We start from the raw sequence: 57,671 nt of genomic DNA on the forward strand, positions 1-57,671 counted from the left end.
CCGTGGCCGCCCCGGCAGGCGAGACGCCCGGCTTCAGGGTCCCCGACCCCACCCTGCTGCCCGCCGGGATCACGATCGACGCCGACGGCCTGCTCGGCGGCGCCTCCCGGGTGCCCGGCACCTGGACGGTCCCGGTCGAGGCGTGCACCCTCGCCGGAGGCTGCACCACCGGCACGGTCACGATCACCGTCACCCCCCGGTGCGCGGCCCCGCCCTCGCAGGCCCCCGGCGCCTGACCCCGCACCCACCGGTGTCCCACCCGTCAGCGGCCCTGTGAGCCGCGGGATCGAGCCCGCCCCCGCCGACCGGCTCGGCCCCGTCCCCGGACACCCCTGCCGACCGGCTCGGCCCCGTCCTCCGAACGCCCCCGCCGCCGTGACCCTCACCCGCTCCCCCGCGGCTCGCCGGACGCGACGGCTCAGTGCGCGACCCGGATGGACGTGGGAATGCTCCAGGGCCCGCAGTCGGAGCTGAACGTGCCGCGGTCACACCCCTGGACGACGAAGGCGAACCTGTTGACCTCGTGCCCGTTGGTGGTGCTGCACACGTCGCCGTCGCAGTAGGGCGTCATGACGTACTGGCCGCTCCACGGGGTCAACCGGCCGACCTTGGCCTGGGTGGCCCGGCCGCCGTCCTTGCTCCAGCGGACGTTGAAGAAGTCCCAGTCGCGCCCCACGCCACTCCATTTGAAGACGATTTTGTTCCCCTTCTCGTACACGCGCACCAGGGTGCCGTTGCCCAGGTTCGGAGACCAGACGATCTTGCCGTTACGGAAGGTCTGCCAGGAGCCGCGTTTGTCGGGGTAGCCGAACTCCTTGCTGGTGGGGCAGCCGTAGACGCTGCTCTGGCCACCGTTGGAGCGCCACAGACCGCCGATCAGGCTGCCCTCGGGTGCCACCAGTGACGCGTCGCACGCGCTGTGAGCGGTCGAGGCCTGCGCGCCGGTCGGCACGGCGAGAACGGTGGCGCTCGCCGCGACGGCGACGGCGAGACCGAGAAGTGAACGAGAGGCGCGGCCCATGGAAGTGGTCCTTTCGGGTGGGATTCGCTGTTGCCCCTCATATGTACGATGAGCCGCTTTCACCCCGGCATCCACGCCTTGAGAATGACTTGCAAGCCGCATATCCGACCTTACAAAGCCCTAATATCCCGACATATCCATAAATACATAGGAGGTCAAAATAAAGACGGGAACCCTGACGCTCCCGGCCCTCGCCCTGCTGCTCTGCGGATGCACCCTCGTCACCGGGCGGGACGCGTCCCCGGTGCCGTACGTGACCCCGTCGGCGCTGCTGCCAGAACCACCGTCACCACCGCCGTCGTCGTCCCCCCGGCCGGATCGGGAGAGGCAGGTGGCACTGCCGCCCCCCGAGGGAAAGGGCGGCCGCGACCCCGGCGACGTCAACGGCGACGGGGACGACGACCTCGCGGTCGACCTGGGCCACGACATCTTCGGCCCCGGCCGCGTCGAGCTGTTCCACGGCGGAGGCTCCGGGCTGCGTCGTAGCGGGAAGACGACTCAGCGGCTCGGGCCGGCCACAAGCCCGACCGGCCGGAAGGAGTCCGGCTCGAACCGCCGGGCAGAACTGCAGACGGCGGCCGACTACGACGGCGACGGCCGGGACGAGCTGGCGCTGACCTGGTCCGCCCCTCACTCCGAGGAATCGGGGTGGGAGCGGGGGCTGTCGGTGTGGTGGATCACGGACGGCACCCACGACGAGACCGTCTTCGGCACCGGCGGCTGGTGAGCGCGGCGCCGCACCGCGTCACGGGGGCCGTACCGTCGCCGAAGGGCCCGGCCCTGCGCTCCTTTCCGCAGGGGCGCTTCAGCTACGGCGGCTCCCCCGGGCCGTCCCGCAGGGAGGCTTCAGCGCCGGCGCGCACCCTGGGCGGCCGGAGACGGAGCGGCTACGGTCTGCACCCCCTACGGCCGGATCGCGGTGCGCGGAGGCGGGCCGGTGTTCCGGGCGGCGTATAAGAAAGCGCAACCGTCGCGCCCGCCAGGCCGGAGGCCTGACCGCCGGAGCGTGCCACGACGGCCGCCCGGAGCACCGGCCCGCCGCAGCGCGAACCCCGCCCGCTCTCACCCCGGACGCCGCCCCACCCTGAGAATCACCACATCCAGGAAAACCAGGATCAGCGAACCGGATGCCCCGCCAGCCGCAGCGTCTCCTTGACGTCACCGATCTTCAACTGCCCGAAGTGGAACACCGAGGCGGCCAGCACCGCGTCCGCCCCCGCCTCCACCGCCGGCGGGAAGTGCTCCAGCTCCCCGGCACCGCCGCTGGCGATGACCGGGACCGACACCGCGGCCCGGACGAGCCGGATCAGCTCCAGGTCGTAGCCGTCACGCGTGCCGTCGCCGTCCATGGAGTTGAGCAGGATCTCCCCCACGCCGAGCTCCTCGCCCCGCCGCGCCCACTCGACCGCGTCGAGGCCGGCGCCCCGGCGGCCGCCGTGCGTGGTCACCTCGAACCCCGAGGCCATGGGCGGGCCGTCGACGACCCGGCGGGCGTCCACCGACAACACGATGCACTGTGCCCCGTACCGCTGCGACGCCTCGGTCAGCAGCTCGGGCCTGGCGATGGCCGCGGTGTTCAGGACGACCTTGTCCGCGCCCGCCCGCAGCAGCTTGTTCACGTCGTCCACCGAACGTATCCCGCCACCCACCGACAGCGGGATGAACACCTGCTCGGCGGTCCGGCTGACCACGTCGTACATGGTCGTCCGGTCGGAGCTGGAAGCCGTGATGTCCAGGAACGTGAGCTCGTCGGCCCCCTCCGCGTCGTAGCGGCGGGCCAGCTCCACCGGGTCCCCGGCATCGCGGATGTTCTCGAAGTTGACGCCCTTGACCACCCGCCCGGCGTCCACGTCCAGGCAGGGGATCACGCGCACCGCGACACTCATCACAGGCTCCTCGAAAGGCAGATCATGAACGTACCGCCGCGAGGGCGTCCTCAAGGGTGAAGGCCTGCGCGTACAGCGCCTTGCCGACGATGGCGCCCTCGACGCCGATCGGGACCAGCGAGGCCAGGGCGCGCAGGTCGTCCAGCGACGAGACGCCGCCGCTGGCGACCACGGGCTTGTCCGTACGGGAGCAGACCTCGCGGAGCAGGTCCAGGTTGGGGCCGCGCAGCGTGCCGTCCTTGGTGACGTCGGTGACGACGTAGCGGGGACAGCCGTCGCCCTCCAGCCGCTCCAGGACCTCCCACAGGTCACCGCCCTCCTGGGTCCAGCCCCGGGCCGCCAGGGTGGTCCCCCGCACGTCGAGGCCGATCGCGATCCGGTCCCCGTACTCAGAGATGATCTTCGCGCACCAGGCCGGGTTCTCCAGCGCGGCGGTGCCGATGTTCACCCTGCGGCAGCCGGTGGCCAGCGCCAGCTCCAGGGTCGCGTCGTCGCGGATGCCTCCGGACAGCTCCACCTTGACGTCGAGCGCGCCCACCACGGTGGCGAGCAGCTCGCGGTTGCTGCCCCGGCCGAAGGCCGCGTCCAGGTCGACCAGATGGATCCACTCCGCACCGGCCTCCTGCCAGGCGAGCGCGGCCGACAGGGGGTCGCCGTAGGAGGTCTCGGTGCCCGCCTCGCCCTGGACCAGGCGGACCGCCTGGCCGTCGGCGACGTCCACGGCGGGGAGCAGCTCAAGCGACATCTGTTCAGGTCCTCCGGTCGAAAACAAGGGTGAGGAAAAGCGGTACGAACAACAGGGACAGAACCAGGGTGCCGAACCGTGCGGCCCACGAGGACCAGAGTAGCCAGGCGATGACCTGGACGATCAGGAACAGCACCGCCGCGACGGCGTTCTGCGCCCGGCGGCGCCGGGCCATGATGCCGCCCTGGGACACGATTCTGACGGGTCTGCCGGGCAGCAGCGCGGTCACCCTGCCGACGCGCTCGCGCCGGCGCGCCAGCCTGGCCTCCCGCTCGGCGCGCAGGGCCTCCTGACGGGCCCGCTCCGCCTCCCGCTCGGCCCGCCGCCTGGCCCGCTCCCTGCTCATCGGAACCTCACCGGCGGCCTGCCGGAAACCCTGCCGGAAACCCTGCCGGAAATCCTGCCGAGGAACGTCATCAGGAACTCACCCGACACTCCCCAGCCAGTTCGCGAGCAGCTGGGCCCCGGCGTCGCCCGACTTCTCCGGGTGGAACTGGGTGGCCGCCAGCGGCCCGTTCTCCACGGCCGCGACGAACGGCACGCCGTGCTCGGCCCAGGTGACCAGCGGGTCGTCGAAGCCCGGCCCGGGGTGCAGCTCCCAGGAGCGTACGCCGTAGGAGTGCACGAAGTAGAAGCGCGTGGCCGCGTCGAGCCCGGCGAACAGCGTGGTCTCCGCCGGGGCCTTGACCGTGTTCCACCCCATGTGCGGCAGGACCGGCGCCTCCAGGCGCTCCACCGTGCCCGGCCACTCCCCGCAGCCCTCGGTCGTGACGCCGTGCTCGACGCCCGTCTCGAAGAGGATCTGCATGCCGACGCAGATGCCGAGCACCGGCCGCCCCGCCGACAAGCGCCGCGCGACGATCCGCTCGCCCCGCACGGCCCGCAGCCCGGCCATGCAGGCGGCGAACGCCCCCACCCCGGGGACGACGAGGCCGTCGGCCTCCATCGCCGTCTCGTAGTCGGCCGTGACCGTGACGTCCGCGCCGACCCGGGCCAGGGCCCGCTCCGCGGAGCGGAGATTGCCCGAGCCGTAGTCGAGAACCGTTACCTTCTTCACCACCACAGCACCGCCGCCGTCGTCGCCAGGACCGCCAGGACGCCGAGCAGCACCGCGCCCCGCCTCAGGCCCTGTTTGATGAATGAGATGATCCCGCCGACGAGGAAGAGGGCCACGAAGGCCATCGCGACCGCCGACCAGTTGTCACTCACGGCCGCGCCCTCCCCTGGGAACCGGTCACAGCACGCCCTTGGTACTGGGCACCCCGGTGGCGCGCGGGTCGCGCTCCGAGGCCGCCCGCAGCGCCCTGGCCAGCGCCTTGAACTGGGCCTCCACGATGTGGTGGGCGTTGCGCCCGTACGGGACGCGCACGTGCAGGCAGATCGCGGCCTGGGCGACGAACGACTCCAGGATGTGCCTGGTCATCGTCGTGTCGTACTCGGCGCCGATCATCGGCGCCATGCCCTCGGGCTCGGTGTGCACCAGGTACGGGCGGCCGGACAGGTCGACCGTGACCTCGGCGAGCGACTCGTCCAGCGGGCAGGACGCGTTGCCGAACCTCCGCAGGCCCGACTTGTCGCCCAGGGCCTTGCGGAACGCGGCGCCCAGCGCGAGCGAGGTGTCCTCGATCGTGTGGTGGGAGTCGATGTGCAGGTCGCCCTCGGTCTTCACGGTCAGGTCGAACAGGCCGTGCTTGCCGAGCTGGTTCAGCATGTGGTCGAAGAACCCGACACCGGTGGACACCTCGACGTTCCCGGTGCCGTCGAGATCGACCTCGACCAGCACCGAGGTCTCCTTGGTGACGCGCTCGACACGACCGCGACGGGGCGCGGCCGTGCCGCCGGCAGTGATGCTCACAGGATCTCCTCCAGGGCGGCGCGGAACGCCGCCATCTCCTCGGTCGTTCCGATCGAAACCCTAAGCCACCCCGGCGGACCCACCTCACGGATCAGCACCCCGCGGTCCAGCAGGCCCCGCCACACCGCGTGCCGGTCCTCGAAGAGCCCGAACAGCACGAAGTTGGCGTCCGAGTCGGCGACGGTCAGCCCCCGGCCGCGCAGCCACTCCACGACGGCGTCCCGCTCGGCCCGCAGCGTGTCGACCGCGCCCAGCAGCTCGGCGCGGTGGGCGAGCGCCACGAGCGCCGCCGTCTGGGTGAGCGTGGACAGGTGGTACGGCAACCGGACCAGCAGCAGGGCCTCGACGACCGCCGGGTGGGCGGCCAGGTAGCCCACCCGGGTACCGGCCATGGCGAACGCCTTGGACATGGTCCGCGTGACGATCAGCCGCGGGTTGTCCGGCAGCAGGGTCAGCGCCGACGGGGTGCCGGTGCGGGCGAACTCGAAGTAGGCCTCGTCCACCACCACGACGCCCGGCGCCGCCTCGACGATCCGGGCGATCACCGCCGGGTCCAGCGCGGTGCCGGTCGGGTTGTTGGGCGAGGTCAGGAAGACGACGTCGGGCCGGTGCTCCTCGATCGCGGCGACCGCCTTGCCGGGGTCGATCCCGAAGTCCTCCTCGCGCGAGGCGGAGATCCACTCGGTGGAGGCACCGGTGGTGATGATCGGGTGCATCGAGTAGGACGGCTCGAACCCCATCGCCGACCGGCCGTGGCCGCCGAAGGCCTGCAGGATCTGCTGGAGCACCTCGTTGGACCCGTTGGCGGCCCACACCTGCTCCACGCCCAGGCCGTGGCCCAGATATCCCGCCAGCTCCCGGCGCAGCTCCAGCGCGTCCCGGTCGGGGTAGCGGTTGAGCTCGCCCGTGACGCCCCGTACGGCCTCGGCCAGGTCGGCGACCAGGGACGCGGACGGCCCGTAGGGGTTCTCGTTGGTGTTGAGCCTGACCGGGACGTCGATCTGCGGGGCGCCGTAGGGCGTGCGTCCCCGCAGGTCGTCCCGGATCGGCAGGTCCTCCAGCCTCACGGGCGCGCCGGCCTCACCGGACGAAGGAGCCGTCACGACGGCACCTCCCCGTCGAACCGGGCGCGGATCGCCGCGCCGTGGGCGGGAAGGTCCTCGGTGTCGGCCAGCACGCACACGTGCGCGGCCGCCTCGGCCAGGGCCTCGCGGCTGTAGTCGACGACGTGCACGCCCCGCAGGAACGTCTGCACCGACAGCCCCGAGGAGTGACAGGCGCAGCCGCCGGTGGGCAGCACGTGGTTGGAACCGGCCATGTAGTCGCCCAGCGAGACCGGCGCGTACGAGCCGACGAAGATCGCCCCGGCGTTGCGCACCCGGGCGGCCAGCTCGGCCGCCCCCGCGGCCTGGATCTCCAGGTGCTCGGCGGCGTACGCGTCGACGACGCGCAGCCCGGCCTCCATGTCGTCGACCAGCAGGATGCCCGACTGCCGCCCGGCCAGCGCCTCGGTGATCCGCTCGGCGTGCTTGGTGGCGGCGACCTGGCGGGGCAGCTCCCGCTCGACGGCCTCGGCCAGCTCCTCGGAGTCGGTGACCAGGACGGCGGCGGCGATCGTGTCGTGCTCGGCCTGGCTGATCAGGTCGGCGGCCACGTGCACCGGGTCGGCCGTGGCGTCGGCCAGGATCGCGATCTCGGTCGGGCCGGCCTCGGAGTCGATGCCGATCCGCCCCTTGAGCAGGCGCTTGGCCGCGGCGACCCAGATGCTGCCCGGGCCGGTGACCATGGCGACCGGCCGGCACTCCTCGGTGCCGTAGGCGAACATCGCCACCGCCTGAGCGCCTCCGACCGCGTAGACCTCGTCCACGCCGAGCAGCGCGCACGCGGCCAGGATCGACGGGTGCGGCCACCCGCCGAACTCGCGCTGCGCGGGCGAGGAGACCGCCAGGGAGGTCACCCCGGCCTCCTGGGCCGGGACCACGTTCATGATCACGCTGGACGGGTAGACGGCCCGGCCGCCGGGGACGTACAGCCCCACCCGGTCGACGGGGATCCAGCGCTCGGTGACCGTGCCGCCCGGCACGACCTGGGTGGTGACGTCGGCGCGGACCTGGTCGCGGTGGACGAGGCGGGTGCGGCGGATCGACTCCTCCAGCGCGGCCCTGACCCTCGGGTCGAGTTTCGCCAGCGCCTCGGTGATCACCTCGGCGGGCACGCGGGTGGACTCCAGCTCGACACCCTCGAACCTGGCGGTCAGCTCGCGCAGCGCGGCGACCCCGCGATGGCGGACGTCCTCGCAGATGGGCCGCACCTTCTCCAGGGCGGCTTCGACGTCGAGGTCGGCACGGGGCAGCACGTCGCGGAGGTCCTCCGGGAGGGCCCCTCGCAGGTCGGTACGGGAAATCACCCGTTCAGTCTACGGAGGCGCGCCACCCGTTATCGTCACGTCCACCATGCGGACAGCGCCTTTACGATGTAGATTTCGTTCAGCCGCTACGCTCCCTGCGTGAGCAAGAACAGGAACAGGGGCGGCCAGGGAACGCCCGCGACGGTGGCCCTCACCCAGGCCGGGACCGATTTCACCCTGCACCCCTACGAGCACGACGCGAACGCCCAGGCCTACGGCGAGGAGGCCGCCGACGCGCTCGGCGTGCCGTACGAGCGGATCTTCAAGACGCTGGTGGCCGAGGTGGAGGGCGGCCTGGCCGTGGCGGTCGTGCCGGTGGCGGGCAAGCTCGACCTCAAGGCGTTCGCGGCGGCGCTGGGGAGCAAGCGGGCGGCGATGGCCGACGCGGCCAAGGTCGAGCGGGTCACCGGGTACGTGGTCGGCGGCATCAGCCCGCTGGGCCAGCGCAGGCTCCTGCCGACCGTGGTCGACGCCTCCGCCCTGGAGTTCGAGACGATCTACTTCTCCGCCGGGCGGCGCGGGCTGCAGATCGAGACCTCCCCCGCGGAGCTGGTACGCCTGACCAAGGCCGTCACCGCCCCCATCGGCAGGACCGCGTGACCTCCCACCGAGCCCACCGGCCACCCGTCGGGACCACGAGACCGCTCTCCGGAACCACGTGACCGTCGGGCAGGGCCGCGCGACCACCCGCCAGGGCCGCGCGACCATCGGGCGGGAGGCACCCGACGCCCCCTGAGTCCCGAAGCGAGCAGGTCCCCCCGGGGAGGTCAGGTGACGTTTCCCCACCTCCCCGCCGCCCCCGCTGTCGAAGGTTGCCGACGCGCCCCACCTCGCCGATCGGCCAGACTCGTCCGCGACGTCGTATCCGATCGGGGGAAAGATGCACTACCTGACCGCTACCGAGATGCTCCGGCTCCTGCGGACCAGGCAGGTCAGCGCGGCCGAGCTGCTCGACGCGCACCTGCGGAGGATCGAGGAGGTCAACCCGGAGGTCAACGCGATCGTCACGCTGGTCGCCGACCGCGCCAGGAAGGAGGCCGAGGAGGCCGACCGGGACCTGGCCCGCGGCCGGTGGCGGGGGCCGCTGCACGGGCTGCCGGTCGCGCACAAGGACCTGACCGACACCGCGGGGATCCGCACCACGTACGGCTCGCCGCTCTTCTCCGAGCACGTGCCCGTCGCCGACGCGCCGATCGTGCGGCGGATGCGCGAGGCCGGGGCGATCACGGTGGGCAAGACCAACACCCCGGAGTTCGGCACCGGCTCGCACACGGTGAACGAGATCTTCGGCGCCACCCGCAACCCGTACGACCTCTCCAGGTCGGCCGGGGGCAGCAGCGGCGGGGCGGCGGCCGCGCTGGCGACCGGCATGGTGGCGCTGGCCGACGGCTCGGACATGGGCGGCTCGCTGCGCAACCCGGCCTCCTTCTGCAACGTGGCGGGGCTGCGGCCCACCCCCGGCAGGGTGCCCGCGCCGTCGGCCACTGCGGCCTGGTTCACCCTCGGCGTGCCGGGGCCGATGGCCCGTACCGCCGAGGACCTGGCGCTGCTGATGAGCGTGGTCGCCGGGTTCGACGCCGCCTCTCCGCTGTCGATCGCCGAGAGCGGCGCCGGGTTCGCCGAACCGCTGGACCTCGACCTGACCGGGGTGCGGGTGGCCTGGAGCCCGGACCTGGGCGGGCTGCCGATCGACGCCGAGACGGCCGAGGTCACCGCGGACGCCCCGGCCGTGCTCGCCGCGCTGGGCGCGCGGGTGGAGCGGGTGGACGTGGACCTGACGGACGCCGAGGACGCGTTCCGGATCTACCGGGCCTGGTACTACGCCCTGTCCTACGGCGACCTGCCGCAGGAGGGCCTGGGGGACAACGTCCGCTGGAACGTCGAGCGGGGCCGCGAGGTGACCGGGGCCGACCTGGCCCGCGCCGAGCGGCTGCGCAGCGGGCTGTACCGCAGGATGAACGACTTCTTCGGCACCTACGACTTCCTGATCGCCCCGGTCAGCCAGGTGCCGCCGTTCCCGGTGGAGGCGCCCTACGTCTCGGAGATCAACGGCGAGAGGCTCCCGGACTACCTGGCCTGGATGCGCTCGGCGTACTGGATCAGCGTGCTGCACGCCCCGGCGGCGTCGGTGCCGTGCGGCTTCACCCCGGGCGGGCTTCCGGTGGGGGTGCAGATCGTCGGACGCCCCTTCGCCGACATGGCGGTGCTGAGGCTGGCCCACGCGTTCGAGCGGGCCACCGGCCACGGCGCACGCCGCCCGCCCCGCTGACCTCCCCGCCGTGCGCCCCCGCGGGACCCGGCCGTGAAAGCCGGCCCGCGGGACCCGGCCGTGGACCCCGACCGCAGAACCCGGCCGACGGGACCCGGCCGACGGGCTCCGGCCGCAAACCCGGCCCTCGGGACCCGCCCGTGGAACCGGCCGCCGCCCTACCGGTCGCTGATGTCGTACGTCGACCGCGGCGCGTACGGGTCGTCCCCGCCGAACGGGCGGCGCAGCGGGGACTCGCGGTAGCCCGCGACGCCCTCCAGGGCGAAGAAGAGCCCGGCGGCCAGGGTCGGCCACGCGTACAGCACGCCCCTGGCGGTCAGCTCCAGCGGCCCGGCCACCACCGAGGCGGACACCCCGGAGGCGGCGACGCTCACCGCGCCCACGGTGACCGACCGGCCCACCAGCAGCGCCAGGTGCGCGCCGAGCAGCCCCCCGGCCGCCAGGCCGGCCACCACCGGCACCGGGCGGCCGTTGCGCGACACCGCGTACCCGACGGCCCCGCACACGAGCCCGAGCACGCCGGTGACGACGGCGAACCACCCGTCCGCGGCGATCAGCGCCTGGGTGGAGGGGTCGGCCAGCAGCGGTCCCTGCTTCGTCACGACGTACGGGGGGCGCGGCGCGGCCAGTGACCACAGCACCCCGGCGAGGACCCCGGCGGCGGCGATCACCAGCACGGTGATCACGAAGTCACGCACAGCGCGCACCATGGCTCCCTCACCCTCTGTGCTGATGTGCCCGATGTTACCCATCCGTCCGGCCGGTGCCACCCAAGGCCGTGATGCGAACCCCGTTACTCTGGCGGGGTGAACGAAGAGGCATGGCTGATCGAGCCCTCCGGACCGCTCCGCGGTGACGTCGAGGTACGCGGTTCCAAGAACGGCGTCTCCAAGCACATGGTCGCCGCGATGCTCGGTACCGGTGAGAGCACCATCCAGAACGCCCCCGACGTGGGCGAGGTCGGCATCACCGCGCAGATGCTCAGGGCCCTCGGCATCGACGTGGAGATCTCCGCAGGGGAGATCGGCGTCGCCCCGGGGCCGCAGATCAACCCGCACGTCCCGGCGGCGTTCACCGGCCTGAACCGGATCCCGATCCTCATGCTGGGCCCGCTGCTGCACCTGGCGGGCGAGGCGTTCGTGCCGCTGGTCGGCGGCGACCCGATCGGCCGCCGCCCGGTCGACTTCCACGTCGAGGCGCTGCGCGCGATGGGCGCCGAGGTCGAGGTGAGCGACACCGGCGTGTACGCCAAGGCCAAGCGGCTGCGCGGCACCCGGATCGAGCTGCCCTACCCCAGCGTCGGCGCCACCGAGACGATCCTGATGTCGGCGGTGCTGGCCGAGGGCAAGACCGTGCTCAAGGGCGCGGCCATGGAGCCCGAGGTGGTGGAGCTGGCCCTGTTCCTGCAGCGGATGGGCGCCCGCATCGAGCTGAGCCCGGACCGGCGCATCGTGATCGAGGGCGTGGAGCGGCTGCACGGCGCCTCCACCTGGCTCAACGGCGACCGCATCGAGGCGTTCTCCTACCTGGCGGCCGGCCTGATCACCGGCGGGCAGGTGCGGGTGCACGGCTGCCCGCAGGACCGGCTGGTCACCGCGATCACCACGCTGGCCCGGATGGGCGCCGAGGTCGACATCACCGACGACTACCTGTCGGCGTCGGCCCCGCGCGGGCTGCGGGCGGCGGCGGTGCAGACCGACACGCACCCGGGGTTCATGACCGACTGGCAGACGCCCCTGATGGTGCTGTTCACCCAGGCCCAGGGCATGTCGGTGCTGCACGAGACGGTGTTCGAGAACCGCCTGGTCTACGTGCCCGCGCTGCAGAGGATGGGCTGCGAGATCGAGGTGTTCGACGTGTGCCTGGGCGGCCCGGCCTGCCGCTACCACGACACCAACGCCAAGCACTCGGCGGTGGTGCGCGGCGTGTCCAAGCTGAGCGGCGCCGACGTGACGCTGCCCGACATCCGCGCCGGGTTCTCCGCGGTGCTGGCCGCCGCGGCGGCCGAGGGGACGTCCACGCTGCGCGGGGTGCACCACATCGAGCGGGGGTACCACCGGCCGTTCGAGCAGTTCGCCTCGCTCGGGCTGAAGATCCGTCGAGAGAAGGTGCAGAACGGGTAAGGATCGGGTGATCGGCGTTTGCGGCTGATCACCGGGTCGCACGTTACTATGCGTGACATCCCGCTCGGAGCCGAGACGTGACCTCGCCGCCCGCCTGCGCGCCCTGGCGGCCTGCGGGGTGCTGGGCGGGCTGCTGGCCGCGCTGGCCGCGCTACCGCTGGTCGGCACGGCCGGGATCACCGTCAACCGGGTCAGCCGCACCCTGACCGACCTGCCGGACGGCCCCCGGGAGAACCCGCTCCCCCAGCGCACCGTGCTGCTGGACAGGAACGGCAAGCGGTTCGCCCAGTTCTACACGGAGAACCGGACGGTGGTGCCGCTGGAGCGGATCGCCCCCGTCATGCGGGACGCGATCGTGGCGATCGAGGACTCGCGCTTCTACGAGCACGCGGGCCTGGACGTCAAGGGCACCCTGCGCGCCCTGGTGACCAACACCAGGGCGGGCGGGGTGCGCCAGGGCGGGTCCTCGCTCACCCAGCAGCTCGTGAAGAACATCCTGGTGGAGAACTCCGAGAGCGAGAGCGAACGCGCCCAGGCCCGCGCGCCCAGCATCCAGCGCAAGATCACCGAGCTGCGGTACGCGCTGGCCATGGAGCGCCGCTACACCAAGGCCGAGATCCTGGAGCGCTACCTCAACATCGCCTACTTCGGCGCGGGCGCCTTCGGGGTGGAGGCCGCCGCGCAGCGGTTCTTCTCGGTCCCGGCCTCCCGGCTGACCCTGCCGCAGGCCGCGACGCTGGCCGGCGCGGTCCGCACGCCGTACGCGACCGACCCGTCGCTGGACGCCCGGCGCCGGGAGCGGCTGCGCGAGCGCCGCGACCTGGTCCTGGAGCGGATGGCCCAGCTGTCCTACGTCCCCCGCGCCCAGGCCGAGGCCGCGATGAGGAAGCCGCTGGCCATCCGGCTGCGCCCCGAACCCGGCGGCTGCAACGGCAGCGACCACCCCTACTTCTGCCTGTACGTGCACCGGGAGCTGCTGACCAACCCGGCCTTCGGCCACACCCGCGCCGAGCGGGAGCGCCGCCTGGCCAGGGGCGGCATCGTGCTGCGCACCACCCTGGCGCCCAAGGCCCAGCTCGCCGCCGAGCGCGCCGTCTCCGCACGGGTCCGCGCCCGCGACACCGAGGTGGCGGCCGAGGCCATGGTCGAGCCGGGCACCGGCCGGATCCGGGCCATGGCCGCGAGCAAGCGCTACGGCCGCAACGCCGGCGACGACGGCCGCAGCTCCTACGGCCCCCGTACCACCTACAACCTGCCCGCCGACACCGCGCACGGCGGCGGGCAGGGCTTCCAGGCGGGATCGACGTTCAAGGTGTTCACGCTGGCGACCGCGCTGGCCAAGGGGTGGCGGTTCGACCAGGGGTTCATGACGCCCGGCAGCTTCGTGCCCGCGAGGGGTTTCACCGACTGCGCCGGCAACAGGGTCAACGACCCGCGCGCGAAGATCTTCAACGCGAGCGGAGAGGGCAAGGGCGGCCCGCAGAGCCTGTCCACCGGCACGTGGAAGTCGGTGAACGTCTTCTACATGATGCTGGAGCAGAGGGTGGGCCTGTGCCCGGTGGTGCGGACCGCCCGCGCGCTGGGGATCGTCCGCGCCGACGGCGCCCCGCTGCGGGAGGTGCCGACCTTCACCCTCGGGGTGAACGAGATGGACCCGGTGACCGTGGCCGCCTCGTTCGCCGCGTTCGGCGCGCGGGGCCGCTACTGCCGTCCGATGGCGATCGTCGAGATCGTCGAGCGGGACGGCGAGAGCCTGCGCGTCCCGCCCAGCTGCGCGCAGGCGATCGAGAAGGACGTGGCCGACGCCGTCAACCACCTGCTGTCCGGGGTGTTCACCAAGGGCACCATGACCGGCCAGGGCATCGGCCGCCCGGCCGCGGGCAAGACCGGCACCAACAACGGCTACACCTCGGCCTGGTTCGCGGGCTACACCCCGGACCTGGCCGCGGCGGTCAGCGTGGGCGACATCCGCGGCTCCTACCGCTACCCGCTGCGCGACGTAGAGATCGGCGGCGAGTACTACGGCTCGGTCCAGGGCGCCTCGCTGCCGGGACCGATCTGGGTGGCGTCGATGGCGGCGGCGCTGGAGGGGACCTCCGAGACGCCGTTCCACCGTCCCGACATGGGCCGCTTCGGCGGCGGGTTCACCCCCGGCATGGCCGAGGCCCTGGCCGCCGAGCGCGAGCGCGAGGCCGGGCGGGACGGCGGGCGCCGGCCGGTCCACCGCGGTCACCGCACCCGGGGCGGCACGGACGCCTACGGCCACCGCGGGTACCGGGAGCCCCGCGGGTACCGGTACCCGCGGGCGTACCGCGAACCGCGCGGGTACGGGCGCGGCGGGACGGACGCCCGCCGCGCGGAGCGCGCCCCGGCGTGGTGGCGCTACCGCGACCGCGACCGCTGAGCCACCGGTGGCCCGGTGCCCGGCCGGGCGCCGGGCCACCGGGTGACCGAGCGGCCGGACACTCGAACGGGAACCGGGCCACCGGGCCGTCGGCCGATCGGTGCTCGACCGGCCGGCCGACGGGCGGTCAGCGCTTGACCAGGACCTGCTGGGTCGGCAGCAGCGGCGGCCATCCGGAGCGGCGCGCGGTCGTCGCGGCCGGGCCGCAGAGCGCCTCGTCGAGGTGCCGCGCCATGGCCATGTCGATGGCGTGCGGCACCGGGTAGCCGTTCTCACCGATCCGCTGGTACTTCATGAGGTTGAAGCCGTAGGAGACCTGGCGGCGGCCGTCCGGGCTGGACATCGAGATCGTCCCCATGCCGAACACGCTCCCGTCGTGCCCCCAGAACCGGCCGCAGGGGATGTCCTGGGCGTAGATCCCCAGGCCGTAGTGCATCGCGATGCCGCCCTGGCCGTCGGGGACCGGCACCGTCGTCCGCATCTGGTCGAGCTGGGCCTCCTTCAGCAGCCCGCCGCCGAGCAGGACCCGGTAGAAGCGGTTGATGTCCTCCATCGTGGAGACGATCGCGCCCGCGGTGGTCGCCCACGACATGTCGTAGACGCTGTAGTCGCGCGGCGGGTCGATGTAGCCGTACAGCGCCTCGTACGCCTTGGAGTGCGGGCCGGGGACGAAGGGGGTGCGCGGGAAGGAGGTGTCGCGCAGTCCGGCCCTGCGGATCACCTCGCGGGTGATGTACCGCTCGGCGTCGGTGCCGGTCACCTTCTCCAGCAGCAGCCCGGCGATCACGTAGTTGGTGTTGGAGTACGACCAGTTCTGCCCGGGCTCGCCCGTGCGCGGCGCCTCCAGCCCCAGCCGCACCAGCTCCTCGGGGGCGATCCTGCGGAACCGGTGGTCGTCGAGGCTCTGCGGGGAGGCCTGGACGAGCGAGGGGAAGGCGCCCGCGACGTAGTCGCCGATGCCGCTGGTGTGGTTGAGCAGCATCCGTACCGTGACCGTGCCGGCCAGGTCCTGGGGCAGCAGGCCGGGCAGGTACCGCGCGACCGGGGCGTCCAGCTCGACGCGGCCGCGCTCCACCTGCTGGAGGATCGCCACCGCGGTGAACGTCTTGGTGATGCTGCCCACCCGGTGCAGCATCCGCGGGTGCACGGGCCGCCGGGTCCGCACGTCGGCGACACCGGCCGCGCCGGTCCACCGCTCGCCGCCGTTCCGCACCGCGGAGTAGGAGCCGTACATCCCGGCCTCGTGGATCGCCCGGATGGTGGTGCGCAGTGCCTCACGGTCGAGGGCCGCCCGCCCGGACTCGCCGGCCGGCGTGGTCGGCGTGGTCGGCGTGGCCGCCGGGGCGGGTTCGGACCCGGCCGACGCGGCGGGTGCCGGGGGTTCGGGGGCGGCCAGCGCGGGGGACGCTGCGGCGCAGGTGAGCAGTACCGCGCTCAGCCCGAGTCCGGCGACGGTCCGTCCGCGGTGAGGGAGTCCCGCGAAGGTCATCGACTGTCATCTCCTCTGGTTCCGGAAAGAACGACAGGATGATCATCTCAACTCCGCGGGCGTCCTTCCTCCTCTTTCCGGATGAGATTCACCGATTCAAAACGGATGTCCCCTTCACCGGCACCGGGCATGGCTCGCCCCTCTTCCCGGGGAACGCTCCCTTCTTCCCGGACGCCCCTTCTCAGGGAAGGCCCCGCTCTTCCCGGACGCCCCTTCCCGGGGAAGGCCCCGCTCTTCCCGGACGCCCCTTCCCGGGGAAGGCCCCGCTCTTCCCGGACGCCCCGTTTCTCGTCCGTACCGGATGACCCCCGCGCGGGCCGGCCCGTGCCGGTGCCAGGGACGGGCCCGTCAGGCTCCCAGGCAGGCGGGGCCGAGGAGCTGCTTCAGGTCGCCCATCAGGGCCGGGGACGGCGAGACACGCAGGCGGTCGTCCAGGCGCATGACGGTGGTCCTGGGACCGTTGTGGACCTGCAGGTGGACCTCGGTGGTGCCGGGGTGGGCGGTCAGGACCTCCTTGAGGCGCCCGACCACCGGCGGGGTGCACCGGGCCAGGGCGAGGCTGACCGACAGCGGCCCCCCGGCCTCGCGGGTCAGGTCCGGGGCCGTCACCTCCATGGCGATGATCTTCCCGACGTCCTCGCGCTTGTCCAGGCGTCCCTTGACGAAGACGATGGCGTCCTCGGCGAGGATCGTCGCGCAGAGCTGGTACGCCGACGGGAAGATCATCACCTCGATGGAGCCCTCCAGGTCCTCCAGCTGGGTCAGCACCCAGGTGTCGCCCTTCTTGGTGACCTTGCGCTGGAGCCCGCTCAGGATGCCGCCGACGGTGACGATCTGGCCGTCCGGGCGGTGCTCGTCCTGGAGCGAGGCGATCGAGCAGTCGGCGCCGGAGGCGAGGATGTGCTCCACGCCGAAGAGGGGGTGGTCGGAGACGTACAGGCCGAGCATCTCCCGCTCGAACTGCAGCAGGGTGTTCTTGTCCCACTCCCCCGCGGGGATCTGCACGTCGAAGGTCTGGTCCTCGGCGCCCTCGATGGCGCCGAACAGGGAGTCCTGCCCCTGGGCCTCGTTCTTCTTGATGCCGATGATGCCGTCGACGGCCTGCTCGTGGACCATCACCAGGCCCTTGCGCACGTGCCCGAACGAGTCGAAGGCCCCGGCCTTGACCAGCGACTCGATGACCCGCTTGTTGCAGACCACCATGGGCACCTTGCGCAGGAAGTCCTTGAAGTCGGCGAAGCGGCCCTTGTCCTTGCGCGCGGAGATGATCCCCTCGACCACGTTGCCGCCGACGTTGCGGATGGCCGACAGCCCGAAGCGGATGTCGGTGCCGCGCGGGGTGAAGTCGAAGTCGGAGTCGTTGACGTCCGGCGGGAGCACCTTGATGCCCATCCGGCGGCACTCGTTGAGGTAGAGGGCGGACTTGTCCTTGTCGTCCTTGACCGAGCTCAGCAGCCCGGCCATGTACTCGGCCGGGTAGTTGGCCTTGAGGTAGGCCGTCCAGTAGGAGACCAGGCCGTAGGCGGCGCTGTGCGCCTTGTTGAAGGCGTAGTCGGAGAACGGCAGGAGGATGTCCCAGAGCGTCTTGATCGCGGCCGCGGAGTAGCCGTTGTCCTTCATGCCCTGTTCGAACGACTCGAACTGCTTGTCCAGCTCGGACTTCTTCTTCTTGCCCATCGCGCGGCGCAGCAGGTCGGCCTTGCCGAGCGAGAACCCGGCGACCTTCTGCGCGATGGCCATGACCTGCTCCTGGTACACGATCAGGCCGTGGGTGGTGCCGAGGATCTCCTGCAGCGACTCCTCGAACTCGGGGTGGATCGGGACGATCTCCTGCAGCCCGTTCTTGCGCAGCGCGTAGTTGGTGTGGGAGTTGGCGCCCATCGGGCCGGGACGGTAGAGCGCGCCGACGGCGGAGATGTCCTCGAAGTTGTCGGGCTTCATCAGCCGCAGCAGCGACCGCATGCCGCCGCCGTCCAGCTGGAACACGCCCAGGGTGTCGCCCCGGCCGAGCAGCTCGTAGGTCTTGCGGTCGTCCAGCGGCAGCTTGAGCAGGTCGATGGCCTCGCCGGTGTTGGCCTCGATCATCTTCAGGCAGTCGTCGATGATCGTGAGGTTGCGCAGGCCCAGGAAGTCCATCTTCAGCAGGCCGAGCGTCTCGCAGGTCGGGTAGTCGAACTGCGTGATGATCACACCGTCGGAGTCGCGGCGCATGATCGGGATGTAGTCGGTCAGCACCTCCGCCGACATGATCACCCCGGCGGCGTGCACACCGGTCTGCCGGATCAGGCCCTCCAGGCCCCGGCCCAGGTCCATCGCCGACTTGACGTCGACGTCCTCCTCGTACAGCTTGCGCAGCTCACCGGCCTCGTTGTAGCGCGGGTGCTCGGGGTCGAAGATGCCCGACAGCGGGATGTCCTTGCCCATCACCGCGGGCGGGAACGCCTTGGAGACCTTGTCGCCCAGCGCGTACGGGTGACCGAGGACGCGGGCCGCGTCCTTGATGGCCGCCTTCGCCTTGATGGTGCCGAAGGTGGCGATCATGGCGACCTTGTCGGCGCCGTACTTCTCCGTCACGTAGCGGATCACGTCGCCGCGCCGGCGCTCGTCGAAGTCGATGTCGACGTCGGGCATGGAGACGCGGTCGGGGTTGAGGAACCGCTCGAAGATCAGGCCGTGCGGCAGCGGGTCGAGGTCGGTGATGCCCAGCGCGTACGCGGCCAGCGAGCCCGCGGCCGAGCCTCGGCCGGGACCCACCCGGATGCCGTTGTTCTTGGCCCACATGATGAAGTCGGCCACCACGAGGAAGTAGGAGGGGAACCCCATCTGGAGGATGACGTTCATCTCGAACTCGATCTGGGCGCGGTGCTCCTCGTCGATCCCCTCGGGGAAGCGCCGCTCCATGCCCCGCCAGATCTCCTTGCGGAACCAGCTCTCCTCGGTCTCCCCCTCGGGCAGCGGGAAGGTGGGCATCAGGTTCTTGAAGCCGAACATGCCGCTCGGGTCGACCTTCTCGGCGACCAGCAGGGTGTTGCGGCAGCCCTCGGCCCACAGGTCGGAGGAGTCGACGGCCCGCATCTCGTCGGCGTTCTTGATGTAGTAGCCGCTGCCGTCGAAGCGGAAGCGGTCGGGGTCGGAGAGCTGCTTGCCGGTCTGGATGCACAGCAGCGCGTCGTGCGAGGTGGCGTCCGACTCGTAGGTGTAGTGGGAGTCGTTGGTGACCAGCGGCGGGATGTTCAGCTCGCGGGAGATGCGGGTCAGGCCGTCGCGGACCCGGCGCTCGATCTCCAGCCCGTGGTCCATGATCTCCAGGTAGTAGTTCTCCCTGCCGAACAGCTCCTGGAACCTGGCCGCCGCCGCCAGCGCCTCGTCGTACTGGCCCAGCCGCAGGCGGGTCTGCACCTCACCGGACGGGCAGCCGGTGGTGGCCATCAGCCCCTCGGAGTGCTCGGCCAGGATCTCGGCGTCCATCCGGGCCCACTTGCGGACGAAGCCCTCGGTGTAGGCGCGCGAGGAGAGCTTCATCAGGTTGCCCAGACCCTTGGCGTTCTTCGCCCAGATGGTCATGTGGGTGTAGTAGCCGCCCGCCGAGACGTCGTCGCGCTTCTGGTGCGGCTCCCCCCACAGGACCGGCTTCTTCTGGTGACGGGAGGCGGGGGCGACGTAGGCCTCGATGCCGATGATCGGCTTGATCCCGGCCCCGGTCGCCTGCCTGTAGAAGTCGTAGGCCCCGTGCATGTTGCCGTGGTCGGTGATCGCGATGGCCGGCATGCCCAGATCGCCGACCTGCTTGAACATCTGCTTCAGCCGGGCGGCGCCGTCCAGCATGGAGTACTCCGTGTGAACGTGCAGATGCACGAACGAGTCTGACATGCGGCTTCGTCCTCCCCTGGTCCCACCGTCGGCGGGGCAAGAGTACCCAAACAAGGGAGGCCGGAGGGACTCCTGCGCCTCGCGTCGCCGGTCTCGCGACCATGATTCTTCCGCGTCCGGGGCCGGTGTCCCGGATGACCGGATCGGCCCGGACGCGCCGGGATCCACCGGGGCCCCGGCTCAGTTCGGGGGCGGCGGGCGGCGCTCCTCTGCGAGGTGCAGGCCCGCCTCGATGACCGCGTTCATGATGGGGGCGAGCCGGGTCTCCCCCAGGGTGGGGGCCCGGCGCGCCATCTCGGCGACCAGGCGGCGCTCGCGGTCGGCGTCGCGACCGGCGAAGCCGCCGACCGGCTTGAGGCGCTGGATGGTCACGGCCAGCTCGGCGCGGCGCTCCAGCAGGACGGCCAGGGCCGCGTCCACCCGGTCGATGGCCTCCCGGGCGGCGGGGACCGAGGCCGGGGCCTCCTGGCGGGTGACCGCGCCGATGATCCTCGCGGCCTCCCGTACGGCCAGCGCGTCCCGCTCGGCGGAGCCGGGGGGCAGGAGCAGGCCGTCGGCGCCCGCCGCCACCGCCGCCGCGGCCAGCGCGGGCCCGTCCCCGTGAACGGCCCCGTCCTCACGACCGGCCCCGTCCCGGTGACCGGTCGCGGCACGAGCACCCCCGCCGCCTCCGGAACCGGCCCCCGGACCGCTCCCGGAACCGGCTTCGGGAACGGCCGGGAGACCGGCGCCCGTTCCCAGGTGAGCGCCGAGGTCGGCCAGGACGGGACGGCCCGACAGCTCGCGGGCGGCGCGCATCAGGGCCAGGTCGAGGACGAGGCCGCCCCGGGCGGTGCCGTCGCCGCTCTCGCAGAGCAGCACCCGGTCGTTGCCCTCCGCCGCGCAGTCCTCGGCCGCCGCCAGCCACTCCCGCAGCGTCGCCGAGGGCGCGCGCCGCAGGATCACCGGCAGGCCGAGCCGGGCGACGGCCCGTACCAGGGCGGGGTCCCGCATCCAGGCCGCACCGGCCACCGCGCCGTCGGCGCTCTTCGCGATCACCGGCAGGTCCGCCGCGCAGGACGGCTCCACCAGGACCGGTCCCGGCCACCGGGCGCGGGCCGCGGCCACCGCCTCCGCGGCGGACAGACCGGCGCGGTGGCCGCGCAGGCTGATCCAGCGGGCGTCCGCGCCCGGCCCGCCGATCACCACGGCCGGTCCGGCCCCGATCGTGAGCGCGCCGAGCCCCACCGGCACGCGTTCCCTGTGTACGGTCGACGACATGAGGCTCTCCCATGCTCGGCCGGCACGCGTCCCGCGAGCCGGCGGCCGTTCGTAAGAGACGTTCGGAAACAGAAAAAGGCAGAGACTTCACGTCTCCGCCTCGGGGCCGGCTCCGGCTGGTCGTCAGATCACGCTGTCACGACCGGCTCTCCGGAGCCGGCTCGATAAACGCGAAACAACAGGTCATATGCGCAATCTTAGGTCATCCCCCCGGCGCACGCCACGGACCGGACGGCATGTCTCAGGATATGGACTTCTCCGCGGCGGGTGAGTCGATCACTTTACCGGGCTATGAGAGTATTCGGGGGTTCCGAAGGAGGTAAGCCGGTTGATGGCCGAAGCACAGCCCGAGGGGCGCCGTATCGCCTCTCGCTACCACCTGCTCGAAGCCATCGGCCGGGGTGGCATGGGCATCGTGTGGCGGGCCCACGACGAGCTCCTCGACCGCGAGGTCGCGATCAAGGAGGTCCGTTACGCCGACACTCTCGGCGAGGACAGCCAGGAGGACTTCAACAGGCGCACCAAGCGTGAGGCGCGTGCCGCCGGCCGGCTGACGCACCCCAACGTGGTGGTCGTCCACGACGTCGTCGAGGAGGACGGGCGTCCCTGGATCGTCATGCAGCTGGTGGAGTCGCGCTCCCTCGGCAAGGTGCTGCGCCAGGACGGGCCGCTGCCCCCGCAGCGCGTCGCGGAGATCGGCCTGCAGGTGCTGGAGGCGCTGCGCGCCGCCCACGCCCAGGGGGTCCTGCACCGCGACGTCAAGCCCGAGAACGTGCTGCTCGCCGACGACGGCCGGGTGGTGCTGACCGACTTCGGCATCGCCACGCTGGAGGCCGAGACCGCGCTGACCATGACGGGCATCGCGGGCACCCCCGCGTTCATCCCGCCGGAGCGCATCAAGGGCGGCAGCGCGCAGCGCGAGTCGGACCTGTGGTCGCTCGGCGCGACCCTGTACGCCGCCGTCGAGGGCAAGCCCCCGCACGACCGGGGCGGGGCGCTGCCGACCATGCACGCCATCCTGAACGACGAGCCCGAACCTCCCGTGCACGCCGGGCCGCTGGCCCCGGTGCTGGAGGGGCTGCTCCGCAAGGACCCCGCGCTGCGCATGCCCTACAAGGAGGCCGCGCGGCTGCTGCGCAAGGTGGCCGAGGGCCCCGAGCGTACGGCCCGGCAGCAGCCCGCCAGGACCGCGGTGATGCCGGCCGCGAGCCGCCCGGACGGCACCGACCCCTCGGCCGACACCGACCCGGGCGCGCGCTTCCGGCCCGGGGGCGTCCCGGAGACGGGCGCGAAGCTGGGCGCCGCATCCCCCGCGGGTGCGGCGGGACCGGCGGCCGCACCGCCCACCCCCACGCGCCGCGAGGAGTGGCCGGAGCCCGTACCGCCGGCGAAGGACGCGGGCGGACGGCGCCAGGACGGCCCCGCGGTGAGCCCCGGAGCGGCCGGTACGGCCGGAGCAGCCGGTGCGGCGAAGGCGGCGCCCTCCGCGGCCGTGCCGGAGGCCAGGCCCGCGAAGGACGGGACGCCGAAGGACGGGAAAGCCGCGGGCCGGACCGGCGGGGACGGTGCCGGTGAGGACGGGGCGGCACCGAAGGCCGCTCCCGGCGCGAAGGACGGCGTGGCCGGCCGGGTGGGACCGAAGTCGGCCCCGGGCCCCGCGTCCGGCAAGGCCGTCCCCGCCCCCTCGGGCCCCGCCGCCTCGGGCCCCGCCGCCTCGGGCAAGGACGCGTCCAGGGCCGTCCCCGAGCGCGCGCCCGCCCCCGCGAAGGGGGACGACGCGCCCGCGCCGGCGGGCAGGAAGGCCGCGGCGAGCGCCTCGGTGGACGCGGTGGACCCGGTCGAGGACGTCCCGGCCCCGCGCGGGGGTCCCGCCTCCGCACCCGGCACCGGGGACGCCGCGTCGCGGGACGGATCCGCGAGCGCCTCCGGCGCGGGACGCAAGGGCGCCGCACCGGACGCGGACGCCCCCGCGAGACCCGTCCCCGCTCCGCGGCCCAACCCCTTCCCCCCGGTGGCCGCGGCCTCCCGCGAGAGCACCCCGCCCCCGAGGCCCTCCCGCGACCCCGCTCCCCCGGCCGTGGCTCCGGCGACCGCGGCCCCGTACGCCGGGCACCACTCCGGCGAGGCCACGATCGTCCCGCGCGGGACGGGCGGTTCCCAGATGAAACGGGGGCTGCTGGTGCTGCTGCCGGCACTGCTGATCGTCGGGGTGGTCGCCGGCTGGCTCGGCATGCGCAGCCGCGCGAACGAGGGCACCTCGCAGGCCGGACGCGGCGTGCCGACCGCGACCGGCGTGTCGGACGGCCCGACCGGCGGCGCGGTGAACGACCCCTCGAAGGGGTCGCCGGAGCCGTCGGCCCCCTCGTCCTCCTCACCGCCGTCCTCGTCGCCCTCGTCGTCCCCGTCCGAGCCCAGCCCGTCCCCCGGCAAGACCGAGAAGAAGTCCCCCCTGCCCAGCGGCTGGAGGATGCACAAGGACGCCAACGGCTTCTCGATCGGCCTGCCCAAGGGATGGGGCCAGGACAAGCGGTCCGACCCCCGGGTGTGGTTCCGCGGACCGGACCGGACGAGCTTCGTGATGATCGACTACACCGACAAGGCGGGCCCCGACCCCAAGCAGGACTGGCTGGAATACGAGCCGACCGTCCGCAGCCAGTTCCCCGGCTACAAGCGGATCCGGATCGAGAACGTCTCGTACATGAAGAAGGCCTCCGACTGGGAGTTCACCTGGAACACCAGCTCGGGCAAGGCCAGGGTGATCAACCGCGGCTTCGTCACCAAGGGCGGCCGCGGGTACGCGATTTACTGGCATACCCTGGCCAAGAACTGGGAGAAGAACATGTATCTCTTCGAAGGGTTCGCCGCGACCTTCTCCTCGAAAAAGTGAGCGGCATCCCTACCGGCTGCGATCCGTGAGCTTGGGGGGACGGGCATGACGGAGCGAAAGGTCGCGGGCCGCTACCGGCTGATCGAGCACATCGGCGAGGGCGGCATGGGCATCGTCTGGCGTGCCCACGACGAGCTCCTCGACCGGATCGTGGCCGTCAAGGAGGTCCGGTACGGCGGGGTCGACGAGACCGCGCGGGCCGACCTGAACCGGCGCACCATCCGCGAGGCCCGGACCGCCGGTCGCCTGGACCACCCCTCCGTGATCATCGTGCACGACGTGGTCGAGGAGGAGGGGCGTCCCTGGATCGTCATGCAGCTGGTCCGGTCCCGGTCGCTGGGCGAGATCGTCCGCGTCGACGGGCCGCTGCCGCCCGAGCGGGTCGCCTCGGTGGGGCTGCACGTGCTCGGCGCGCTGCGCGCCGCGCACGCCGCCGGGGTGCTGCACCGCGACGTCAAGCCGGAGAACGTGCTGCTCGCCGACGACGGCCGGGTGGTGCTGACCGACTTCGGCATAGCCTCGATGACGCAGGAGAAGAGCATCACCCGTACCGGCGCGATGATCGGCACCCCCGCGTTCCTGCCCCCGGAGCGGTTGCACGGGCTGCCCGCGACCCCCGAGTCCGACCTGTGGTCGCTGGGGGCGACGCTGTACGCGGCGCTGGAGGGCAGGCCGCCGTTCGAGCGGCCCACGGCCGCGGCCACCATGATGGCCGTCCTGCACGGCGAGCCCACCCCGATGGCACGTTCCGGCCCGCTGGAGACGGCGATCCTCGGCCTGCTGGCCAGGGACCCGGCCGCGCGGATGGTGCCCGAGCAGGCGGAGGCCCTGCTCGGCCGCGCCGCCGGTCATCCCTCCTCGGGCCCCTCCCCCTCCGGTCACGTTCCCATGGGCCCTTCCCCGTCCGGTCACGTCCCGCCGGGGCGCGCCTTCCCGGGTCATCGGCCCCCGGGCGACGCGCGTCCCGGTTCCGCCGTCCCGGGGCACGTGTCCCCGGGTCCCGCCCCTTCAGGTCACGTGTCCCCGGGGCACGCGCCCCAGCGTCACGCCGCCCCGGGTCACGGGCCTCAGGGACACGCGCCCGGGGGGTACGGCACCCAGGGGTACCAGGGGTACGCCCCTCAAGGTCACACGCCCCAGGGTCACGCCGCGCCCGGTCATCCGTCCCCGGCCTTCGGCCAGGGCGCCTTCCCCGGCACCGGTGGCGGCCAGGCGGATCGTCCGGCCCCGTGGGCCGCGGCCCCCTGGTCGCCGGACGCGGCCTCGCAGAACCCCGCGTCCCACGACCCCTCGTCCCAGGGCCAGGCGTACGGCCTCCACACCGGCGGCCCCACCCATCAGGACCGGTCCCCGTACGGGCCCGCGCACACCCTTCAGGACCCCTCGGCCCACACCCGCCCAAGACCGCATGGACGCCAGGGGCGGCAGGGGCACGGTTCCGAGCCCCTGCCCCCCAATGCCTGGCCGTTGGGCGAGCAGACCACCGGCACCACCGGCACCACCGGCACCGGGACCGCCGCCCCCTCGGAGCCGGCGACCGGGACGACGGTGCCGGTGCCGGTGCTGCTGGCCGGAGGGCTCGCGCTCGCCGTGCTGGCCGGGGTCGGCGGGTGGCTGATCATGCGGGAAGGCGACGACGCGCCGGACCCGCGTCCCAGCGGGTCGGTGGTCACCACCGGGGCCCCCACCCCCTCGGAGCCGGCGACCGGGCCGACGACCGCGACCCCGCGTCCCGGCCGTACCCTCCCCGCGGGCTGGCGGCTGCACCGGGACCCGATGGGCTTCACCGTCGGCGTGCCCGCCGGCTGGCGGGTCAAGCGGTTCCCCGGGCGCGACCGGGTGGAGTTCCGCGCCCCGGGCTCGGACTCCTTCCTGTGGATCGAGTCGACCGACGACCCCGAGAAGGACCCGGTCAGGCACTGGGAGAAGGTGGAGCGGGCCGGGACGGCCGACGGCGTCTGGCCGGGCTACCGGCGGATCGGGATCGCCGAGCTGACCTACCGGGGGATGCCGGCCGCCGACTGGGAGTTCACCTACCTCAAGAACGGGGTCCGCACGCACGTCCTGGACCGGGGGTTCCGCACCGCCGCCGACAAGCCGTACGCGATCTACTGGGAGAGCCCGGAGTCGGAGTGGAAGCGCTCCGCCTTCGAGGCGATCACCGGTACCTTCCGGCCGTGAGCGACCTGGAGAGGGCGCGGCTGTGGCGCCCCGCCGCCCTGCCCGGGGTGGAGCTGCTCAAGGCCAGGTACATCACCCACCGCTTCACCCTGCACGCGCACGAGGGCTACGCGATCGGGCTGGTGCTGTCGGGGGTGGAGGAGTTCTTCTACCGGGGCGCCGTCCACCGGGCGGGCGCGGGCAGCCTGAGCACGCTCAACCCCGAGGAGGTGCACGACGGCTACCCGGGCGTTCCCGGCGGATGGTCCTACCGGGTGCTGTACCCGTCGGTCGCGTTCGTCTCCGGGATCGCCGCCGAGCTGATGGCCGGGAGCGGCACCCCCTGCTTCCCCGAGGTCCTCACCCACCATCCGCCCACCGTCGCGCTGCTGCGGGCCGCGCACGCCGCGGCCGAACGGGGCGACGACCTGGCCTCCTCCACGCTGGCGCGTACCGCCTTCGCCGCGCTGCTGCGCAGGAACGCCGCGCGCCGGCCCCCGGACGCCCCGGTCCGGGACGTCGGCCCGTCGGTACGGCGGGCCCGGGAGATCCTGCACGAGCGGCTCGTCGACCCGCCCACCATCGAGGAGCTGGCCCGGGCGGTGGACGCCTCCCCGTTCGCCCTGATCCGGTCCTTCAAGGCGGCCACCGGGCTGCCCCCGCACGCCTACCTGAACACGCTGCGGATCATGAGGGCCCGGCGGCTGCTGCAGGCCGGTACGCCTCCCGCGCAGGTGGCCGGGGACGTGGGCTTCACCGACCAGGCCCACCTGAGCAGGCACTTCAAGCGTGCCGTGGGCGTGCCCCCGGCCGCGTACCAGCGCGCAGGAACGTACAAGAGCGGGATCGGCACCCCGGCATAGGCTCGCCTCCCATGGAAGCAACCACTCGTTCCTCTGCGATACGGGACGGACTGGGCGTGGGGATCGCCGTCGGGTTGTCCGGGGTGGCCTTCGGCGCCGCCGCGACCACCGCGGGGCTGAGCGTCGCGCAGGCGTGCGCGCTGAGCCTGTTCTCCTTCACCGGCGCCTCGCAGTTCGCCCTGGTCGGGGTCGTCGCCGGCGGCGGCAACCTGATCGCGGGCACGGCGGGCGCGGCCCTGCTGGGAGCCCGCAACGGCCTGTACGGCCTGCGCATGGCCGGGACGCTCGACCTGCGGGGCTGGCGCAGGCTGCCGACCGCCCACGGGGTGATCGACGAGACCACGGCGGTCGCCATGGCCCAGCCGGACGAGGAGTCGGCCAGGACGGGGTTCCTGGTCACCTTCGTGAGCCTCTACCTGATCTGGAACGCCACCACGCTGGCCGGGGCGCTGGGCACCTCCTGGCTGGCCGATCCCGCCGTGCTCGGCCTGGACGTGGTCGGCCCCGCGACGTTCCTGGCCATCCTGTGGCCACGGCTGTCCGGGAAGGACCCCGAGGCCCGCGGCCTGCGCCCGATCGCGGCGGGCGGGGCGGCGATCGCGCTGGCCGCGACCCCGTTCACCCCGCCGGGCGTGCCCGTGCTGCTGGCCGCGCTGGTCGTGCTCGCACTGCTGCTGAGGAGGCCGCGATGAGCGTCTGGTGGGCGATCGCCGCCACCTGCGTGGCGTGCTACGCGTTCAAGCTCGCCGGGCTGTCGGCGCCGCGCCGGATCCTCGACCACCCGGGCGTGCAGCGCTTCGCGACCCTGGTCCCGGTGGCCCTGCTGGCGGCGCTGATCGCCGTGCAGACCTTCGCGGACGGGCAGGCGCTGCACCTGGACTGGCCGCGGACCGCGGGGCTGGGCGCGGCGGTGGTGGCGCTGCTGCTGCGCGCCCCGTTCCTGGTGGTGCTCACCGTGGCCGCCGCCGTCACGGCCGCGCTCCGGTACGTCCTGGGCTGAGCCGGGACGCCGGGACGCCGGGAAGGCCGGGAACACCTGGGACGCCGGGACGCCGGGAAGGCCGGGGGCGCCGGGGGTTCCCGCGTTGGAGCACGTCACGGCCCCCGCGCGGGAACTCCCCCGAGCGGCCCGGGAGAACTCCCGGTGAACCGGAGAGGCCGTTGGGTAGATCATGGGTAAAGAAGTGTCTTCGTGATGGTCCGCGGCACCTATCCCGAATGCCAAGGGAAATCCTGGGTACTCGCCAGCGCATGACCGATTCTCAGGGGATCATCGGAGCCCGCTACCGCCTGCTCGAACCCATCGGCCGAGGAGGCATGGGGACGGTCTGGCGCGCCCGGGACGAGGTGCTCGGCCGTGAGGTGGCGGTCAAGGAGGTCATCCCCTCACCAGATCTGACCGGCCCGGAGCGCGAGGTCTTCACCGTGCGCACGCTCAGGGAGGCCAGGGCCGCCGGCCGAGTCGGCCATCCGGGGGTGGCGACCGTCTACGACGTGATCGAGGAGGAGGGCCGTCCCTGGATCGTCATGCAGCTGGTCGACTCCCGTACCCTCGGGGCGGTCGTCAGGGAGGACGGGCCGCTGCCGCCGACGCGGGTGGCGCGGATCGGCCTGGAGGTGCTGAGCGCGCTGGTCGCCGCCCACCACGCCGGCGTCCTGCACAGGGACGTGAAGCCGGACAACGTGCTGCTGGCCAGGGACGGGCGGGCCGTGCTCACCGACTTCGGCATCGCGGTGCTGGAGGGCGACTCCTCGATCACCAGGACCGGCTCGCTCATCGGCACCCCGGCGTTCATCGCGCCGGAGCGGGCCGCCGGCGGGCCGGCCGAGTTCGCCTCCGACCTGTGGTCGCTCGGCGTGACGCTGTACGTGGCGGTCGAGGGACGCTCCCCCTTCGAGCGGGCCCACCCGCTGGCGACGCTCAGCGCCGTCATGCACCACGAGCCGGAGCCGATGCGGCTCGCCGGGCCGCTCGCTCCGGTGATCTTCGGTCTGCTCCGCAAGGACCCGGCCGAGCGCATGCCCGCCCACGAGGTGCAGGCCCACCTGGCGTCCCTGGTCAACGGGGTCGCCCCCGAGCCGACCATACCGATCGAGTTGCCCACGGCCACCGCCGCGGCGGCCGTCACCGCGCCGGGCGGCGCGCCCGTGACAGCCGGGGCACCGGTCGTCCCCGCTGCACAGGCGGCACCGGCCGCGTTCGCCGCGGGCGCCGTGCCTCCCCCTCAGGACCCGTCCGAGCCCACTCCGATCGTGCCCGCCCCGCGCAGAAGGCGCCCGGCCGTCGCCGGGATGGCCGCGGCGGTCGTGGCCGTCGCGCTGGCCTCCGGCGGGATGATCTGGGTCGCCACCAACGCCCAGGACACGCCCACGAACGAGCCGACGACCTCGGCGAGCGTGCCGCCCTCGAAGAAGAAGCCGACCGGGGAGGCCGAGCAGGCCAAGGTGCCGGCGAGCCAGGACGCCTCCCGGGACGGCGACGCCCCCTCGCGTCCCACTCAGGACACGCCCCGGACCGACGAGCCGGCCCCCCGGACCCCGACGGGCGAGCCCTCGTCGAAGCCCTCGGCCGAGCCGTCCCAGGACGAGTCCCAGGCCCCCGAGGACCCGGCCGACGAGCCGGGCCAGGAGCAGGACCAGAGCGGCGAGGGCGGCGGCGGGGACGACGGGAGCGGTGAGAGCGGCGGCGGCGAGGGCGGCGGCCAGGACGACGGGGGTGGCGAGGGACAGCAGGGTGACTCCCCCGAGCAGGTCGATCCCGGGGCCGGCGCCGAGGCCCTCGGCGCGAAGGCCCCCGGCCAGGCCAAGAAGGCCGGGGCCGCCGCCAAGGGAGCGTCCGCCAAGAAGGCGAAGTGGAAGAAGCCGGGCAAGGTCACGAAGGTGAAGGCCTGACGGTCCCGGGACCTCACCGGCCCGGGACCGGCCCGCCCACGCCGGGGACCGGCTCACGGCAAGGGCTCACCCACGCCGGGGACCGGCTCGCGACGAGGGACGCTCCACGCCGAGAGCCGGTCCACGACGGGGGCCACCGCGAGGGCTCACCACGGGGGCCGGCTCACGGCGAGGACCCGGCTAGGACTCCTCGGCGACGACCTTCAGCGCGTGCGCCAGGTCGTCGGGGTAGGCGGTGCTGAAGGAGACCCACTCGCCGGTGGAGGGGTGCTCGAAGGCCAGCGAGACCGCGTGCAGCCACTGCCGGCTCACGCCCAGGCGCGCCGCCAGGGTCGGGTCGGCCCCGTACAGCATGTCGCCGACGCACGGGTGGCGCAGCGCCGACATGTGGACCCGGATCTGGTGGGTCCGTCCCGTCTCCAGCTTGATGTCCAGCAGGGACGCGGCCCGGAACGCCTCGATCGTGTCGTAGTGGGTGATCGAGTCCTTGCCCCCGGCCACGACCGCCCAGCGGCCGTCCCCGACCGGGTGGCGGTCGATCGGCGCGTCCACGGTGCCGCGGTGCGGGTCGGGGTGCCCCTGGACCAGCGCGTGGTAGCGCTTGTCGACCGTGCGTTCCTTGAAGGCCCGCTTGAGGTGGGAGTAGGCGTGCTCGCTCTTGGCGACGACCATGGCGCCGGTGGTGTTCGCGTCCAGCCGGTGCACGATGCCCTGGCGTTCGGCCGCGCCGCTGGTGGCCACCCGGTGACCCGTGCCGAGCAGCCCGCCGATCACGGTGGGGCCGGTCCAGCCGGTGGTCGGGTGGGCCGCCACGCCGATGGGCTTGTTGACCACGACGATGTCGTCGTCCTCGTACACGATCTGCATGCCGGGCACCGGTTCGGCCACCGGCATCGGCGCGCTGGGCGGCGGCGGGAGGGTCACCTCCAGCCACGCTCCCCCGTGCACCCGGTCGGACTTGGACGCGGTCGAACCGTCCACCAGTACGTCACCGGCGACGATCAGCTCGGCCGCGCGGGTGCGGGAGAGGCCGAACAGGCGCGACAGGGCGGCGTCGAGCCGCTCGCCCTCCAGCCCGTCGGGCACCGGGAGGCTCCGCCGGTCAGTCATCGTCGTTCCCCTTCGCGTCCCGCGTGGACCCGGTGTCGCGGGTGCCGTCGATCTGGTAACCGCGCCAGGCCAGCAGGACCGCCAGGATCCCGCCGCAGACGATCGCCGAGTCGGCCACGTTCCAGACCGGGAAGTGTCCGGGGAAGGTCTCCACGAAGTCGACCACGTGCCCCTGCAGCGGTGAGGGACGCCCGGGGCCGAAGCCCGAGGGCCAGCGGAAGAGCCGGTCGGTGAGGTTGCCCATCGCCCCGCCGAGCAGCAGGCTCAGCGTGATCGCCCAGGGCAGGCTGCGCAGGTTGCGGGCGGTGCGCAGGATCGCCACCACGACGGCGGCGGCGACACAGGTGAAGACGATCGTCATCCCGGTGCCGAGGCCGAAGGCGGCCCCGGAGTTGAAGATCACCCGGAACTGGAGCAGGCCGGGGACGACCACGAGGGGTTCCCTGCCCTCCAGCGTCCTCAGCACCAGCGTCTTGGTGGCGAGGTCGAGGACGTAGACGATCGGGACGATCACCGCGAGCACGGCGACCCGCCGTCTCGCGAGCGGGGCGGCCGGGACCGCCCCGTCCACGACATCGCCGGTGTCACCGGTGCCGCGGGGCCCGCCGGTGTCGCCGGGGTCACCGGTGCCGGTGTCGCCGGTCAGCGGCGCTCCTCCCGCTGCTTGCAGGCCACGCAGAGCGTCGCCCTCGGAAACGCCTGAAGGCGCTCCTTTCCGATCGGCTGATGGCACGATTCGCACACTCCGTAGGTCCCCGCGTCGATCCGGGCGATCGCTCGCTCGTTCTGCGCGACCAGATCGCGCGAGTTCAGGGTAAGGGCGATTTCACGCTCGCGTTCATACGTACGGGCTCCGGCGTCCGCCTGGTCGTCACCCGCCCCGTCCGTCACGTCGCTCGACGCGATCTCCGTCTCGGACTTCGCGATCTCCTCGGTGAGCTCACGGACCTCCTCGGCAAGCTGCCCGCGGACCTCCGCGAGCTCCTCGGCCGACCAGGTGACGACGGCGCCGTCCTTCGACGACGCCACCGCGCTGTTGTCTGCGCGCACGGTCGCGGCCATGGCGGCCTCCTTGTTCGATGGACCGTATCCGATGTGGTAAACGGTGCGGGCAGCTTAGGTCCCCCATAACAGAACGGCAAACGACCCGCCGTGATGTTTACCACTCCAGTAACATCCGGTCGCTTCTTCCTGATTCCGTCCTACGCCCCCCGACATCCGGAAGCCTCCACCCTGCGGGTGCGTTATCGTGTGAGCCTGCAGGGCGTTGATGGGGACAGCCACCTCCGCATCCCCTCGCACGAGCGACCCGGGGACGGTGTGAGCCCGGGGCGAGGCGCGGTGGGAAGATCACCCCGGAGCCGCCGGAAGAACGGCCGCGGTGACCCGCCAGGGTCCGCGGCCCACTAGACCCGGCAGCAGACCCAAGGAAGAGGGCCTCTCCGCGCGGAGGGGTCAAGGAGGGTGGTACCGCGGGGCCCGACGGCCTCGTCCCTCCACGCCACAGCCGGTTTCCAGCGTGGAGGTCCCGCCCATCATGTCCGCCCATTTCCGCTCCCTTCCCGCGCAGGTCGACCTTCCCGCGCTCGAGCACGAGGTGCTCGGCCGCTGGCAGGACGGCAAGATCTTCGAGCGCTCGGTCGAGCAGAACGCGGGCGCCCCGACCTGGGTCTTCTACGAGGGCCCGCCCACCGCCAACGGCATGCCCGGCGTCCACCACGTCGAGGCCCGCGTCTTCAAGGACGTCTTCCCCCGCTACAAGTCGATGCGGGGCTACAGCGTGCCGCGCAAGGCCGGCTGGGACTGCCACGGCCTGCCCGTCGAGGTCGCCGTCGAGAAGTCGCTCGGCCTGTCCGGCAAGAAGGCGATCGAGGAGTACGGCATCGCCGAGTTCAACGACAGGTGCCGCGAGTCCGTGCTGAAGCACGTGGACGCCTTCGAGCAGATGACCGAGCGGATGGGCTACTGGATCGACCTGTCCCAGGCCTACCGCACGATGGACCCCGACTACGTGGAGTCCGTCTGGTGGTCGCTCAAGGTCATCTTCGACAAGGACCTGCTCTTCCGCGACTTCCGGATCACCCCGTACTGCCCCCGCTGCGGCACCGGCCTGTCCGACCACGAGCTGGGCCAGCCGGGCGGCTACGAGACCGTCACCAGCCCCTCGGTCCACGTCCGCATGCCCGCCACCTCCGGCCCGCTGGCCGAGCTGGGCGCCTCGCTGCTGATCTGGACCACCACGCCGTGGACGCTGGTCTCCAACACCGCGGTGGCCGTGCACCCCGACGTGACCTACGTGGCGGCCCGCCCTGCCGGTTCCGACGAGGTCCTGGTGGTGGCCGAGCCGCTGCTGGACGCCGCGCTGGGCGAGGGCGCCGAGGTGCTGGCCTCCTTCACCGGCACCGAGCTGGAGCACACCACCTACGCGCGCCCCTTCGACCTGGTCGACATCCCCGGCGCGCACTACGTGGTGCTCGGCTACTACGTCACCACCGAGGACGGCACCGGCCTGGTCCACCAGGCCCCCGCCTTCGGCGCCGACGACATGGCGACCTGCAAGCGCTACGGGCTGCCCGTGGTCAACCCGATCGGCCCCGACGGACGCTTCCTCGACACCGTGCCGCAGGTCGGCGGCCGGTTCTTCAAGGAGGCCGACGAGGACCTCACGGCCGACCTGCGGGAACGCGGCCTGCTGTACCGGGGCGGCCACTTCGAGCACAGCTACCCGCACTGCTGGCGCTGCCACACCGCGCTGCTGTACTACGCCCTGCCCGCCTGGTACATCCGCACCACCGCGATCAAGGACCGGATGCTCGCCGAGAACGAGAAGACCGGCTGGTACCCCGACACGATCAAGTGGGGCCGCTTCGGCGAGTGGCTGCGCAACAACGTCGACTGGTCGCTGTCGCGCTCGCGCTACTGGGGCACCCCGCTGCCGCTGTGGGTCTGCACCGCCGACGAGTCGCACGTCACCTGCGTCGGCTCGCTGGAGGAGCTGGGCCGGCTGTCCGGGCAGGACGTCTCCGCGCTCGACCCGCACCGCCCCTACGTGGACGACGTCACGCTGCCCTGCCCCACCTGCGGGAACGAGGCGCGCCGGGTGCCGGACGTGATCGACGCCTGGTACGACTCGGGCTCGATGCCGTTCGCCCAGTGGGGGGCGCCGTACCGCAACGCGGAGATGCTGGACAAGGCCTACCCGGCGCAGTTCATCTGCGAGGCCACCGACCAGACCCGCGGCTGGTTCTACTCGCTGATGGCGGTCGGCACGCTCGTCTTCGACCGGTCCTCCTACGAGAACGTGCTCTGCCTCGGCCTGATCCTGGCCGAGGACGGCCGCAAGATGAGCAAGCACCTGGGCAACGTGCTCCAGCCGATGCCGCTGATGGACCGGCACGGCGCCGACGCGCTGCGCTGGTACATGGCCTGCTCCGGCTCCCCCTGGGCCGCCCGCAGGGTCGGGCACGGCGCCCTGGAGGAGATCGTCCGCAAGGTCCTGCTCACGTACTGGAACACCGCCTCCTTCTTCACCCTGTACGCCAACGCCGAGTCCTGGTCACCGGCACACCTGGCCGAGGCGCCCGCGTACGCGGAGCGCCCGCTGATCGACCGCTGGGCCCTGGCCGAGCTGCACCGGACCGTGACCGAGGTCACCGCGTCGATGGACGTCTTCGACACCGCCCGGGTCGGGCGGCGGCTCGCGGAGTTCCTCGACGACCTGTCCAACTGGTACGTGCGGCGCTCCCGCCGCAGGTTCTGGGCCGGGGACACCGCGGCGTTCGCCACGCTGTACGAGTGCCTGGAGACCGTCACCCGGCTGATGGCGCCGGTGGTGCCCTTCACCACCGACTACGTCTGGGACGTGCTCCGCGACGCAGGCTCCCCGTCCTCGGTCCACCTGGCCACCTGGCCCGAGGTGAACGCCGAGCTGCTGGACCCGGAGCTGTCGGAGCGGATGGCCCTGGTCCGCCGCCTGGTCGAGCTGGGCCGCTCGGCCCGCGCCTCCAGCGGGGTGAAGACCCGCCAGCCGCTGGGCCGCGCCCTGGTCGGCGCCCCGGGCTGGGCCGCGCTGCCCGTGGAGCTGCGCGAGCTGGTCGCCGAGGAGCTCAACGTGAAGGGCCTGGAGGACCTGTCCGGGATCGGCGCCGACCTGGTCTCCTTCACCGTCAAGCCCAACTTCCGGGCACTGGGCAAGCGGTTCGGCTCACAGACCAAGCTGGTCGCCGCGGCCGTCACCTCCGCCGAACCCGCCTGGCTGGCCGCGGCCCTGCGTACCGGCGCGCCGGTCGCGGTGGAGGTGGGCGAGCTGGGCGTGGTGGAGCTCGGCACCGAGGACGTGATCGTCACCGAGCAGCCGAGGTCGGGCTGGGCGGTGGAGAGCGGGGCCGGGGAGACCGTCGCCCTCGACCTGACCATCACCGACGAGCTGCGCCGCTCGGGCCTGATCCGCGACGTCGTCCGCCTGCTCCAGGACACCCGCAAGTCCACCGGCCTGGCGATCTCCGACCGGATCGACGTGTGGTGGTCCACCGACGACGCCGACCTGGCCGAGGCGCTGCGGACCGAGGGCCGGACCGTGTCCACCGAGGTCCTGGCCGTCTCGCTCACCGAGGGCGGCGCCGAGGACCTCCCCGTCCACCGCGATGACGAGCTGGGCCTGACCTTTCAGCTCCGCCGCGTCGCCTCCTGACCGGCTCCCGATCGTTCGCGGTCCTTCTCCCGCCCGGTGACCGGGCGGGAGAAGGACCGGGGGACGTACGCCGTCCGGTGGTCCGGTGGCGAGGGCGTCGGGCCGTCCCTGAAGCCGACGGGTCCGGAAGCGACGGGTCCCGAGGACGACCTCGGGACCGGTCCGTTCAGGGCGCGACGTCGTTCAGGGCGCGACGTCGTTCAGGCAGACCGAGCAGCTGCTCAGCCCGGCCTTCTCCGCCTCGCCGAGCGTCGTGGACTCGACCCCGCCGTCGCCCACGCCCTTGAGGAGGGGGCAGGCCGGGTCGTGGAAGCGGCGGGTGCCGACGATGACCATGACGGTGGCGTCGTCCACCGCCTCCTTGCGGTCGTCGGAGGGCGACTCGTCCTTGACGGCGGGGATGCCACCGGGAGAGGTGTCGTCATCGTCCCGGTCGGAGGAGCGCCCGTCCCCGGTGGGGGTCGCGTCCCCGGACGCCACGCCTTCGGACGCCGCATCTCCGGAGGCCGGGCTCTCGGACGCGGTGCTCTGGGACGCCGTGCTCTCGGACGCGGTGCTCTGGGACGCCGTGCTCTCCGGCGCCGTCTTCCCGTCCGCCTCGCTCTCTGACGCCGTATCGGGCCCTTCCGAACCGGGGCCCTCCTCCCGCGTCGCGGGCACGGCCTCGTCGCCGGCTTCTCCGGTGCCCTTCGCCGGACCACCGCCCTCGGAGGTGGCGCTCCCGGACTCGGTGAACGCGGGTCGTGCGAGCTTCGGCCTCGTGGGCTCCGGCTCGGCGGCCTCCGGCTCCTTCGGCTCGGAACCGGTCTCGGCGGCCACGGTGGAGGCGACGGCGGTGGAGGCGACGGCGGTGGAGGCGACGGCGTCCTTCCCGTCGCTCTCCCGTCCGGTGCGCTCGGACGCCCCGTCACGCCCCTCCCCGGGCGTCTCGGCCCGGCTGCCGGAGGAGGCGGGCCCGGACACCGTGGGCTCGGACACCGCGGGCTCGGGCGCCGTGGACGTGGGAGGCGTGGACCCGGCGGACGTCGCGGACGGACCGGCGTCGGCCTTGGCCTCGGGCTCGACCTCGGGCTCGACCTCGGGCTCGGAGGGCCGGGCGGGCGTCTCCGGCCCGGTCGGGTTCTCCGGTTCGGCCGCGGGTGTCCGGGTGACCGCGTCGCGGCTGAACCAGCTGGTCGCCTCGGACGCGGCGTGCGGGATCTCGGGGATCTTCGGCAGCCGGATCGGCAGCGCGGGGGTGGGCGCGTCCATGGCCCAGGCCGGGGCCCTCTCGGGCTCCTGGGGCCTCTTCTGCGGTTCGGAGGAGTGGACGTAGGGCCGTGCCACCGGAACGGCGGGCTCCTGCGGGGAGCGCGCTCCCTCCTGGCGGAACACGGTGGTCTCGCGGGCCGCGGACGTCTCCCGGGACGCGGCGCCCTGCTCCCGCCCCGCCGGGGCGTCGTCTCCGGCGGACGGCGAGCCCGGCCCGCGCTGCGAGGTCCCGGGACGGGTGCCCGGGTCCTGGGAGTCGTGGGGGCGAGCCTGCGAGGCGGCGAAACCGGACCTCGGGGACTCGGCCCTTGCGGAGTCGGACGCCGAGGACTCGGTCCTCGCGGACTCGGATCGCGCCGACTCGGGTCGCGCCGCAGAAGGCGTCCTGCCGGTGGACCCGTGCCCCGTGGAACCGGTGGAACCGGAACCGGAGCCGGTGGAACCCGTGGCCCCCTGCCCGGCGGACGGCGTCACCGATCCGTACGGGGAGGCGAAGCGGGTGGTGGCGGTCTCGCGCTGGGCGGGCCGTGCGGAGCCGGGCTCACCGGGGCCGTCTGCGGGACCGGACTCGCGGAGCTCGCGGGAGGCGGTCAGCGACCCGGCGGGTTCCCGTACCCCTGACGGGTCGTCCTGCGGCCGGGTCCCGGCCACCGGGTCGGGCAGGCACGTGGTGCAGGGCGTGAAGCCCTCCTCGCGCGCCTCCTCGTGAGTGAGCTCCTCATGCTCCCTGCCGGCCAGCTGACGGCATCCCTCGACGTGGTAACGCTTGCGTCCCGGGATGACCAGGACGATCGCGTCGGCGGGCAGGGAGTCCCGCCTCGCCGTCGTGGCGGTGGCGGGCCCGGTCACCGGGCCGCTGCGCGACCGGCCCGGGACGACGGGCACCTGCGGCCGCATCCCGTGGTGCGCTGCCGCGGGGTGCACCGCGACCTGATGCGCTGCCGCCGGGTGCGCTGCCGTGGGAGGCCGGTTCGGCATTCCGTGCGGTACGGGCATCGGCCCGGCCGGCACCGGTCCCTGCGGGCCGGAGGGCTTGGAGGCCCCGGCGCGCCCGCCGGGGAACAGCTCGTGGCGGCGCAACAACGCCCCGATCACCAGGAAGACGGCGGACAGCATGCTGACCGCGATCGACCATACGACCAGGTACAGCTCGGCCAGCACGAACCCCGCGATGAGCAGGATGATGGCCGTGAGTACCAGACCGGCGCTGATGAGGATCACAGAGAGACTCCCGGATGCGGGTCAAAGGAATGACCCGACACCTTAGCGGCGGTCGTTGTGAGGACCGTCAACACCCTGGAAGGCGCCCGAATGCTGCGAGGGCTCGCCACCGAACGGGTTGGGCGCGCTCTGCAGCGTCGGCTGACCGCCGGGAGCCACCGCGTGGGACATGGCCGGGGGCCCGCTCACGATCGGGAACCCGCCGCTGCCCTCGGCGGCGACGTTCAGCTCGGCCAGCTGGTTCTCCAGGTACAGCTTCAGGCGGCTGCGGTACTCGCGCTCGAAGCTGCGCAGCTCCTCGACCTTGCGCTCCAGCTCGTCACGGGTCTGCACCAGAGAGCCCATGGCCTGGCGGTGCCGCTCCTGCGCGTCGCGCTCCAGCGTCTCGGCGCGGGCACGGGCGTCACCGATGACCTGCTCGGCCTGGCGGCGCGCCTTGCCGAGGATGTCGTCGGCCTCGCGGCGCGCACGGGTCACGGTCTCGTCCGCCTCCCGGCGGGCGTCCGCGATGGCCTGGTCCGCGGTCTGCTGCGCGAGGGCGAGCACGCGCGCGGCGGTGTCCATGTTGTCCTCGGCCGGGGGCATTCCCATGCCGACCGGGACGGGCTGCTGGTGCTGCACCGGCTCGGGAGCGCGCATCGGCTCCGGCTGCTGCATCATCATCTCGGGCTTGGGCTCGGCGATGGGGGCCGGCGCCATGGCCATGCCCATCCCGCCGGGCACCTTGCCCCGCAGGCACTCCGCCAGCTTGGCGCGGAGCTCCTCGTTCTCCTGGATGAGACGGTCCAACTCGGACTCGACCTCGTCGAGGAAGGCGTCTACCTCCTCCTCGTCGTAGCCCGGCCTGAGGCGGGTCGTACTGAATTGCTTGTTCCGCACGTCGGCGGGCGTCAACGGCATTTCGGTCTCCTTGGCGCGCTTGGAGTCTGTCCGGGGGGACGGTACCCGATCAAAAACGCGCGGACACGAGTTGGATCAAGACCACGACCAAGATGAACAGCAGTGTGAAGCTTAGGTCAAAGGCCACCGTACCCAACCGGAGTGGTGGAATGAAACGGCGGAGGAACTTGAGAGGTGGGTCGGTCACCGTGTATACGAGCTCCGCCAGCACCAGGACGATGCCGGTGGGCCGCCACTGACGGGCGAACGCCTGCACCGTCTCCAAGATCATTCTGCCGATCAGCAGAACGAGGTAGATCGACAGGACAAAGACCAGGACCCCACTAACGATCTCCACGGTCCGCCCCCGCCTCCACTTCGCTCCGCCGTCCGCTGCCCCGTCGGGACCTGTCGGGCCGGTCACTGTTCATGATGGAACTCTAGCTCTGGTTGAAGAATCCGCGTTCCGCGATTCGGGCCTTGTCCTCGGCGGTCACCTCGACATTGGCTGGGGACAACAGGAACACCTTGTTGGTAACACGTTCAATGCTGCCGTGTAGGCCAAAGACCAGACCTGCCGCGAAATCGACGAGGCGCTTTGCGTCACTGTCAACCATCTCGGTCAGATTCATGATGACCGGTGTGCCGTCCCGGAAGTGCTCGCCGATGGTCCGCGCCTCGTTGTACGTACGGGGGTGAAGGGTGGTGATGCGTGCCAGATCGGTCGTACGACGCTCCAGGACGGCCGTCGCGGGCCTGACGGCGGGTACGGCCGGGTCGGTGTCGTCCGGAAGGTCGTGGACCGTGCCAGGGCGCTCGTCGCCCTCGCGGCGCGTGTCGTCGAACTCCTCGTACTCGTCGTCGGGGTAGCTGTCGTATCTCTCGTAACGGTCGTCCTCGACAAGACCGAGGTAGACCGCCATCTTGCGCATCGCGCCGGCCATCGCTACTTCTTCCTCCGTCTTACCTCGATGCGCCCGAGGGGCCGGCCGACCGCCTTGAGCTCACCACCGTTCGACCGCTGTCAGGACACGTGGATGCCAAGGTCCACTTGAAGGGACATTACCTGACGAAGGGCTTCCTGCGACCGAGCAACGCCGTACCAACACGCAGGTGTGTCGCGCCGTTGGCAATGGCCTGGGACAGGTCCCCGCTCATCCCTGCCGAGACGACGACGGCCTCGGGGTGGGCCTCGCGGACGGAGTGCGCGATCTCCCGCAGCCGGGCGAACGCCCTGCCGGGGTCCTGGCCGAGGGGCGCGACCGCCATCACCCCGCCGAGCGCGAGTCCTCCGGCACCGGCGACGGCGTCCGCCAGCGCCTCGACCTCCTCGGGCCGCGCGCCGCCCCTGGCCGGGTCCCCGTCCAGGGCCACCTGCACCAGGCAGGTGATCCGGCGTCCCGCCGCGAGCGCCTCCCGGCTGAGCGCGGTGACCAGGCGCGGGCGGTCGACCGAGTGGACGACGTCGGCGTAGCCGACCACCGAGCGGGCCTTGTTGGTCTGCAGCTGGCCGATGAAGTGCCAGCGCAGGTCCAGGCCGGCGCAGTCGCGCGCCTTGGCCGAGGCCTCCTGGTCGCGGTTCTCCCCCACGTCGGTGATGCCGAGCCCGGCCAGCAGCCGCACGTCGGAGGCGGGGTAGGTCTTGCTCACCGCGACGAGCGTCAGCTCCTCGCGGTGACGTCCGGCCGCCCGGCAGGCCTCGGCGATCTCCGCCTCGACCCGGGCCAGGCCGGCCGCGATCTCGTCACGTCGTGTCGCCTGCGCCGCGTCCGCGCCGGCCGGCCGGTCCGCGGAGCCGTCCCCGTCGGCTCCCGCCGGCGCGGCGGGGCGCTCGTCCCCCGTTCCCGGGGTGACCGATCTCACTTGAGGAAGTCGGGGACGTCCAGCTCCTCCTCCTGCTCCTCGAAGATCACTGGTCGGCGCCGGGCCGGGTCCGGGACCCGCGCGGAGATCGGCGTGGGCTGTGACGGCTCGGGGGCGGGACGCGGGATCGACAGCGGCGGGGTGTGCGGCTCCTCCCCGCGGTGCGGCTCGCCGCCCTCGGACGGGGAGGACGCGGGCTGGACCGGGTGGATCTGCTGGGCGGGCTGCTCCACGGGCGCGGGCTGCGGGGTGGCGACCGGCCGCACCGACGGGGGCGGGGCGTGCTCCACCCTGGGCTCGGGCCTGGCCTCGTGGCGGCCCTCGTGCCGCGGCTCGTGCCGGAGCTCGGAGCGCGGCTCGTTCTTGACCGTGGGGGCCAGCGGCCGGACCGGGGCGGCCTGCGGTGCCGGGGCGGGACGCGTGGCCTGCTGGGGACGCGCGGCCGGCTGCGCGAGCTGCTTGGGCGCGGGCTCGGGCTCGTCGAACCCGGCGGCGATCACGGTGACGCGCACCTCGTCGCCGAGGGCGTCGTCGATGACCGTACCGAAGATGATGTTGGCGTCCGGAGCCGCGGCGGTGGAGACGAGCTGGGCCGCCTCGTTGATCTCGAACAGGCCGAGGTCGGAACCACCGGCGATGGACAGCAGCACGCCGTGCGCGCCGTCGATGCTGGCCTCCAGCAGCGGGCTGGACACGGCCATCTCGGCCGCGGCGACCGAGCGGTCGTCGCCGCGCGCGTGACCGATGCCCATCAGGGCCGAACCGGCCCCGGACATGACGGACTTCACGTCGGCGAAGTCGAGGTTGATCAGGCCGGGGGTGGTGATCAGGTCGGTGATGCCCTGGACACCGGAGAGCAGCACCTGGTCGGCCGCCTTGAAGGCGTCCAGCACGCTCACCTGCCGGTCGGAGATCGACAGCAGCCGGTCGTTCGGGATCACGATGAGGGTGTCGACCTCCTCGCGGAGGGTCTCGATCCCGGCGTCGGCCTGCATCGCCCTGCGCCGGCCCTCGAAGCTGAAGGGCCGGGTCACCACGCCGATGGTCAGCGCGCCCAGCGTGCGGGCGATGTTGGCCACCACGGGGGCGCCGCCGGTGCCGGTGCCGCCGCCCTCACCGGCGGTGACGAAGACCATGTCGGCACCCTTGAGGACCTCTTCGATCTCCTCGCGGTGGTCCTCGGCCGCCTTGCGCCCGACCTCGGGGTTCGCCCCCGCGCCGAGGCCGCGGGTGAGCTCCCGCCCGACGTCGAGCTTGACGTCGGCGTCACTCATCAGCAGCGCCTGGGCGTCGGTATTGATGGCGATGAACTCGACGCCCTTGAGTCCCTCCTCGATCATCCGGTTGACGGCGTTGACTCCGCCTCCGCCGATTCCTACAACCTTGATGACCGCGAGGTAGTTCTGCGGTGCTGCCACGACGAGGGGCCTTTCCGCTCGTTGACTTGCAATTTCATGCGGCACGGGGCCCGTGCCGTCGTTTTTGAAACCCTCACCCTCAAGTTGAGATTTAGCTTTATGTCAACCTGAGGAGTGATACGGACAGTAGGAGTTGCGCTCCTGGCGGGTCAACTAACCGCGCCGCAAGCACGTCCAGCGTGTCGCGGGCCGTCCTTTTCCGGGAAGGCCCGCCCTTCGATGAGATCACTTGACGGTCACCACGTCAGGCGAACTGACGTCATAGCTGTCGGCCCGGCGTTCGAGCAGCGTAACAAGGATGCGCGCCTTGTCGGCGGGACGGTCGCCGCCGCCCCAGACGACCGAGCGGCCGTCCTTGAGGCGGAGCGAGACCGTCTCCGCCGAGGGGGCGAGCACCTCCGCGACCCGGCGCGCCAGATCGTCCGGCAGCGCGGTGATGACGGTGAGCGCCGCCGCGGTCGCCGGGTCCCCGGGGCCGGGCCGGGCCACCCGCAGCACGGGCAGGACCGGCGGGGCCACGTCCCTGACCTCGACGACCACCCCGTGCCGGTCCATCAGCGCGGACCGGCCGCCGGCCGGCACCACCGCCACCGGCTCGCGCTCGACGACCTGCACCCGCAGCGTGTCCGGCCAGGTACGGCTGACCTTCACCGACTCGACCTGCGGGATGGCGCGGATCCTGGAGGTGACCTCGGCCACGTCGACCGTGGCCAGCGGCCTGCCGTCGGCCACCTGCGCCGTCCGCCGGATCTGCTCGTCCGACACGTCCGCGTTGCCCACGACCTCGATCTCCCGCACCCCGAGCACCGGCGAGAAGAACACCAGCCAGGCGGCGATGCCGACGACCGCCACGGTGAGCAGCACCAGGACGCCCGATCTCCACACACCGTTCATCACCGGTTCATCACCGCCCCCTCCGCGGTGGGCCCGAACCCGCCGGCGCGCGTCACCGCGCGGCCAGCTCCGCCACGATCCTGGGCCCCAGCTCGGTCACGTCGCCCGCGCCCATGGTCAGGACGATGTCACCGGGCCGGGCCCGGCCCGCCACCAGGGCGGGCACCCCGTCCCGGTCGGGCGCGTAGGCCACCCGCTCGGCGGGCAGCGTCACCTTGCCCGCCACCAGCGCCCCCGACACCCCAGGCTCGGGGTCCTCGCGGGCGCCGTAGACGTCCAGCACGATGGCCTCGTCGGCCAGGCCGAGCGCGGTGCCGAACTCGTCGGCGAAGAACCTGGTGCGCGAGTACAGGTGCGGCTGGAAGACCGCGATGACCCTGCCGTCGCCGGAGGCGAAGGACGCGACCACGTCCCGGGCCGCGCGCAGGTCGGCGGCGAGCTCGGTCGGGTGGTGGGCGTAGCTGTCGAAGACCGCCACCCCGCCCGCCTCGCCCTTGGCCTCGAAGCGCCGCTTGGCGCCGGTGAAGAGCGCCAGGCCGTCGCGGATCTCCCCGAAGGAGACGCCCAGCTCACCGGCCACCGCGATGGCCGAGGCCGCGTTGAGCGCGTTGTGGCGGCCGGGCACGGCGAGCCTGACCTCACCGTGGCCGCCGAGCCTGAAGCTCAGGCCCAGCCCCTCGGGGGTGATGTCGCTCACCCTCAGGTCGGCCTCCCCGGACTCGCCGTAGGTGACGACCTTCAGGCCGCGGGCGCGGGCGATCGGGATCAGCGCGGCCGAGCCGGGGTCGTCGGCGCAGAGCACCATGGTGGTGCCGACGCGCTCGACGAAGCGGGCGAAACTGTCGTGCACGGCGCGCGGGTCGCCGTAGTTGTCCAGGTGGTCGGGCTCGACGTTGGTCACCACCGCGATGTCGGGGGCCAGCATCAGGAACGACCCGTCGCTCTCGTCGGCCTCGGCGACGAACACCGTGCCCGAGCCCTCGTCGGCGCCCAGCCCGGTCGTCACCAGCTGCCCGCCCACGCAGTACGAGGGGTCGGCGCCGCACTTCTGCAGGGCCACGGTGAGCATCGAGGTGGTGGTGGTCTTGCCGTGGGTGCCGGCCAGCGCCACCCCGGTCCTGCCCGCCATCACCGAGGCGAGCGCCGCGGCCCTGGGGATGACCCGCAGGCCCTGGCGGAGCGCCTCGCCCAGCTCGGGGTTGGAGTCGCGGATCGCGGTGGAGACCACGACGGTGTCGACCTGCCTGATGTGCGAGGCGGCGTGGCCGATGTGGATCCTCGCCCCCAGCTCCCGCAGCTCGGTCACCATCTCGGACCCGCGCGCGTCGCTGCCGGAGACCGGCACGCCCCGCTTGAGCAGGATGCGCGCGATCCCGGACATGCCGGAACCGCCGATCCCGATGAAGTGGACCCGCCCCAGGTCGCCGGCCGCGACCGGATCCACCAGCTTGACAAGGCTCATCGGCCGCTCACTCCTCCTCGTACGCCGCGCCGGCGGCCTCGTGTCCCACCCGTTCGCGCCCCTGTCCACCCGTGCCGCGCCGGGTGAGCGCCGCGCCGGATCCGCCGTGCGCCCGTCCGCGCGCTCATCCGGCGGCCCTGCCCTGCGCCGCCACGCGCAGCACCCGGTGCGCCAGCGCCACGTCGGCGTCCTTCCTGCCCATCCTGGAGGCCGCCTCCGACATGCCGACGACCCGCTCGGGGTCGCGCAGGACGGGCAGCACGTTGTGCACGATCCACTCCGGCGACAGCTCGGCGTCGTCGACCATCATGCCTCCGCCGCCCTGCACGATCGGCGTGGCGTTGAGCCGCTGCTCGCCGTTGCCGTGCGGCAGCGGGACGTACACCGCCGGCAGGCCCACCGCGGTCAGCTCGGCGCAGGTCATGGCGCCGCTGCGGCACAGGACGAAGTCGGCCGCGGCGTAGGCCAGGTCCATCCGGTCGACGTACTGCAGCACGACGTACTGCGGGTCGCCCGGGGGTGGCGGCTCCTGTTCCAGGGTGTTCTTCGGCCCGATGACGTGCAGCACCTGCACGCCGGCGCGGCGCAGCGCGGGGGCGGCGGCCAGGGCCGCCCGGTTGAGCGAGCGGGCCCCCTGGGAGCCGCCGGTGACCAGCAGCGTCGGCAGGTCGGCCTCCAGGCCGAACCAGGAGCGCGCCTTGTCGCCCATGGAGAGCCGGTCCAGGTCGGCGATCTCGCGGCGCAGCGGGATGCCGACGTACTCGGCGTTGCTCAGCGGGGTGTCCGGGTGCCCGGTGAAGACGTGCTCGGTCAGGCGCGCGCCCAGCCGGTTGGCCAGGCCGGGACGCGGGTTGGCCTCGTGCACCACGATCGGCACGCCGCGCCGGCGCGCCCCCAGGTAGGCCGGGGTCGCCACGTAGCCGCCGAAGCCGACCAGCACGTCGGCCCGGACGCGGTCCATGATGGCGGCGGCCGCGTTGACGGCGCCCGCCAGGCGGCCCGGCACGCTCAGCAGCTGGGGTGTCAGGGCGCGCGGCAGCGGCACCGCGGGCACCAGCTCCAGCTCGTACCCCCTGGCCGGCACCAGCCGGGTCTCCAGGCCGCGCTCGGTGCCGAGGCAGGTGATGGCGATGTCGGGGTCGAGTCTGCGCAGCGCGTCGGCCAGGGCCAGCGCCGGTTCGATGTGACCGGCCGTCCCGCCACCGGCGAGGACCACCCTCATTTCGGTCCTTTCGCTCATCGTCGTCCGCGGACCGGCCATCGTCTCCGGGCCGGACCACCCAGGCCAAGCCAGCTTAGGCCCCGCGCCACCGGTCCGGGGCCATGGGCGGCGAGCGCCTCGCGGGCGCCGGGTTCGTGCTTGGCGAACGACAGCAGCATGCCGAGCGCGGCCAGGGTGGGCAGCAGCGCCGACCCCCCGTAGGAGACCAGCGGCAGCGGGATGCCGGTGATGGGCAGCACGCCGATGACCGCGCCGATGTTGACGATGGCCTGGCCGACGATCCAGGCGACCGTGGCGACGGAGGCGAGCCGGACGAACGGGTCCTTGACCCGGGTGGCGACCCGCAGCCCGGCGTAGCCGAGCAGCCCGAACAGCGCGATCACGACGAGCGTGCCCATCAGGCCGAGCTCCTCGCCGAGGATGGAGAAGATGAAGTCGCTCTCGGCGTGCGGGATCCAGCTCCACTTCTGCCGGCTGGAGCCCAGGCCGAGGCCGAACCAGCCGCCGCTGCCGATGGCGATCTGCCCCTGTACGGCCTGGAAGCCCGATCCCTGGGCGTTGCCCCACGGGTCGAGCCAGCCCGTGACCCGGTCCCAGCGGTAGCCCTCCGTGGTGATCATGACGACGGTCGCGAGCACGGCCATCGCGAGGATGCCGCCGAACAGTCTCAGCGGCGCCCCCACCACCCACAGCAGCGACAGGAAGATCATCATCAGCACCAGGGTGGTGCCCAGGTCGCTGCCCAGCATGACCATGACGGCCAGGATCGCGGTGCCCGGCATCAGCGGGATGAGCAGGCTGCGCCACTCGATCAGGCCGCCCCGCGCCCTGCGGGCCAGCAGGTCGGCCCCCCACAGCATCAGCCCGAGCTTGGCGGGCTCGGACGGCTGCAGGTAGATCGGGCCCAGGTCGATCCAGCGCTGGGCGCCGAGCTGGGAGGTGCCGACGAACAGCACCAGCACCAGGGCGAGCAGGGAGAGCACCATCAGCGGGTACCCGGCGAGCCGGAAGAACCGCAGCGGCAGGTGCGCGCAGATCCACATCAGCGGCAGGCCGAGCGCGGCCGAGATCGACTGCTTGAAGAACCAGTAGAAGGGGTCGCCCACCTCCTGCAGCGCCTCGATGCTGGAGGCCGACAGCACCATCATCAGGCCCAGCACCAGTAGCAGCGCGCTGCACCCCAGGATCAGGTAGTACGAGGTCAGCGGCCGGTCGAGCATCTCGCGCAGGGCCGTCAGGTGCTCGCGGAACCCGTCGGGGCGGCCGGGGACCTTCTCGTGCGCGGTCTTCTCCTGCGCCGCCCTCTCGTGCGCGGTCGCGCTCACGCCCGCGGTCCGCCGTCCGTCCCGGTGCCGGTCCCGGCGAGGCGGTGCACGGCCCTGGCGAACGCCTCCCCTCGGGCGGGGTATCCGGTGAACATGTCCCAGGAGGCACCGGCCGGGGCCAGCAGCACGGTGTCTCCGGGGGCGGCGAGCCTGGCGGCTTCGGTGACGACGCGATCCATGACCCCAGTGTCTTGCCCGGCCACCTCCACCACCGGAACATTCCCGGCGTGTCGCGCCAGAGCCTCGCGAATTCGTCCGCGGTCGACGCCCAGGAGCACCGCTCCGCGGAGCCGGGGCGCGGCCCGGCGCACCAGCTCGCCGACGTCGGCGCCCTTGAGCTGCCCACCGGCGACCCAGACGACCGAGGGGTAGGCGGCCAGCGACGCGGCGGCCGCGTGCGGGTTGGTGGCCTTGGAGTCGTCCACGTAGTCCACCCCGGCGACCCTGGCCACGTGCGCGATCCGGTGCGGGTCGGGCACGAAGTCCAGCAGGCCGCGCCGGACCGCGTCCGCGGGCACCCCGTAGGCCCTGGCCAGGGCGGCGGCGGCGAGCGCGTTGGCCACGTTGTGCGGCGCGAGCGGGCGGACGTCGCCGAACGAGGCCAGCTCCTCGGCGCCGGTCACCGGGTCGGCGGTGAACGCCCGGTCCACCAGCAGGTCCTCGACCACGCCGAGCTGCCCGGGACGCGGGACGCCCAGGGTGAAGCCCACGCTCCGCACGCCCGGGGGCACCGTCGCCGGGACCGTCGCAGACCCGGGCACCGCCGCGGGCCCGGTCGCGCTCACGGCCGTGCCGGGCGCGGTCAGGTACGGCGCGGCCAGCCTGGTCGCCCACTCGTCGTCGGCGTTGTACACGACCGTCCCGGCCCGGGCGAAGATCTCCCCCTTGACGCGGGCGTACTCCTCCATGGAGCCGTGCCAGTCCAGGTGGTCGGGCGCGACGTTGAGCACCGCGGCGGCCAGCGGGGCGATGCCGGGCGAGCGGTGCAGCTGGAAGCTGGACAGCTCCACCGCCAGCACCTCGCACGGCCCGCCGACGGCCTCCACCACCGGGGTGCCGACGTTGCCGACGGCCAGTGCGCGGTGCCCGGCGGCCAGCAGCATCGAGGTGAGCATCCGGACCGCGGTGGTCTTGCCGTTGGTGCCGGTCAGCGCCAGCCAGGGGGCGGCCCCCTCGGGGCGCAGCCGCCAGGCCAGCTCGACCTCGCCGATCACCTCGATCCCGGCCGCCGCGGCGGCGGCGAGCATCGGGTGGTGCGGGGGCCAGCCGGTGGTGACGATCGTCGTGGTGCCCGGCGGGGGCTCGGCCGGCTCGCCGAAGCGGACCTCGACACCGAGCGCGGCGAGCTCGGCGGCGACCGTCCTGGCCCGCTCGCCGTCCCTGCCCTCCAGGACGACCACCTTCTCGCCCCGGGCGGCCATCACGCGGGCGGCGGCGACGCCCGAGACGCCCAGGCCCGCGACGCAGATCACCGGACCCCCCGCGCCGCGTCCACCGTGACGCCGCCGCTCACCCGGGCGCCGTGCGCCGGGTCGCCGTTCTCCGGTACGCCGTTCACAGCTTGGGCATCCATTCCACGTAGAACAGGCCCAGCCCGGCGGCGGCGCACAGGCCGGCGATCAGCCAGAAGCGGACCACGATGGTGGTCTCCGCCCAGCCCGACAACTCGAAGTGGTGCTGCAGCGGGGCCATCCTGAAGACCCGTTTCCCGGTCATCTTGAAGAAGCCCACCTGGATGATCACCGACATGGTGATCAGCACGCACAGGCCGGCGAGGATGATCAGCAGCAGCTGGGTCCGGGTGGTGATGGCCAGACCGGCGACCACGCCGCCCAGGGCCAGCGACCCGGTGTCGCCCATGAAGATCTTCGCGGGCGGGGCGTTCCACCACAGGAAGCCGACCAGCGCGCCGAGCACGGCCGCGGCCACCACGGCCACGTCCAGCGGGTCGCGCACCCAGTAGCAGTTGGGGCCGAGCTGGGTGGTGCAGCTGTTGCGCAGCTGCCAGTTGCCGATCAGCACGTACGAGCCCAGCACCACGCCGGTGGCGCCGCTGGCCAGGCCGTCCAGTCCGTCGGTGAGGTTCACCGCGTTGGAGAAGCCCACGATCATGATCAGCACCCAGATGGTGAACCCGACGATGCCGATCGAGGGGCCGAAGTCCCGCAGGAACGACAGCCGCGTCTCGGCCGGGGTGATCAGGTACTCGTTCGGGAAGCGGGTCACCAGGACCGCGAAGACCGCGCCCACGACGAGCTGGCCCAGCGCCTTGGCACCGCTCCGCAGGCCCAGGCTGCGCTGCTTGTAGATCTTGATGAAGTCGTCGAGGAAGCCGACCGCGCCCAGCCCCGTCATCAGGAACAGCACCAGGACGGCCGAGGCCGTGGGCGGGGTGAGGCTGTACAGGTGGGCGCAGGCGAAGCCGACCAGCGAGGCGATCACGATCACCGTGCCGCCCATGGTGGGGGTGCCGCGCTTGTCGTGGTGGCCCGACGGCCCCTCCTCCCGGATGCTCTGCCCGTAACCGCGCCGGGAGAACAGCCGGATCGCCAGCGGCGTGCCCAGCATGGACAGCACCAGGCTCACCGCGGCCGCGACGAGGATCTCCCTCATCGGCGGTCACCCCCGAGCAGGGCCGCGGCCACCCGTTCCAGGCCGGCCGCGCGCGGTCCCTTGACCAGCACGGCGTCTCCGGGCACCAGCAGCGTGGCCAGCTCCTCGCCCGCACGGGTCACGTCGGCCGCGTGCGCGACCCGGGTGGCCGCCCCGGTGTCCCGTACGGCGGCCTGGGCGCCCGCCAGCACCGGCTCGGCGTCGGGGCCGACGACCAGCAGGCCGGCCAGGCCCGCGCCACCGGCCAGGCGGCCCAGCTCCTCGTTGAGCGCGTCGCTCTCCTCGCCCAGCTCGCGCAGGGCGGCGACGACGGCGAAGCGGCGCCGTCCGCCCGCGAGCGCGTCCAGCGCCGCGAAGGCCGCGCGCATGGAGTCGGGGTTGGCGTTGTAGGCGTCGTTGACCACGGTCACGCCGTCGGCGCGGTCGGTGACCTCCATCCGCCAGCGGCTGCGCGGCTCGGCCTCCGACAGCTCCTCGGCGATGGTGGCGACCGGCAGGCCGAGCTCGTAGGCGGCCGCGGCGGCGGCCAGCGCGTTCTGCACGGCGTGCTCGCCGTACAGCCGCAGGCCGATCGGGGCGGCGCCGGAGGGGGTGCGCAGCGTGAAGGAGGCGCGGCCCCGGTCGTCGACGGTGACGTTCTCGGCCCGCACGTGCGCGTCCCGCGCCCGGCCGTACCAGGTGACGCGGGCGCGGGTGCGCCCGGCCATCGCGGCCACCAGCGGGTCGTCGGCGTTGAGCACGGCCACGCCGTCTTCGGGCAGCGCCTCGACCAGCTCGCCCTTGGCGCGGGCGATCGCCTCCCTGCTGCCGAAGACGCCCAGGTGCGCGGTGCCGACGTTGAGGACCACGCCGATGCTCGGCGGGGCGATCCGGGCCAGGTGGGCGATGTGCCCGGCGTTCCTGGCGCTGAGCTCCAGCACCAGGTACCGGGTGTCCTCGCCGGCCTTGAGCACGGTCAGCGGGTGGCCGATCTCGTTGTTGAACGACTCGACCGGCGCGACCGTCGGGCCGATCCTGGCGGTGAGGCGGGCCAGCAGGTCCTTGGTGGTGGTCTTGCCCGCCGAGCCGGTGACGCCGACGATCGTAACGACCGGCAGGTCCGCGCAGACGGCGGTGGCCAGCGAGGCCAGGGCCGCCACGGTGTCGCCGACGACGACGGCGGGGGCGTCGACCGGCCGGTCGGCGAGTACGGCGACCGCGCCCGCCTCGACGGCACGCGCGGCGAAGTCGTGCCCGTCGGCCCGCTCACCCCTGATCGCGACGAACAGCGCCCCGGGTACGACGGCGCGGGAGTCGATGACGACCGGGCCGCGCACCACCGCGCGTGGGTCGGCCATGCCCGCGAGGGCCCCCGAGGTGATCTCGGCGATCCTCGCCAGCGGCAACGGGATCATGATGCTTCTTCCCTACTCTCCATACGTGCTTCGGCGCCCGGTGCGGTTCCTGCGCCTGACGATCGCCTCGGCCACGACCTGCCTGTCGTCGAAGGGGAGCACCTGGTCGCCGACGTACTGGCCCTGCTCGTGACCCTTGCCGGCCACGACGACGACGTCCCCGAACCCCGCCCGGCCGACGGCCAGGTCGATGGCCGCGGCACGGTCCGGCTCAATGATCACATGTGCGCGCCCGTCCCGGGGCACACCGAGAACTCCGTCCATCATCTCGGCCAGGATCCGCAGCGGATCCTCGGAGCGGGGGTTGTCGCTGGTGAGAATAGCCACATCTGCGAGCCTTGCGATGGCTTCTCCCATCATTGGGCGTTTACCGCGATCGCGGTCACCCCCGCAGCCGAGCACCATGATGATCCGGCCCTTGGTGATCTCCCGCAGCGAGCACAGCACCGACTCGACCGCGCCCGGCTTGTGCGAGTAGTCCACGATGACCTGGAAGTCCTCGCCACCGGCGACCCGCTCCATCCGGCCGGGAACGCCCGGCAGCGACCCGACACCGGCCACCGCGGCCCTCAGCGGCACCCCCGCCTCCACCAGCGCGACGATCGCGCCCAGCGCGTTGGCCACGTTGAAGGGACCCGGCAGGTTGATCGACACGGCCTCCTCGACGCCGCCGGGGCCCACCACCCGGAAGACGCCGCCCTCGGGCCCCAGGCTCGCGTCCAGGGCCCTCCAGTCGGCCTCGGGCGATCCCTGGGCCGAGAAGGTGGTCATCGGGATCTCGGCGATGTCCAGCAGCGCGCGCCCGTGGGCGTCGTCGATGTTGACCACCCCCACCCGGCTCATCGCGGCGGTGAACAGCCGGGCCTTGGCCGCGAAGTAGTCGTCGAGGTCGCGGTGGAAGTCCAGGTGGTCCTGGGACAGGTTGGTGAACAGCGCCACGTCGTAGAAGACCCCGTCCACCCGGCCCAGCGCCAGCGCGTGGCTGGAGACCTCCATGGCCGCGGCGGTGACGCCCTGCTCGCGCATCAGCGCGAACAGGCCGTGCAGGTCGCTGGCCTCGGGCGTGGTGAGGCCCGGCGGGAAGTGCAGCTCGCCGACGTGGATCTCGACGCCCCCGATCAGGCCCGCCCGGTGCCCCGCGGCCCGCAGCCCGGCCTCCAGCAGGAACCCGGTGGTGGACTTGCCGCTCGTCCCGGTGACCCCGATGACCGTCACGTCGGCGGCGGGGTTACCGTACACCCAGGCCGAGACCTGCCCGAGCACGGCGCGGGGGTCGGGCACGACGAGCACCGGCAGGCCGGTCGCGACCGCGGCCGCCCGTCCCGCCTCGTCGGTCAGGATCGCGGCGGCACCCGCGGCGAGGGCCTGCGCGGAGAAGTCGGCGCCGTGGGCCGCGGACCCGGGCAGCGCGACGTAGAGGTCTCCGCGGCACACCCGCCGGGAGTCGATGGTGACCCCGCGGACGGCGGCGAGCGGTGCCCGCGACGTGCCCGAGGGCGCGCCGATGAGGCTCGCCAGCCCCGAGAGCGGGCGGGGTGAACTGTTTGAGGGTCGCATGGACGACGGGGGACGCACGGCGGAGAGCGTACCTTCACTCGTCACTCCCCGGCGCGTATCCGCACCGGGGACGGCCGGGTTCCGGTCGGCGGGATCTTCCCGCTCTTCAGCGCGAACGTCATCACCCTCTTGAAGACCGGGGCGGCGATCTCACCGCCGTAGTGGCCCTCCTGGGGGTCCTGCAGGACCGCCAGGACGACCAGCCTGGGCTTGTCCGCCGGGGCGAAGCCGACGAACGTCGCGGTGTAGCCGCAGTAGCCCTGGCACCTGGTGTCGTAGCGCATCGCGGTGCCGGTCTTGCCCGCCACCCGGTAGCCGTCGATCGAGGCGAGGTTGCCGGTGCCGCCCTCGCTCACCGCGGCCTCCAGCATCGCGGAGACCTCCCGTGCCGTACGCTCGCTGATCACCCGGGTCCGCTCGGCCGGAGGGGACGCCGTGAAGGCGCCGTTCTCGCCGGTGGTCCCGGCCACCACCTGCGGCGTGACGCGCACCCCGCCGTTGGCGATGGTCTGGTAGACGCTGGCCGTCTGCAGCGCGGTCACCGAGACGCCCTGGCCGTAGGCGATCGTGCAGCGCTGGCTGCCCGACCAGTCCTTCCAGTCGGGCAGCAGCCCGGCCTCCTCCCCCGGCAGGCCGGTGCCGGGCCGGGTGCCGAACCCGAAGCGCTGCAGCATCGAGTGGAGCTTCTCGTCGCCGATCCGCTGGGTGGCCAGGATGGTGCCCACGTTGCTGGAGGTCGCCACGATGCCGGAGAAGGTCAGCCGCTCGACGGGGTGCGGGTGGGAGTCCTTGAGCACCTGGTCGGCGCACCGGATCTGGTCGGGGACCGTGAACGGGGTCTCCGGCCGCACCGCCCCGGACTCCAGGGCCGCCGCCGCGGTGATGACCTTGTTGGTGCTGCCCGGCTCGAACACGTCGGTGACCGACCGGTTGACCCGGTCGGCGCCGGCCGCGGCCATCCAGTTGCCCAGGTCCAGCTCGGGCGCGTTGGCCATGGCGACGACCTGCCCGGTCGGCACGTCCATCACGATGACGCTGCCGGTACGGGAACCGGTGGCCTCGACCTGTTCGGCGATCACCTTCTGCGCGGCCCACTGGACGTCGCGGTCGATGGTCAGCCGCACGTCCCTGCCCTCGATGGGGGCCTGCAGGGTGCTGCGGGTCATCGGGATGCGCTGCCCCTGGCGGCCCGTCTCGATGATCTGCTTGCCGTCGCGTCCGGCGAGCAGCTTGTCGTAGGTGCTCTCCAGCCCGGCCAGCCCGGTGCCGTCGGTGCCGACGAAGCCCAGCAGGGTGCCCGCCAGGTCGCCGCCGGGGTAGTCACGGCGGTAGCGGTGCTTGCTGCCGACGCCCTTGAGGTCGTGCGCCATGATCCGCTGGGCGACCGCCGGGTCGGCGGCCGCGGCGATCTGCTGGTAGCGGCTGGTGCGATCGGCCAGTTTGGCGAGGATCGTCTCCTTGGTGGTGTTCAGCTCCTTGGCCAGGATCGTGGCCACCTGGTCGCGCCTGTCGTCGGAGATCTCCGAGGGGTCCACGAAGATCTCGCGCGCCTCCAGGGTCAGCGCGAGCTCGTGGCCCTTGACGTCGGTGATCGACCCCCGCCTGGCGGGCAGCCTCTCCTCCTGGACGCGCTGCTTGGCCGCCTCGGCCGTGTAGACCTTGGAGTCCAGGCCCTGCAGCTGGATCAGCCGCCCGGCGAAGATGGAGAGCACGAAGGTCATCACCATCAGGCCGATGCCGATGCGCCGGCGGGGGTTGCCCAGGCGCAGCACCGCGACCGGGCGCGCCGGAGGCCGGGGCGGCCTGCCACCCGGGCCGCCACCGCGCCCGCCCGCGCGCGGGCGCTCACCGCGGGCACCGGGACGCGTCCCTCCGGACGGGGGCGGCTCGTCCGCGCGCGGGACCCGCACCGGGCCGCGCGGCTCCGCCCCGGGCGGCCTGCGCGTCGTCTCGGGACTCCCCGGCCGGACGGGCCCGCCCGGCGGCCCGGGACGGACCGGCCTGCCCGTCGTCTCGGCGGCCCCCGGCCTTGCGGGGGGCCTGACCGGCCTGCCGGGGGTCCCGGAGGCGCCGCCCCGGTCGGGACGCGCCGACGGGCGGCCCTCCGGCCGTCCGGTCCTGCCCGGCGAGCCCGAGGCGGACGGCCTGGCGGCCGGTCCCGGCCTGCCGGTGGGCGTCTGCCTGCCGGTGGGGCCGGGCCTGCCCGCCGCCCCCGGTCTGCCGGTGGGGTTCTGCCTGCCGGACGCGCCGGAGCCGCCCTGGGCGGCCGGTCCCCTTGCGGGAGATCCCGGCGCGCCGGACCTGCCGGGCTTCTCGGGTTTCCCGGGCGTGCGCGGGCCGCCCGGGGACGCGGGCGAGCCCGTCCTGGCCGGGCCCGGCGGGGTGACGGCCCCCCTGCCCGAGCCCGCAGAGCTCGCGGGGCTCGCGGAGCCCGGCTGTCGTGCGGCCGGGCCCGGAGGCACGACAGGCCGGCCGGGTGCCGCCGAGGGCCGGGCCGCCGGACCGTTCCTGCCGGACCGTGCGGCGCCCTGGCGGGCACCGGAGGCCTTTCCCGGCCCCGCGGCCGCCCCGCCGGGCCCGGCCGCCGGGGACGCCTTCCTGGCCGGGCCGGGCCTGCCGGTCTGCTCGGGCCCCTCCCCCGGCGCGGGCCTGCCCTTGGCGGCCCGTCCGGACGAGCGGTCCGCGGACGGCCTGCCCGTGGAGGTCCTGCCCGCGGACGACCTGCCCGCGGGACCCGGCCTGCCCGCCGGGGACGGTCCGGGGGGACCCTCCACCGGGCGGGGGCCGCCGGAACCGCTCACGCCCGGGACGTTCGGCGCGCCCGGACGGCCGGACCGGCGGCCGGAGCCTCCGCCCGCCCCGCCCCGGGGATCGTCGCGCCCCGGCACGGGATTGCGTCCGCCGCTCTCACTCACCGGCCGGGCCCGGCACTCGTTCCCGTCCGGCGGGCGCGCGGGTGTCACCGGCGACCTCGCCCGAGGAGCTGCCGGGGATGATGACGCGTGCGGTGTCCCAGTCCGGCTGCTCGCCCTGGTTCTCGTCGTTGCGCGCCAGGACGCCCGGCATCTCCAGGCGCATGTTGACGCTCTCCTTCTGCTCCCTGGCCAGCTGCAGCTCGTTGATGTCCTTGCGCAGCTCGCTGGCCCGGAAGGAGTCCTTGGCGAGCACGGCGTTCAGCAGCAGCAGGCTGACCAGGCCCCCGCAGAGCAGGCCGACCACGAGCAGCAGGAAGGGAGCCCTCGGCGCCCGCCGGCGCCCGGCGGCGGGCGCCGCCTGGACCGGCGTGGCCGGGCTCGCGACGGGACCGGCCGCGGCCGGCACGGGCCGGCGTCCGCGGGGCGTCGCGCGGGGGACGCGCGCGGGACGGGCACCGCGGCTGGGCGCGGCGCGTCGGACGTCTGTCTCACTCCTCGTCAACTGCCTCACGGATCCTCTCTGCCGCCCGACACCGGGCAGAGGCCGCCCGCGGGTTGCGGGCCACCTCCTCTTCGCTCGGAAGCTCGGCTCCCCTCGTCAGGAGCGCGAACCGCGGCTGGTGGGCCGGCAGCGGGACGGGGAGCCCCGCCGGGCCGGTGTCCCGGGTCCGCGCGGTGATGACCTGCTTGGTCAGCCGGTCCTCGAGGGAGTGGTAGGCGAGCACGACGACGCGCCCGCCCAGCGTCAGTGCGTCGAGCGCGGCCGGGAGCGCGCGTTCCAGCGCCGTCAACTCCGCGTTCACCTCGATTCGCAACGCCTGAAAAGTCCTTTTGGCGGGGTTGCCCCCGGTCCTGCGGGTCGCGGCCGGGATCGCCGTCCGGACGATCTCCGCAAGCCGCTTGGTAGACGTTATGGCCTCTCTGGCCCTTTCCTTGAGGATTAGGTTCGCGACACGCGGGGCGAATCGTTCTTCTCCGTAATCCCGCAGGATCCGGATCAGCTCGGGGGCGGAGTAGGTGTTGACCACGACCTCGGCGGTGAGCTCCTGGTCGCGGTCCATCCTCATGTCCAGCGGGGCGTCGTAGGAGTAGGCGAAGCCGCGCTCGGCCTCGTCCAGCTGCGGGGAGGAGACGCCCAGGTCGAACAGGGCGGCGTCGACACGCGGCCGGCCGGCGTCGGCCAGCACCTCGGCCAGCTCGTCGGAGACCGCGCGCACCAGCGTGATCCGGTCGGCGTACGGGGCGAGCCGGGCGGTGGAGCGCTCGATGGCGGTGGGGTCGCGGTCGATCCCGATCAGGTGGAGCGCGGGATGGGCGGCGAGCAGCGCCTCGGCGTGGCCGCCGAGGCCGAGGTTGGCGTCGACGAGCACGGGGGCCGGCCTGTTCAGCGCCGGGGCCAGCAGTTCCAGCACCCGGTCGAGCATCACCGGGACGTGGCCCGGCGGCGCCTGGGGATCGCGCTGGAGATCGTGGCCGCGCGAATGCAGATCATGACTGTCGTTCTCGGCGCGCATGAAGCGCCAACCCCCTCGTTTCCCGCCCCGTCCGCGGACGTGCGGCGGGCCCTCACCGGCCTGTCGAAACCGGCCCCTACCCTCGGGGCCGTCCGGCCAGGTCCCCATCCGCACCCGCGTGTCGTCCCGTCACCTGACACCGGGGAAGGTGCATCAGCTGACGGGCAGGTGGTTGCGGGTGGAGACCTCGCCGAACGACGTTTTCACCGATG

At 73.2% G+C, this 57,671-nt stretch carries 48 protein-coding genes (1 of these 48 running past the window's edge); 15 read left to right on the plus strand and 33 right to left on the minus strand.

Annotated elements, in window-relative coordinates; genetic code table 11:
* A protein-coding gene (locus ACIBCT_RS24280) for a putative Ig domain-containing protein (protein ID WP_399192283.1) crosses the window boundary here: on the plus strand, window positions 1–236 show its 3' portion. The gene continues 139 nt to the left of window position 1, outside the view; the window shows 236 of its 375 coding nt (coding positions 140–375); the start codon falls outside the window, past its left edge; its stop codon occupies window positions 234–236.
* A gap of 182 nt (window positions 237–418) precedes the next feature.
* Here the strand turns inward: ACIBCT_RS24280 and ACIBCT_RS24285 are convergent, their stop codons facing one another.
* On the minus strand, window positions 419–1,021 hold the full coding sequence (locus ACIBCT_RS24285) for an LGFP repeat-containing protein (RefSeq protein WP_399192115.1): 603 nt from the start codon (window positions 1,019–1,021) through the stop codon (window positions 419–421).
* Between the two features lie 331 nt (window positions 1,022–1,352).
* Between ACIBCT_RS24285 and ACIBCT_RS24290 the strand changes: the two genes are divergently transcribed.
* Entirely contained in the window at window positions 1,353–1,748 is a 396-nt protein-coding gene (locus ACIBCT_RS24290; RefSeq protein WP_399192117.1) for a hypothetical protein, read from the plus strand.
* A gap of 388 nt (window positions 1,749–2,136) precedes the next feature.
* Here the strand turns inward: ACIBCT_RS24290 and hisF are convergent, their stop codons facing one another.
* The 8 genes from hisF to hisD all read right to left on the minus strand — a co-directional run bounded on the left by hisF (window position 2,137) and on the right by hisD (window position 7,914).
* Window positions 2,137–2,907 (minus strand): imidazole glycerol phosphate synthase subunit HisF, encoded by a 771-nt coding sequence (hisF, locus tag ACIBCT_RS24295; RefSeq protein ID WP_399192119.1) that lies wholly within the window; start codon window positions 2,905–2,907, stop codon window positions 2,137–2,139.
* 22 nt (window positions 2,908–2,929) lie between these two features.
* Complete coding sequence (gene priA, locus ACIBCT_RS24300) at window positions 2,930–3,652, minus strand: bifunctional 1-(5-phosphoribosyl)-5-((5-phosphoribosylamino)methylideneamino)imidazole-4-carboxamide isomerase/phosphoribosylanthranilate isomerase PriA (RefSeq protein ID WP_399192121.1); 723 nt, start codon at window positions 3,650–3,652, stop codon at window positions 2,930–2,932.
* Window positions 3,653–3,656: 4 nt separating this feature from the next.
* Window positions 3,657–3,998, minus strand: coding sequence for a hypothetical protein (locus ACIBCT_RS24305; RefSeq protein ID WP_399192123.1), 342 nt, complete (start codon window positions 3,996–3,998; stop codon window positions 3,657–3,659).
* A 78-nt stretch (window positions 3,999–4,076) separates the two neighbouring features.
* Complete coding sequence (hisH, locus tag ACIBCT_RS24310) at window positions 4,077–4,712, minus strand: imidazole glycerol phosphate synthase subunit HisH (protein WP_399192125.1); 636 nt, start codon at window positions 4,710–4,712, stop codon at window positions 4,077–4,079.
* Entirely contained in the window at window positions 4,706–4,861 is a 156-nt protein-coding gene (locus ACIBCT_RS24315; protein ID WP_344904689.1) for a hypothetical protein, read from the minus strand. The genes hisH and ACIBCT_RS24315 overlap by 7 nt, the downstream gene beginning before the upstream one ends.
* 25 nt (window positions 4,862–4,886) lie before the next feature.
* The gene (hisB, locus tag ACIBCT_RS24320) at window positions 4,887–5,507 is read right to left on the minus strand and encodes an imidazoleglycerol-phosphate dehydratase HisB (protein ID WP_399192126.1); all 621 of its coding nucleotides are present in this window, start codon (window positions 5,505–5,507) and stop codon (window positions 4,887–4,889) included.
* Window positions 5,504–6,574: a histidinol-phosphate transaminase gene (locus tag ACIBCT_RS24325; protein ID WP_399192285.1), complete on the minus strand. Its 1,071-nt coding sequence runs from the start codon at window positions 6,572–6,574 to the stop codon at window positions 5,504–5,506. Before ACIBCT_RS24325 ends, hisB begins: the two co-directional genes overlap by 4 nt.
* A gap of 32 nt (window positions 6,575–6,606) precedes the next feature.
* A complete protein-coding gene (gene hisD / locus ACIBCT_RS24330) occupies window positions 6,607–7,914 on the minus strand; it encodes a histidinol dehydrogenase (RefSeq protein WP_399192127.1) in 1,308 nt (435 codons plus the stop codon).
* 99 nt (window positions 7,915–8,013) lie between these two features.
* On the opposite strand from hisD, the gene ybaK reads away from it, so the two are divergent.
* Window positions 8,014–8,514, plus strand: a complete 501-nt coding sequence (gene ybaK, locus ACIBCT_RS24335) for a Cys-tRNA(Pro) deacylase (RefSeq protein ID WP_399192128.1) — start codon at window positions 8,014–8,016, stop codon at window positions 8,512–8,514.
* A gap of 280 nt (window positions 8,515–8,794) precedes the next feature.
* The gene (locus ACIBCT_RS24340; RefSeq protein ID WP_399192129.1) at window positions 8,795–10,183 is read left to right on the plus strand and encodes an amidase; all 1,389 of its coding nucleotides are present in this window, start codon (window positions 8,795–8,797) and stop codon (window positions 10,181–10,183) included.
* Window positions 10,184–10,341: 158 nt separating this feature from the next.
* On the opposite strand, the gene ACIBCT_RS24345 is transcribed toward ACIBCT_RS24340, so the two are convergent.
* The gene (locus ACIBCT_RS24345) at window positions 10,342–10,893 is read right to left on the minus strand and encodes a hypothetical protein (RefSeq protein ID WP_399192130.1); all 552 of its coding nucleotides are present in this window, start codon (window positions 10,891–10,893) and stop codon (window positions 10,342–10,344) included.
* 96 nt (window positions 10,894–10,989) lie between these two features.
* On the opposite strand from ACIBCT_RS24345, the gene murA reads away from it, so the two are divergent.
* Window positions 10,990–12,306, plus strand: coding sequence for a UDP-N-acetylglucosamine 1-carboxyvinyltransferase (gene murA, locus ACIBCT_RS24350; protein WP_344904674.1), 1,317 nt, complete (start codon window positions 10,990–10,992; stop codon window positions 12,304–12,306).
* Window positions 12,307–12,358: 52 nt separating this feature from the next.
* Complete coding sequence (locus tag ACIBCT_RS24355; RefSeq protein WP_399192132.1) at window positions 12,359–14,710, plus strand: transglycosylase domain-containing protein; 2,352 nt, start codon at window positions 12,359–12,361, stop codon at window positions 14,708–14,710.
* Window positions 14,711–14,837: 127 nt separating this feature from the next.
* Here the strand turns inward: ACIBCT_RS24355 and ACIBCT_RS24360 are convergent, their stop codons facing one another.
* The 3 genes from ACIBCT_RS24360 to ACIBCT_RS24370 form a co-directional block, all read right to left on the minus strand.
* Entirely contained in the window at window positions 14,838–16,199 is a 1,362-nt protein-coding gene (locus ACIBCT_RS24360) for a serine hydrolase domain-containing protein (protein WP_399192134.1), read from the minus strand.
* Between the two features lie 348 nt (window positions 16,200–16,547).
* Complete coding sequence (gene dnaE, locus ACIBCT_RS24365; protein ID WP_399192136.1) at window positions 16,548–20,069, minus strand: DNA polymerase III subunit alpha; 3,522 nt, start codon at window positions 20,067–20,069, stop codon at window positions 16,548–16,550.
* 180 nt (window positions 20,070–20,249) lie between these two features.
* Window positions 20,250–21,329, minus strand: a complete 1,080-nt coding sequence (locus ACIBCT_RS24370; RefSeq protein ID WP_399192138.1) for a chorismate mutase — start codon at window positions 21,327–21,329, stop codon at window positions 20,250–20,252.
* Window positions 21,330–21,660: 331 nt separating this feature from the next.
* On the opposite strand from ACIBCT_RS24370, the gene ACIBCT_RS24375 reads away from it, so the two are divergent.
* The 6 genes from ACIBCT_RS24375 to ACIBCT_RS24400 all read left to right on the plus strand — a co-directional run bounded on the left by ACIBCT_RS24375 (window position 21,661) and on the right by ACIBCT_RS24400 (window position 30,131).
* Window positions 21,661–24,216, plus strand: coding sequence for a protein kinase (locus tag ACIBCT_RS24375; protein WP_399192140.1), 2,556 nt, complete (start codon window positions 21,661–21,663; stop codon window positions 24,214–24,216).
* A 45-nt stretch (window positions 24,217–24,261) separates the two neighbouring features.
* The gene (locus ACIBCT_RS24380; RefSeq protein WP_399192142.1) at window positions 24,262–26,397 is read left to right on the plus strand and encodes a protein kinase; all 2,136 of its coding nucleotides are present in this window, start codon (window positions 24,262–24,264) and stop codon (window positions 26,395–26,397) included.
* The gene (locus tag ACIBCT_RS24385; protein ID WP_399192144.1) at window positions 26,394–27,239 is read left to right on the plus strand and encodes an AraC family ligand binding domain-containing protein; all 846 of its coding nucleotides are present in this window, start codon (window positions 26,394–26,396) and stop codon (window positions 27,237–27,239) included. The genes ACIBCT_RS24380 and ACIBCT_RS24385 overlap by 4 nt, the downstream gene beginning before the upstream one ends.
* 11 nt (window positions 27,240–27,250) lie before the next feature.
* Window positions 27,251–27,931 (plus strand): AzlC family ABC transporter permease, encoded by a 681-nt coding sequence (locus ACIBCT_RS24390; protein ID WP_399192146.1) that lies wholly within the window; start codon window positions 27,251–27,253, stop codon window positions 27,929–27,931.
* On the plus strand, window positions 27,928–28,239 hold the full coding sequence (locus ACIBCT_RS24395) for an AzlD domain-containing protein (RefSeq protein WP_399192148.1): 312 nt from the start codon (window positions 27,928–27,930) through the stop codon (window positions 28,237–28,239). Before ACIBCT_RS24390 ends, ACIBCT_RS24395 begins: the two co-directional genes overlap by 4 nt.
* 251 nt (window positions 28,240–28,490) lie before the next feature.
* The gene (locus ACIBCT_RS24400; RefSeq protein WP_399192150.1) at window positions 28,491–30,131 is read left to right on the plus strand and encodes a protein kinase; all 1,641 of its coding nucleotides are present in this window, start codon (window positions 28,491–28,493) and stop codon (window positions 30,129–30,131) included.
* A gap of 180 nt (window positions 30,132–30,311) precedes the next feature.
* Here ACIBCT_RS24400 and ACIBCT_RS24405 read toward each other — a convergent pair whose 3' ends face one another.
* The 3 genes from ACIBCT_RS24405 to ACIBCT_RS24415 all read right to left on the minus strand — a co-directional run bounded on the left by ACIBCT_RS24405 (window position 30,312) and on the right by ACIBCT_RS24415 (window position 32,303).
* Window positions 30,312–31,241 carry an RluA family pseudouridine synthase gene (locus ACIBCT_RS24405; RefSeq protein WP_399192152.1) on the minus strand — a complete coding sequence of 310 codons (930 nt, stop codon included), beginning with the start codon at window positions 31,239–31,241 and terminating at the stop codon, window positions 30,312–30,314.
* On the minus strand, window positions 31,234–31,812 hold the full coding sequence (locus ACIBCT_RS24410; RefSeq protein ID WP_399192154.1) for a signal peptidase II: 579 nt from the start codon (window positions 31,810–31,812) through the stop codon (window positions 31,234–31,236). The genes ACIBCT_RS24405 and ACIBCT_RS24410 overlap by 8 nt, the downstream gene beginning before the upstream one ends.
* 71 nt (window positions 31,813–31,883) lie before the next feature.
* A complete protein-coding gene (locus tag ACIBCT_RS24415; RefSeq protein WP_399192156.1) occupies window positions 31,884–32,303 on the minus strand; it encodes a TraR/DksA family transcriptional regulator in 420 nt (139 codons plus the stop codon).
* 475 nt (window positions 32,304–32,778) lie between these two features.
* Here ACIBCT_RS24415 and ileS point away from each other — a divergent pair, with 475 nt between their 5' ends.
* A complete protein-coding gene (gene ileS, locus ACIBCT_RS24420) occupies window positions 32,779–35,931 on the plus strand; it encodes an isoleucine--tRNA ligase (protein ID WP_399192158.1) in 3,153 nt (1,050 codons plus the stop codon).
* 183 nt (window positions 35,932–36,114) lie between these two features.
* On the opposite strand, the gene ACIBCT_RS24425 is transcribed toward ileS, so the two are convergent.
* Entirely contained in the window at window positions 36,115–36,285 is a 171-nt protein-coding gene (locus tag ACIBCT_RS24425; protein ID WP_399192160.1) for a hypothetical protein, read from the minus strand.
* A gap of 46 nt (window positions 36,286–36,331) precedes the next feature.
* Here ACIBCT_RS24425 and ACIBCT_RS24430 point away from each other — a divergent pair, with 46 nt between their 5' ends.
* Both ACIBCT_RS24430 and ACIBCT_RS24435 read left to right on the plus strand, forming a co-directional pair.
* Window positions 36,332–37,246, plus strand: coding sequence for a pentapeptide repeat-containing protein (locus ACIBCT_RS24430; protein ID WP_399192162.1), 915 nt, complete (start codon window positions 36,332–36,334; stop codon window positions 37,244–37,246).
* Window positions 37,247–37,960: 714 nt separating this feature from the next.
* The gene (locus ACIBCT_RS24435; protein WP_399192164.1) at window positions 37,961–38,116 is read left to right on the plus strand and encodes a hypothetical protein; all 156 of its coding nucleotides are present in this window, start codon (window positions 37,961–37,963) and stop codon (window positions 38,114–38,116) included.
* A gap of 329 nt (window positions 38,117–38,445) precedes the next feature.
* Here the strand turns inward: ACIBCT_RS24435 and ACIBCT_RS24440 are convergent, their stop codons facing one another.
* From ACIBCT_RS24440 to rsmH, 16 genes are all read right to left on the minus strand, one after another.
* Window positions 38,446–39,303 (minus strand): DivIVA domain-containing protein, encoded by an 858-nt coding sequence (locus ACIBCT_RS24440; RefSeq protein WP_344904620.1) that lies wholly within the window; start codon window positions 39,301–39,303, stop codon window positions 38,446–38,448.
* Between the two features lie 49 nt (window positions 39,304–39,352).
* Complete coding sequence (locus ACIBCT_RS24445; protein ID WP_344904616.1) at window positions 39,353–39,640, minus strand: YggT family protein; 288 nt, start codon at window positions 39,638–39,640, stop codon at window positions 39,353–39,355.
* Window positions 39,641–39,722: 82 nt separating this feature from the next.
* Window positions 39,723–40,226, minus strand: coding sequence for a cell division protein SepF (locus ACIBCT_RS24450; protein ID WP_344904613.1), 504 nt, complete (start codon window positions 40,224–40,226; stop codon window positions 39,723–39,725).
* A gap of 118 nt (window positions 40,227–40,344) precedes the next feature.
* The gene (locus ACIBCT_RS24455; protein ID WP_399192287.1) at window positions 40,345–41,022 is read right to left on the minus strand and encodes a YggS family pyridoxal phosphate-dependent enzyme; all 678 of its coding nucleotides are present in this window, start codon (window positions 41,020–41,022) and stop codon (window positions 40,345–40,347) included.
* Window positions 41,023–41,141: 119 nt separating this feature from the next.
* The gene (ftsZ, locus tag ACIBCT_RS24460; RefSeq protein ID WP_399192167.1) at window positions 41,142–42,563 is read right to left on the minus strand and encodes a cell division protein FtsZ; all 1,422 of its coding nucleotides are present in this window, start codon (window positions 42,561–42,563) and stop codon (window positions 41,142–41,144) included.
* A 225-nt stretch (window positions 42,564–42,788) separates the two neighbouring features.
* Window positions 42,789–43,457: a cell division protein FtsQ/DivIB gene (locus ACIBCT_RS24465; RefSeq protein WP_399192169.1), complete on the minus strand. Its 669-nt coding sequence runs from the start codon at window positions 43,455–43,457 to the stop codon at window positions 42,789–42,791.
* A gap of 52 nt (window positions 43,458–43,509) precedes the next feature.
* Window positions 43,510–44,919: a UDP-N-acetylmuramate--L-alanine ligase gene (murC, locus tag ACIBCT_RS24470; protein ID WP_399192171.1), complete on the minus strand. Its 1,410-nt coding sequence runs from the start codon at window positions 44,917–44,919 to the stop codon at window positions 43,510–43,512.
* 124 nt (window positions 44,920–45,043) lie between these two features.
* Window positions 45,044–46,141, minus strand: a complete 1,098-nt coding sequence (gene murG, locus ACIBCT_RS24475) for an undecaprenyldiphospho-muramoylpentapeptide beta-N-acetylglucosaminyltransferase (RefSeq protein ID WP_399192173.1) — start codon at window positions 46,139–46,141, stop codon at window positions 45,044–45,046.
* Window positions 46,142–46,155: 14 nt separating this feature from the next.
* The gene (gene ftsW, locus ACIBCT_RS24480; protein WP_399192175.1) at window positions 46,156–47,466 is read right to left on the minus strand and encodes a putative lipid II flippase FtsW; all 1,311 of its coding nucleotides are present in this window, start codon (window positions 47,464–47,466) and stop codon (window positions 46,156–46,158) included.
* The gene (gene murD, locus ACIBCT_RS24485) at window positions 47,463–48,887 is read right to left on the minus strand and encodes a Mur ligase family protein (RefSeq protein ID WP_399192289.1); all 1,425 of its coding nucleotides are present in this window, start codon (window positions 48,885–48,887) and stop codon (window positions 47,463–47,465) included. The genes ftsW and murD overlap by 4 nt, the downstream gene beginning before the upstream one ends.
* 133 nt (window positions 48,888–49,020) lie before the next feature.
* Complete coding sequence (mraY, locus tag ACIBCT_RS24490; protein ID WP_344896777.1) at window positions 49,021–50,079, minus strand: phospho-N-acetylmuramoyl-pentapeptide-transferase; 1,059 nt, start codon at window positions 50,077–50,079, stop codon at window positions 49,021–49,023.
* Window positions 50,076–51,473 carry a UDP-N-acetylmuramoyl-tripeptide--D-alanyl-D-alanine ligase gene (gene murF / locus ACIBCT_RS24495; RefSeq protein ID WP_399192177.1) on the minus strand — a complete coding sequence of 466 codons (1,398 nt, stop codon included), beginning with the start codon at window positions 51,471–51,473 and terminating at the stop codon, window positions 50,076–50,078. The genes mraY and murF overlap by 4 nt, the downstream gene beginning before the upstream one ends.
* A gap of 12 nt (window positions 51,474–51,485) precedes the next feature.
* The gene (locus ACIBCT_RS24500) at window positions 51,486–53,030 is read right to left on the minus strand and encodes a UDP-N-acetylmuramoyl-L-alanyl-D-glutamate--2,6-diaminopimelate ligase (RefSeq protein WP_399192179.1); all 1,545 of its coding nucleotides are present in this window, start codon (window positions 53,028–53,030) and stop codon (window positions 51,486–51,488) included.
* A 41-nt stretch (window positions 53,031–53,071) separates the two neighbouring features.
* Window positions 53,072–55,831, minus strand: coding sequence for a penicillin-binding transpeptidase domain-containing protein (locus ACIBCT_RS24505; RefSeq protein WP_399192181.1), 2,760 nt, complete (start codon window positions 55,829–55,831; stop codon window positions 53,072–53,074).
* 106 nt (window positions 55,832–55,937) lie between these two features.
* Entirely contained in the window at window positions 55,938–56,351 is a 414-nt protein-coding gene (locus ACIBCT_RS24510) for a hypothetical protein (RefSeq protein ID WP_399192183.1), read from the minus strand.
* 82 nt (window positions 56,352–56,433) lie between these two features.
* Window positions 56,434–57,369, minus strand: coding sequence for a 16S rRNA (cytosine(1402)-N(4))-methyltransferase RsmH (gene rsmH / locus ACIBCT_RS24515; RefSeq protein ID WP_399192291.1), 936 nt, complete (start codon window positions 57,367–57,369; stop codon window positions 56,434–56,436).
* Window positions 57,370–57,671: the final 302 nt, after the last annotated feature.

The sequence above is a fragment of the Streptosporangium sp. NPDC050855 genome (assembly GCF_044456585.1).
GTDB lineage: Bacteria > Actinomycetota > Actinomycetes > Streptosporangiales > Streptosporangiaceae > Streptosporangium > Streptosporangium longisporum.

Excerpts from the sequence above, each read along its gene's own strand:
- ACIBCT_RS24340 (WP_399192129.1), top strand. The coding sequence starts at position 8,795 with ATGCACTACCTGACCGCTACCGAGATGCTCCGGCTCCTGCGGACCAGG.
- murG (WP_399192173.1), bottom strand. The coding sequence starts at position 46,141 with ATGAGGGTGGTCCTCGCCGGTGGCGGGACGGCCGGTCACATCGAACCG.
- ACIBCT_RS24285 (WP_399192115.1), bottom strand. The coding sequence starts at position 1,021 with ATGGGCCGCGCCTCTCGTTCACTTCTCGGTCTCGCCGTCGCCGTCGCG.
- ACIBCT_RS24500 (WP_399192179.1), bottom strand. The coding sequence starts at position 53,030 with ATGCGACCCTCAAACAGTTCACCCCGCCCGCTCTCGGGGCTGGCGAGC.
- ACIBCT_RS24405 (WP_399192152.1), bottom strand. The coding sequence starts at position 31,241 with ATGACTGACCGGCGGAGCCTCCCGGTGCCCGACGGGCTGGAGGGCGAG.
- ACIBCT_RS24375 (WP_399192140.1), top strand. The coding sequence starts at position 21,661 with ATGGCCGAAGCACAGCCCGAGGGGCGCCGTATCGCCTCTCGCTACCAC.
- ACIBCT_RS24380 (WP_399192142.1), top strand. The coding sequence starts at position 24,262 with ATGACGGAGCGAAAGGTCGCGGGCCGCTACCGGCTGATCGAGCACATC.
- ACIBCT_RS24450 (WP_344904613.1), bottom strand. The coding sequence starts at position 40,226 with ATGGCCGGCGCGATGCGCAAGATGGCGGTCTACCTCGGTCTTGTCGAG.
- ACIBCT_RS24465 (WP_399192169.1), bottom strand. The coding sequence starts at position 43,457 with ATGAACGGTGTGTGGAGATCGGGCGTCCTGGTGCTGCTCACCGTGGCG.
- murD (WP_399192289.1), bottom strand. The coding sequence starts at position 48,887 with ATGGCCGCCCGGGGCGAGAAGGTGGTCGTCCTGGAGGGCAGGGACGGC.
- hisF (WP_399192119.1), bottom strand. The coding sequence starts at position 2,907 with ATGAGTGTCGCGGTGCGCGTGATCCCCTGCCTGGACGTGGACGCCGGG.
- priA (WP_399192121.1), bottom strand. The coding sequence starts at position 3,652 with ATGTCGCTTGAGCTGCTCCCCGCCGTGGACGTCGCCGACGGCCAGGCG.
- mraY (WP_344896777.1), bottom strand. The coding sequence starts at position 50,079 with ATGAGGGAGATCCTCGTCGCGGCCGCGGTGAGCCTGGTGCTGTCCATG.
- ACIBCT_RS24305 (WP_399192123.1), bottom strand. The coding sequence starts at position 3,998 with ATGAGCAGGGAGCGGGCCAGGCGGCGGGCCGAGCGGGAGGCGGAGCGG.
- rsmH (WP_399192291.1), bottom strand. The coding sequence starts at position 57,369 with ATGCTCGACCGGGTGCTGGAACTGCTGGCCCCGGCGCTGAACAGGCCG.
- ileS (WP_399192158.1), top strand. The coding sequence starts at position 32,779 with ATGTCCGCCCATTTCCGCTCCCTTCCCGCGCAGGTCGACCTTCCCGCG.
- ACIBCT_RS24415 (WP_399192156.1), bottom strand. The coding sequence starts at position 32,303 with ATGGCCGCGACCGTGCGCGCAGACAACAGCGCGGTGGCGTCGTCGAAG.
- dnaE (WP_399192136.1), bottom strand. The coding sequence starts at position 20,069 with ATGTCAGACTCGTTCGTGCATCTGCACGTTCACACGGAGTACTCCATG.
- ACIBCT_RS24440 (WP_344904620.1), bottom strand. The coding sequence starts at position 39,303 with ATGCCGTTGACGCCCGCCGACGTGCGGAACAAGCAATTCAGTACGACC.
- murC (WP_399192171.1), bottom strand. The coding sequence starts at position 44,919 with ATGAGCCTTGTCAAGCTGGTGGATCCGGTCGCGGCCGGCGACCTGGGG.
- ACIBCT_RS24435 (WP_399192164.1), top strand. The coding sequence starts at position 37,961 with ATGACCAGGACGATCGCGTCGGCGGGCAGGGAGTCCCGCCTCGCCGTC.
- ACIBCT_RS24400 (WP_399192150.1), top strand. The coding sequence starts at position 28,491 with ATGACCGATTCTCAGGGGATCATCGGAGCCCGCTACCGCCTGCTCGAA.
- ACIBCT_RS24390 (WP_399192146.1), top strand. The coding sequence starts at position 27,251 with ATGGAAGCAACCACTCGTTCCTCTGCGATACGGGACGGACTGGGCGTG.
- ACIBCT_RS24360 (WP_399192134.1), bottom strand. The coding sequence starts at position 16,199 with ATGACCTTCGCGGGACTCCCTCACCGCGGACGGACCGTCGCCGGACTC.
- ACIBCT_RS24430 (WP_399192162.1), top strand. The coding sequence starts at position 36,332 with ATGCCACCGGGAGAGGTGTCGTCATCGTCCCGGTCGGAGGAGCGCCCG.
- ACIBCT_RS24395 (WP_399192148.1), top strand. The coding sequence starts at position 27,928 with ATGAGCGTCTGGTGGGCGATCGCCGCCACCTGCGTGGCGTGCTACGCG.
- murF (WP_399192177.1), bottom strand. The coding sequence starts at position 51,473 with ATGATCCCGTTGCCGCTGGCGAGGATCGCCGAGATCACCTCGGGGGCC.
- ACIBCT_RS24345 (WP_399192130.1), bottom strand. The coding sequence starts at position 10,893 with ATGGTGCGCGCTGTGCGTGACTTCGTGATCACCGTGCTGGTGATCGCC.
- ACIBCT_RS24370 (WP_399192138.1), bottom strand. The coding sequence starts at position 21,329 with ATGTCGTCGACCGTACACAGGGAACGCGTGCCGGTGGGGCTCGGCGCG.